This window comes from Actinoallomurus sp. NPDC052274 (genome assembly GCF_040679475.1).
Classification (GTDB): Bacteria; Actinomycetota; Actinomycetes; order Streptosporangiales; family Streptosporangiaceae; genus Actinoallomurus; species Actinoallomurus liliacearum.
Window position 1 is genome coordinate 1 of record NZ_JBFAUT010000068.1, and the last position, 44,475, is coordinate 44,475.

43 protein-coding genes and 1 pseudogene are annotated in these 44,475 nt (G+C 70.9%); 28 read left to right on the forward strand and 16 right to left on the reverse strand.

Annotation, left to right across the window (positions count from 1 at the left end):
- Positions 1-123 precede the first annotated feature (123 nt).
- Positions 124-2,073 carry a beta-L-arabinofuranosidase domain-containing protein gene (locus tag AB0K82_RS37720; protein WP_364406423.1) on the reverse strand — a complete coding sequence of 650 codons (1,950 nt, stop codon included), beginning with the start codon at positions 2,071-2,073 and terminating at the stop codon, positions 124-126.
- 211 nt (positions 2,074-2,284) lie between these two features.
- Between AB0K82_RS37720 and AB0K82_RS37725 the strand changes: the two genes are divergently transcribed.
- Complete coding sequence (locus AB0K82_RS37725; protein WP_364406426.1) at positions 2,285-3,307, forward strand: LacI family DNA-binding transcriptional regulator; 1,023 nt, start codon at positions 2,285-2,287, stop codon at positions 3,305-3,307.
- 40 nt (positions 3,308-3,347) lie between these two features.
- Here AB0K82_RS37725 and AB0K82_RS37730 read toward each other — a convergent pair whose 3' ends face one another.
- Together AB0K82_RS37730 and AB0K82_RS37735 are read right to left on the reverse strand one after the other, a co-directional pair.
- Positions 3,348-5,012: an RICIN domain-containing protein gene (locus AB0K82_RS37730; protein WP_364406428.1), complete on the reverse strand. Its 1,665-nt coding sequence runs from the start codon at positions 5,010-5,012 to the stop codon at positions 3,348-3,350.
- Positions 5,013-5,049: 37 nt separating this feature from the next.
- Positions 5,050-6,099 carry a cellulose binding domain-containing protein gene (locus AB0K82_RS37735; RefSeq protein WP_364406431.1) on the reverse strand — a complete coding sequence of 350 codons (1,050 nt, stop codon included), beginning with the start codon at positions 6,097-6,099 and terminating at the stop codon, positions 5,050-5,052.
- A gap of 861 nt (positions 6,100-6,960) precedes the next feature.
- On the opposite strand from AB0K82_RS37735, the gene AB0K82_RS37740 reads away from it, so the two are divergent.
- Together AB0K82_RS37740 and AB0K82_RS37745 are read left to right on the forward strand one after the other, a co-directional pair.
- A complete protein-coding gene (locus AB0K82_RS37740; RefSeq protein ID WP_364406434.1) occupies positions 6,961-7,281 on the forward strand; it encodes an Lsr2 family protein in 321 nt (106 codons plus the stop codon).
- A gap of 344 nt (positions 7,282-7,625) precedes the next feature.
- Positions 7,626-8,579, forward strand: a pseudogene (locus AB0K82_RS37745) (IS630 family transposase); the annotation flags it as partial.
- 33 nt (positions 8,580-8,612) lie between these two features.
- Here AB0K82_RS37745 and AB0K82_RS37750 read toward each other — a convergent pair.
- Positions 8,613-11,858, reverse strand: a complete 3,246-nt coding sequence (locus tag AB0K82_RS37750; RefSeq protein ID WP_364406437.1) for a BTAD domain-containing putative transcriptional regulator — start codon at positions 11,856-11,858, stop codon at positions 8,613-8,615.
- 72 nt (positions 11,859-11,930) lie between these two features.
- Here AB0K82_RS37750 and AB0K82_RS37755 point away from each other — a divergent pair, with 72 nt between their 5' ends.
- The 3 genes from AB0K82_RS37755 to AB0K82_RS37765 all read left to right on the forward strand — a co-directional run bounded on the left by AB0K82_RS37755 (position 11,931) and on the right by AB0K82_RS37765 (position 14,433).
- Positions 11,931-12,569 carry a hemerythrin domain-containing protein gene (locus tag AB0K82_RS37755; protein ID WP_364406440.1) on the forward strand — a complete coding sequence of 213 codons (639 nt, stop codon included), beginning with the start codon at positions 11,931-11,933 and terminating at the stop codon, positions 12,567-12,569.
- A 35-nt stretch (positions 12,570-12,604) separates the two neighbouring features.
- Positions 12,605-13,051, forward strand: coding sequence for a DUF4267 domain-containing protein (locus AB0K82_RS37760; RefSeq protein WP_364406443.1), 447 nt, complete (start codon positions 12,605-12,607; stop codon positions 13,049-13,051).
- Between the two features lie 71 nt (positions 13,052-13,122).
- Positions 13,123-14,433: an FAD-binding oxidoreductase gene (locus AB0K82_RS37765; protein ID WP_364406446.1), complete on the forward strand. Its 1,311-nt coding sequence runs from the start codon at positions 13,123-13,125 to the stop codon at positions 14,431-14,433.
- A 144-nt stretch (positions 14,434-14,577) separates the two neighbouring features.
- Here AB0K82_RS37765 and AB0K82_RS37770 read toward each other — a convergent pair whose 3' ends face one another.
- The gene (locus AB0K82_RS37770) at positions 14,578-15,486 is read right to left on the reverse strand and encodes a LysR substrate-binding domain-containing protein (RefSeq protein ID WP_364406449.1); all 909 of its coding nucleotides are present in this window, start codon (positions 15,484-15,486) and stop codon (positions 14,578-14,580) included.
- 73 nt (positions 15,487-15,559) lie between these two features.
- Here AB0K82_RS37770 and ilvE point away from each other — a divergent pair, with 73 nt between their 5' ends.
- From ilvE to AB0K82_RS37815, 9 genes are all read left to right on the forward strand, one after another.
- Positions 15,560-16,525 (forward strand): branched-chain-amino-acid transaminase, encoded by a 966-nt coding sequence (gene ilvE, locus AB0K82_RS37775; protein WP_364406452.1) that lies wholly within the window; start codon positions 15,560-15,562, stop codon positions 16,523-16,525.
- A 53-nt stretch (positions 16,526-16,578) separates the two neighbouring features.
- Entirely contained in the window at positions 16,579-16,953 is a 375-nt protein-coding gene (locus tag AB0K82_RS37780; RefSeq protein ID WP_364406454.1) for a cupin domain-containing protein, read from the forward strand.
- A complete protein-coding gene (locus AB0K82_RS37785) occupies positions 16,950-17,870 on the forward strand; it encodes a zinc-binding dehydrogenase (RefSeq protein WP_364406457.1) in 921 nt (306 codons plus the stop codon). The genes AB0K82_RS37780 and AB0K82_RS37785 overlap by 4 nt, the downstream gene beginning before the upstream one ends.
- Positions 17,871-17,973: 103 nt before the next feature.
- The gene (locus tag AB0K82_RS37790; protein WP_364406460.1) at positions 17,974-18,879 is read left to right on the forward strand and encodes an ATP-binding cassette domain-containing protein; all 906 of its coding nucleotides are present in this window, start codon (positions 17,974-17,976) and stop codon (positions 18,877-18,879) included.
- Entirely contained in the window at positions 18,876-19,562 is a 687-nt protein-coding gene (locus AB0K82_RS37795) for a hypothetical protein (protein ID WP_364406463.1), read from the forward strand. Before AB0K82_RS37790 ends, AB0K82_RS37795 begins: the two co-directional genes overlap by 4 nt.
- Positions 19,563-19,765: 203 nt before the next feature.
- Positions 19,766-20,239 (forward strand): MarR family transcriptional regulator, encoded by a 474-nt coding sequence (locus AB0K82_RS37800; RefSeq protein WP_364406465.1) that lies wholly within the window; start codon positions 19,766-19,768, stop codon positions 20,237-20,239.
- Positions 20,240-20,259: 20 nt separating this feature from the next.
- Positions 20,260-22,011: an MFS transporter gene (locus AB0K82_RS37805; RefSeq protein ID WP_364406467.1), complete on the forward strand. Its 1,752-nt coding sequence runs from the start codon at positions 20,260-20,262 to the stop codon at positions 22,009-22,011.
- 372 nt (positions 22,012-22,383) lie between these two features.
- Positions 22,384-22,881, forward strand: coding sequence for a MarR family transcriptional regulator (locus tag AB0K82_RS37810; protein ID WP_364406470.1), 498 nt, complete (start codon positions 22,384-22,386; stop codon positions 22,879-22,881).
- Between the two features lie 139 nt (positions 22,882-23,020).
- Complete coding sequence (locus tag AB0K82_RS37815; RefSeq protein WP_364406473.1) at positions 23,021-23,869, forward strand: SMP-30/gluconolactonase/LRE family protein; 849 nt, start codon at positions 23,021-23,023, stop codon at positions 23,867-23,869.
- Positions 23,870-23,946: 77 nt separating this feature from the next.
- On the opposite strand, the gene AB0K82_RS37820 is transcribed toward AB0K82_RS37815, so the two are convergent.
- Positions 23,947-24,801: an NAD(P)H-binding protein gene (locus AB0K82_RS37820; protein WP_364406476.1), complete on the reverse strand. Its 855-nt coding sequence runs from the start codon at positions 24,799-24,801 to the stop codon at positions 23,947-23,949.
- Positions 24,802-24,989: 188 nt separating this feature from the next.
- Between AB0K82_RS37820 and AB0K82_RS37825 the strand changes: the two genes are divergently transcribed.
- From AB0K82_RS37825 to AB0K82_RS37835, 3 genes are all read left to right on the forward strand, one after another.
- On the forward strand, positions 24,990-25,622 hold the full coding sequence (locus AB0K82_RS37825; RefSeq protein ID WP_364406479.1) for a hypothetical protein: 633 nt from the start codon (positions 24,990-24,992) through the stop codon (positions 25,620-25,622).
- A 103-nt stretch (positions 25,623-25,725) separates the two neighbouring features.
- Positions 25,726-26,685, forward strand: coding sequence for an alpha/beta hydrolase (locus tag AB0K82_RS37830; protein WP_364406482.1), 960 nt, complete (start codon positions 25,726-25,728; stop codon positions 26,683-26,685).
- Positions 26,682-27,527 (forward strand): alpha/beta hydrolase, encoded by an 846-nt coding sequence (locus AB0K82_RS37835; RefSeq protein ID WP_364406485.1) that lies wholly within the window; start codon positions 26,682-26,684, stop codon positions 27,525-27,527. The genes AB0K82_RS37830 and AB0K82_RS37835 overlap by 4 nt, the downstream gene beginning before the upstream one ends.
- A gap of 21 nt (positions 27,528-27,548) precedes the next feature.
- Here AB0K82_RS37835 and AB0K82_RS37840 read toward each other — a convergent pair whose 3' ends face one another.
- Positions 27,549-28,910, reverse strand: coding sequence for an MFS transporter (locus tag AB0K82_RS37840; RefSeq protein ID WP_364406487.1), 1,362 nt, complete (start codon positions 28,908-28,910; stop codon positions 27,549-27,551).
- Between the two features lie 34 nt (positions 28,911-28,944).
- Positions 28,945-29,736, reverse strand: a complete 792-nt coding sequence (locus AB0K82_RS37845; RefSeq protein ID WP_364406490.1) for a glycerophosphodiester phosphodiesterase — start codon at positions 29,734-29,736, stop codon at positions 28,945-28,947.
- Positions 29,737-29,978: 242 nt separating this feature from the next.
- Between AB0K82_RS37845 and AB0K82_RS37850 the strand changes: the two genes are divergently transcribed.
- Both AB0K82_RS37850 and AB0K82_RS37855 read left to right on the forward strand, forming a co-directional pair.
- Positions 29,979-30,191 carry an EF-hand domain-containing protein gene (locus tag AB0K82_RS37850; protein WP_364406493.1) on the forward strand — a complete coding sequence of 71 codons (213 nt, stop codon included), beginning with the start codon at positions 29,979-29,981 and terminating at the stop codon, positions 30,189-30,191.
- Between the two features lie 136 nt (positions 30,192-30,327).
- Positions 30,328-31,017 (forward strand): GntR family transcriptional regulator, encoded by a 690-nt coding sequence (locus tag AB0K82_RS37855; protein ID WP_364406496.1) that lies wholly within the window; start codon positions 30,328-30,330, stop codon positions 31,015-31,017.
- 438 nt (positions 31,018-31,455) lie between these two features.
- Here the strand turns inward: AB0K82_RS37855 and AB0K82_RS37860 are convergent, their stop codons facing one another.
- A complete protein-coding gene (locus AB0K82_RS37860) occupies positions 31,456-33,072 on the reverse strand; it encodes an ATP-binding cassette domain-containing protein (RefSeq protein WP_364406499.1) in 1,617 nt (538 codons plus the stop codon).
- Between the two features lie 161 nt (positions 33,073-33,233).
- Between AB0K82_RS37860 and AB0K82_RS37865 the strand changes: the two genes are divergently transcribed.
- A complete protein-coding gene (locus tag AB0K82_RS37865) occupies positions 33,234-33,845 on the forward strand; it encodes a TetR/AcrR family transcriptional regulator (protein ID WP_364406502.1) in 612 nt (203 codons plus the stop codon).
- 215 nt (positions 33,846-34,060) lie between these two features.
- Here AB0K82_RS37865 and AB0K82_RS37870 read toward each other — a convergent pair whose 3' ends face one another.
- On the reverse strand, positions 34,061-34,735 hold the full coding sequence (locus AB0K82_RS37870) for a TetR/AcrR family transcriptional regulator C-terminal domain-containing protein (protein ID WP_364406505.1): 675 nt from the start codon (positions 34,733-34,735) through the stop codon (positions 34,061-34,063).
- 136 nt (positions 34,736-34,871) lie between these two features.
- On the opposite strand from AB0K82_RS37870, the gene AB0K82_RS37875 reads away from it, so the two are divergent.
- Positions 34,872-35,696 carry a MerR family transcriptional regulator gene (locus AB0K82_RS37875; protein ID WP_364406506.1) on the forward strand — a complete coding sequence of 275 codons (825 nt, stop codon included), beginning with the start codon at positions 34,872-34,874 and terminating at the stop codon, positions 35,694-35,696.
- Positions 35,697-35,952: 256 nt separating this feature from the next.
- Here the strand turns inward: AB0K82_RS37875 and AB0K82_RS37880 are convergent, their stop codons facing one another.
- From AB0K82_RS37880 to AB0K82_RS37895, 4 genes are read right to left on the reverse strand one after another with little or no spacing between them, the layout of a single operon-like run.
- The gene (locus tag AB0K82_RS37880) at positions 35,953-36,336 is read right to left on the reverse strand and encodes an amino acid-binding protein (RefSeq protein ID WP_364406509.1); all 384 of its coding nucleotides are present in this window, start codon (positions 36,334-36,336) and stop codon (positions 35,953-35,955) included.
- On the reverse strand, positions 36,324-36,692 hold the full coding sequence (locus AB0K82_RS37885; protein WP_364406541.1) for an antibiotic biosynthesis monooxygenase: 369 nt from the start codon (positions 36,690-36,692) through the stop codon (positions 36,324-36,326). Before AB0K82_RS37885 ends, AB0K82_RS37880 begins: the two co-directional genes overlap by 13 nt.
- 60 nt (positions 36,693-36,752) lie before the next feature.
- Positions 36,753-37,553, reverse strand: a complete 801-nt coding sequence (locus tag AB0K82_RS37890; RefSeq protein ID WP_364406512.1) for a cytochrome c oxidase assembly protein — start codon at positions 37,551-37,553, stop codon at positions 36,753-36,755.
- On the reverse strand, positions 37,553-38,095 hold the full coding sequence (locus tag AB0K82_RS37895; RefSeq protein WP_364406515.1) for a DUF2243 domain-containing protein: 543 nt from the start codon (positions 38,093-38,095) through the stop codon (positions 37,553-37,555). Before AB0K82_RS37895 ends, AB0K82_RS37890 begins: the two co-directional genes overlap by 1 nt.
- A 202-nt stretch (positions 38,096-38,297) precedes the next feature.
- Between AB0K82_RS37895 and AB0K82_RS37900 the strand changes: the two genes are divergently transcribed.
- Complete coding sequence (locus AB0K82_RS37900) at positions 38,298-39,095, forward strand: alpha/beta hydrolase (protein ID WP_364406518.1); 798 nt, start codon at positions 38,298-38,300, stop codon at positions 39,093-39,095.
- A 15-nt stretch (positions 39,096-39,110) separates the two neighbouring features.
- On the forward strand, positions 39,111-40,052 hold the full coding sequence (locus tag AB0K82_RS37905; protein ID WP_364406521.1) for a MerR family transcriptional regulator: 942 nt from the start codon (positions 39,111-39,113) through the stop codon (positions 40,050-40,052).
- Between the two features lie 73 nt (positions 40,053-40,125).
- Here AB0K82_RS37905 and AB0K82_RS37910 read toward each other — a convergent pair whose 3' ends face one another.
- Together AB0K82_RS37910 and AB0K82_RS37915 are read right to left on the reverse strand one after the other, a co-directional pair.
- Positions 40,126-41,400: a Cmx/CmrA family chloramphenicol efflux MFS transporter gene (locus AB0K82_RS37910; protein ID WP_364406524.1), complete on the reverse strand. Its 1,275-nt coding sequence runs from the start codon at positions 41,398-41,400 to the stop codon at positions 40,126-40,128.
- A 170-nt stretch (positions 41,401-41,570) separates the two neighbouring features.
- Positions 41,571-42,098, reverse strand: coding sequence for a LysR substrate-binding domain-containing protein (locus AB0K82_RS37915; RefSeq protein ID WP_364406526.1), 528 nt, complete (start codon positions 42,096-42,098; stop codon positions 41,571-41,573).
- A gap of 109 nt (positions 42,099-42,207) precedes the next feature.
- Between AB0K82_RS37915 and AB0K82_RS37920 the strand changes: the two genes are divergently transcribed.
- The 4 genes from AB0K82_RS37920 to AB0K82_RS37935 form a co-directional block, all read left to right on the forward strand.
- A complete protein-coding gene (locus AB0K82_RS37920; protein WP_364406529.1) occupies positions 42,208-42,486 on the forward strand; it encodes a hypothetical protein in 279 nt (92 codons plus the stop codon).
- 64 nt (positions 42,487-42,550) lie between these two features.
- Positions 42,551-43,303, forward strand: coding sequence for an SDR family oxidoreductase (locus tag AB0K82_RS37925; RefSeq protein WP_364406532.1), 753 nt, complete (start codon positions 42,551-42,553; stop codon positions 43,301-43,303).
- The gene (locus AB0K82_RS37930; protein ID WP_364406535.1) at positions 43,300-43,884 is read left to right on the forward strand and encodes an amidohydrolase family protein; all 585 of its coding nucleotides are present in this window, start codon (positions 43,300-43,302) and stop codon (positions 43,882-43,884) included. The genes AB0K82_RS37925 and AB0K82_RS37930 overlap by 4 nt, the downstream gene beginning before the upstream one ends.
- A gap of 283 nt (positions 43,885-44,167) precedes the next feature.
- On the forward strand, positions 44,168-44,475 hold a 308-nt coding region (locus AB0K82_RS37935; protein WP_364406538.1), incomplete at its 3' end, for a DUF4158 domain-containing protein.

The following is a 44,475-nucleotide window of genomic DNA, read 5'->3' on the forward strand; positions in this document are numbered from 1 at the left end:
ATCGTCCGGCGCGCCCATCAAGCCGAAGCACGCAGGCACCACGTCAAGCGACGACTGCGCCTCCAGGTCATCCAGATCTAGCTATGTAGTACTAGCCGATGGGCTGGAACGGGGGCTCGCGGACTAGCCGATGGGCAACCAGACGCGCATGCTGCCGGTGGCGCGGTTGGCCCACGCGTAGTAGGGCACGGCGGTCAGCTCCAGTGGGCTGCCGGTCGCGGGGGAGGCGGGAGCGTCCTGCGGCTGGTACGGCCACCAGCCGAGGTCGGGGATGCCGCGCCGGTAGCCGGCGCCGACCACGGTGACGACGCCGCCCAGCAGATCGGGACGGTCCTTCGACACGAGCGGGACGCTCGTGTCGAGCACCACGTCGTCCAGGCCGCCGCCGGGATGGTCGACCTGCTCCAGGCAGTACACGAGGGGGCCGCGCTCGATCGCGACGCAGCCGCGGACCGCGTCCACCCGGGGATCGGCCCGTACGAGCCGCGCGGGCAGGTCCAGGGTGAGGACGATCCTGTCGCCGACGGCCCACTCCCGCCCGACGCGCAGCCAGCCGTCGCCGGAGGCGACGTCGGCCACCGCGGTCCCGTCGGCGAGGACCAGGGAGTACTCGGTGCACCACTGCGGCAGGCGCAGGGAGAGAGTCCAGGGGACGTCCGGGGTCTCTTCGACGGTGACCGCGACGCGTCCCTTCCACGGGTACTCGGTGTCAACGCTGACAACGACCGGAGAATCGTGGGCTGTGCCCTGGAACCGTCCCGTCGCGTACTGGTGGAGCTGGATGCCGCTGCCATCGGTGGAGGCCAGGTAGTGCTCCAGGCCGGCCAGCAGACGCATCACGTTCGGTGGGCAGCAGGCGCAGCGGAACCAGCGGGTGCGCCGCGAGGACTGGTCCCCGCCGCCGTCCACGTGGCCGTCGCGTACGGCGAGTGGGTTGACGTAGAGCCAGCTCTCACCATCCAGGGACACTCCGGCCAGGAAGCCGTTGAACAGGGTCCGTTCGACCAGATCGCTGTAGCGTGCCTGACCGGTGAGCAGCGCCATCCGCCAGCTGAACTGGATCGATGCGATGGCGGCGCAGGTCTCGCAGTAGGCGCGCTCGCTGGGCAACTCGTACGGGTCGCCGAAGTCCTCCTCATCGTGGTGGGCGCCGACGCCACCGGTCAGATGCGTCTTGGTGGCGGCCATCGCGTGCCAGATCCGGGCTCCTGCCTCCGCGAGTGCCCGCTCCCCGGTCTCGGTGGCCAGGTCGGCGACGGCGGCCAGGAGGTAGAGCTGGCGCACCGCGTGGCCTTCGGCGTTCTGGGCCTCGCGGACGGGCACGCGGTCCTGGCAGTAGGTCTCGTAGCCATGAAGACCGTGTCCGTGGCGGTCCACGAAGTATCCGGCGAGGTCGAGGTAGCGGGCCTCGCCCGTCTCCCGGTAGAGCTCGACCAGGGCGGTCTCCACCTCGGGATGCGCGTCGAAGCCGTCAATCGGCCGGCCGCTGTCCTCCGGGCCGAAGACAGTTCCTATGTGGTCGGCGAACTTCACCGCCACGTCCAACAGCTCGGTGCGTCCGGTAGAGCGGTGGTGGGCGACGGCGGCCTGAATCAGGTGACCCGCGCTGTACAGCTCGTGGCCCCACCGCAGGTCGCGCCAGCGGCCCTCGCCCTTGCCCGACTGGAACCAGGTGTTGAGGTAGCCGTCCTCCTCCTGGGCGGCGGCCACCAGAGCGATGATCCGGTCGACCTCGGCGGCGAGTGCGGCGGTGTGCCGTCCCGCCGCGGCATCCTGGCCCAGTTGCCAGGAGGCGGCCTCCAGCCACTTGTAGACATCGGTGTCCTGGAAGGGGTAGTCACCGCGGAACGTGCCCGATTCCGCGCCGGCGGCCAGGCGGAAGTTGCGCAGATTGCCCTCGGATTCCAGCATCTGGGGCCCCTGCGGGATGCTCACCTCCGCGTTCACCGTACGGCGGTCGTGCCAGAAACCCGCCGTCACGATGGACGCGGTCGCGGGACGCAGTACGGCCTGCGCCCCCGGACCGGGCCGGATGGGACCGGCCGCGGGGTGGGGGGAAGACGTGCGGGACATGGAACTCCCCGGATCAGTGCCTCATGGGGCCGACGACGCAGCTCCCATCGGTGAGCAAACTGCGCAAAGGTTTTTCTTGCCGGAAACATAGGGTTAACCACGGGGCGCGTCAAGGCGTTCTCCCGCTTATTTCCTGTTTGCCGTCAGTTGGCCTATGTGGGCAAACGGTGGCACTATGACCCCAAGGGTGAGCGGAAGCAAAGGATTGTGCGTGTCAGAGCGGGGTCGGGCGGCCACGAGGACCAGGGTCACACTCACTGATGTCGCCGCACTGGCGGAGGTCAGTGTGGGAACGGCGTCGAGGGCGCTCAGCGGTTCGGGCCGCATGCGCCCCGAGACCCGGCAACGGGTCCTCGACGCGGCACAGACTCTCGGCTTCCGTCCCAACCCGCAGGCGCAGAGCCTGCATACCGGACGCAGCTGGACCGTGGGCCTCATGACCACCGACGGGATCGGCCGGTTCAGCACCCCGGTGCTGCTCGGCGCCGAGGACGCGCTGGGGGCGGGCAAGATCTCCGTGCTGCTCTGCGATACGCGCGGCGACCTGATTCGCGAACAGCACCACCTGCACAACCTGATGGACCGCCGGGTCGACGGCATCATCGTCACCGGCCGTCGCACCGATCCCCGGCCCCCGCTCACCGGTGTCCACGACGATGTCCCCGTCGTCTACGCGCTGTCGCCCTCGACCGATCCCGGCGACATCTCCGTCATCTCCGACGACCACCAAGGCTGCGGACTGGCCATCGACCACCTGATCTCCACCGGCCGCACCCGGATCGCTCACGTCACCGGCCCCGCCCACCACGCAGCGGCAGCCGACCGGGCCCGCTTCACCCAGCAGTTCCTGGCCGAAGCAGGCCTCGATCTCGTCATGGGCAAACCGCACTTCGGCGACTGGAGCGAGGCGTGGGGCCGACGCTCCGCCCACGCGGTTCTGCGCGCCGCACCGGACACCGACGCCTTCTTCTGCGGCAATGACCAGATCGCCCGCGGCGTCACCGACACCCTGCGTGAACGCGGCGTCGCAGTTCCCGACGACGTCGCCGTCGTCGGCTACGACAACTGGGACACGATGGCGCTCGCCGCGCGCCCCCCATTGACGACGATCGAGGTCGACCTGACCGAGATCGGCCGCATCGCGGCCCTCCGGCTGCTCGACGCCATCGACGACAGACCTTCTCCCGGCGTACACGAAGTCCCCTGCCGATTGATCGTCCGCGAGTCCGCCTAGGGCCGGTGAGTTGGCCGAAGCGGCCGACGGCCGTGCGTCGCTAGCCCACGGTCCATCGCTGGTTGGAGCCCTCGTTGCAGGGCCATAGCTCGACCGGCGTTCCGTTGGCGGTGCCGGCGCCGGTCACGTCGAGGCACAGCCCGGACTGGACGCCGGTGATGGTGCCGTTGGAGTTGACCTGCCATTGCTGGTTGGCTCCGCCGTTGCAGTCCCAGATCTCGACCTTGGTGCCGGCCGTCGTCTGGTTGTCATAGGCGTCGAGGCACTTGGCGCCGTTGTAGACGGTGAGGCGGCCGCCCGAGGAGGCCCAGATCTGGCCCGTGCCGCCGGCGCAGTCGAAGATCTGTAGCTGGGTGCCGTTGGTCCGCGTCGCGTTGGGCACGTCGAGGCACTTGCCCGCGCCGACGGCGTGGATCTCGCTGGCCGGCCCGCCGCCGGTGGTGCCGCCGGCGACCCGGTACATGACGGCGCCGTGCGCGGGGACGGAGGCGCTGATGGTGCCGCTGGTCGTGGACGTGGCACCGGTCCACAGGTCGGTGAGGGTGTAGCCGGAGGATCCGCTCTTGCCGATGGCGGATGCGGTGGTGGAGATGGTGGCGGTCGATCCGGTCTCGTTGAACAGGACGACGGAAACGTCACCGTTTGCGAGGGGCTTGGCCAGCACGTCGTGGCCGCTGGCAGAGGACACCTGGGTGCCCTGCTTGCCGAGCGAGTCCTGGTCGACGGCGATCACTGCCTTGTTGGTCAGGACGGACAGGGTGGAGGAGCCGGGGTTGACGAGGTTGCCTCCCTCGATCAGAGGTGCCGCCATCTCAGCCCACAGGCTGAACTCCGCCTGGTTCTCGGTCGCGGTCATGCCGTTGCCGATCTCGAGCATGTCCGGGTCGTTCCACGCGCCGGGGCCGGCGTGGTCGGCGAGCCCGACGTTGACGTGGAAGTTGTTCAGCATGCTGGTGAAGTTCGGTTGGATGTCGACCGTGGTGCGCCACAGGTTCGCCACCGGGCCTGCCCAGTTCCACGGCTGCACGCTGGAGTCCCAGCCATTGCACATGCTGAAGGCGATGGGGCGGCCGGTCGAGGAGAGCGCGTCGCGCATTCGCGTGTAGAGGGTCTGGGCGACCTGCTGGTGCGACTGGCCGGAGAAGTCGCCGAACGGGATGTTGCACCAGTCCTCCTTGAGGTAGTCGACTCCCCAGGAGGCGAAAAGCCTGGCGTCCTGCTGCTCGTGTCCGTAGCTGCCGGGGTATCCGGCGCAGGTCGCCGTGCCGGTGTCCTCGTAGATGCCGAGCTTCAGACCGAGAGAGTGGACGTAGTTCGCGACCGCGGCGATCCCGTCGGGGAACTTGCCAGAGTTCGCGACCAGGTTCCCGGATCCGTCACGACTGGAGGCCATCCAGCAGTCGTCGATGTTGACGTACTGGTAGCCGGCGGCCTGCATGCCGTTGTTGTGCATCGCCTGCGCCGTCTGCTCGACGAGCTGTTCGCTGACGTTACAGCCGTAGGCGTTCCAGTCGTTCCAGCCCATCGGCGGCGTCAGCGCCAGCCCGTTGCCGAGCGCCGGTGCCGGCGGCGCGGACGCGAGCGCGATCACCGGTGTGACGATCAGCGCGAGCGCGGCGGTCAGGCCGAGCCTGGCCAGGCGGGTCGCCCGGCGGGCCGCCGAGCGCCACCCGGCGCCGGATCTGCGATCAATGGGACGTGTCACGTGTCACCTCATAACGCGTGGGGGGAGTGTGGACCGGTCAGCCGGCGGTACAGGTGAGCGCGGGCACCTCGCCGCCGGATCCGGATCCGATGAACCCGAAGTCGGTGCTCGCGCCGGCGCCGAGGGCGCCGTTGTAGCCCACGTTGTGGGCGGTGATCGTCGATCCGGAGCCGCCGACGGTCGCGTTCCAGGCCTGGGTGACGCTCTGTCCGCCGGAGTAGTGCCAGGTGACGGTCCATCCGGTGATCGCGCTGCTCCCCGCGGTCACCGTGACCGAGGCCTGGAACCCGCCGGACCACTGGCCGACCACGGTGTACTTGGCGGCGCAGCCGCCGGGCGGGGGAGTGGTGCCTCCGCCGTTTCCGCCACCCGGGTCGCCGATGCTGCCGGATACCGACTTGAGCGCGCTGTACCAGGCGGCGGCCATCTTGTCGTACCCGGTGGCGTTCGGGTGGACGCCGTCGGCCAGGTCCGCGGTGGTCAGCGCGGCGTGCATGTCCACCAGATGCAGGTGCTCGCCGGCGTTGACCTTGCTCTGCACGACGCCGGGGATCGCGGCGTTGAACGTACGGGCGTTCGCCTCCAGACCCGAGTCGGCGAGCGGGATGATGGTGGCGACGAAGACCTCGGCGGTGGGCACGGTCGCGGTGATGTGGTCGAGCAGCGCTGACAGCCTGGCGGGCGCGCCCGCCAGGTCGTGGTTCTGAATGACGTCGTTGGTTCCGATGTGCAGCAGGACGGTGTGCGGCGTGTAGGTGCGCAGCCAGGTGCCGATGTTCGCGTCGATCTGGTCGATGCGCCAGCCGGAGTGCCCCTCGTGGTCGTGGTCCCCGAGAGCGGCCGGCCCGTTGGACAGCGACCCGACGAAGTCGACCTTGTATCCGTCGTTCGCGAAGCGCTGCCACAACCCGATCCGGTACCCGCCCGGCACCGTGATCCCATCGGTGATCGAGTCGCCGAGCGGCATGACCCGCACACCGCCGTTCGACTCGGCGTAGGCGGAACCGACACCGACAGCGGATAAAGCAACGGCCACCAGGATCAGCATGGCGACCGCGCCGGCCCACCACAGGAAGACTCTGCGCATCATCCACCTCTCAGTGAAGGAGCGGGGCACCTGCGCGCGGCCCCGGTGCCGCGTCGAGGCGATTGCGTCCGGCCCCGCCCAGCATGTCGAAATATCGAACTAGGTACGGAATGCTGAACACCGGCTCAGGCAGGAGTGTGCGCCGATGCAGTCATATGTCAAGCGAGTCGGCGGTCGCGTGTGACAGGGGATCGTGCTGGCGCACGTCGGGACGATGGACGGCCGACGGGACGTCCGCTGGGCTTTCATCCGCTTTCATCGACCCTTCGCGGCAGCGGCCCTCGCCGTCTGAAGGCATGCTGAAGCAATACGAGGCGCCTGAGTGGTGTGTTGCATGGCGCCGTCGTCGGCGGTCGACGCTGATGCGAAGCGGCCCGGCTGAGGGTACGGCTGTCTGTGCGAATCTGATTCCTGATGGGGGATGTCCGATCTTTGAGAGCGGGAAAGCGGCGCTGCCCGGAATCAGCTGAGCTCCGGATCTGCCTTGGGGGGCGCGTGTGACTGACGGTCACCGTTGATCGGTTCCTTCGCTAACGAAGGTCGCAGGGGGCGTCATCGGCGATCTGGAAAGGCGCGCGAAGGGGTCGTCGCTCTGAAGCGGGGAAATCGCCGGTCGGATTGACCTGTGTTCGCAGGTATCGGTTGTTCGCAGGTATCGGTTACGTCGCTGGTGAGGGTAGCCGCCTGAAAACGGAACCGTCATGCCAGTGCTGCCTGGCGCGTTACTCTGCTCGTGCACCGTGTGCGCGTAGGGTCGCGCTTTAGAGCACGATCGGTGATCTTTAATAGTGATCCGGAAGCAGCCCACGGTGCTACATTGGCTACAATCGTTAACGCGCATCCATCGAGGAAGGAATGAATATGGCCGAGCAGGTCATCAAACGACTTATCGACGATCTGGACGGCAGCGAAGCGGAAGAGACGGTTTCGTTCGCCATCGACGGCGTCGCTTATGAAATCGACCTCAGTGCCGAGAATGCGGGAATACTGCGTGATCGTCTGTCGCCGTTCGTGGAGCGCGGGCGGCGGGCCGGCGGTGTCCGGCGCCCGCGAGGGCGTGCCGTGTCCAGCCGCCGGCGCAGTGCGGACATCCGCGCGTGGGCGAAGGCGCGTGGGATCGAGGTCAGTGAACGGGGTCGTATCCCGGCGACGGTCATCGAACAGTACGAGCAAGCGCACTGACAGCGCGGCTCTTGCGCGGCCGTGTGCTCTCACGGAGGCGCGGGTGGCCCGCTTCCCGGCCGTGAGCGTGTCACGGCGGCGGTCGCGGGATGGGCCTACCTCGCCGATGAACCGGTCGACCACGCCGTATCACGGGCCGCGCTGGGTGCTCCATGGCAGCACGGAGACCGGGCTGATCACTGCCCGATGGCGGCGGGTTCGTCACCTCCATCGGCCGGGCCGGCAACCGGGACGGCTCCGGTCCGCCGCCCACGGCGTACCGAATGCTCGGCGACCGCAGCCCAGGACGCGGGCGAAAGCCTCCATATCGGCACCACGGGCGAGGCTTTCCCGAGCATCCGGCCGCCGCGGACGAGGATACGGTCCGGGATGTGATCCACGCGTTCAACGAGCGCGGGCTGGCCTGCCTGGACCCTAAGTGGGCGGGAGGTCGTCCCCGCCTGATCAGCGACGATGACATCGCCTTCATCGTTGAGACGGCCACCACGCGTCCGGTCAAGCTGGGGCGTCCGTTCACGCACTGGAGCATCCGCAAGCTCGCCGGTTATCTTGCCGCCGACGCCACCCGAGCCATCGATGTCGGACGGGAACGGCTCAGGCAGATCCTGCACTCACGCGGGATCTGCTTCCAGCGCACCCGGACCTGGAAGGAGTCCGGTGACCCGGACAAGGAAGCCAAGCTGGATCGGATCGAGTACGTCACCAGCCGTTTTCCCGAGCGGTGTTTCGCCTTCGACCAGTTCGGGCCACTGTCGATTCGCCCGTGTCACGGGTCGGCGTGGGCGCGGCGGTCCCGGCCGGACCGGCTGCCGGCGACCTACCGCCGCACCCACGGCATCCGCTACTTCCACGGTTGTTACTCCTTGGGCGATGACCAGTTGTGGGGCGTGATCCGCAGACGCAAGGGCGGTGATCACTCGCTGGCCGCGCTCAAGTCGATCCGGGCCGCCCGCCCGGACGGCGCCAAGATCTATGTGATCATGGACAACCTGTCGGCGAACAAGACCCCGGCCATCGTGAAGTGGGCGAAGAAGAACAAGGTCGAGTTGTGCCTGACCCCGACCTACGCCTCGTGGGCGAACCCGATCGAGGCCCAGTTCGGGCCCTTGCGGACCTTCGTGATGGGCGATTCAAACCATCCCGACCACACCGTGCTCGCCCGCAGGCTGCACGCCTACCTGCGGTGGCGTAACGCCAACGCCCGCCACCCCGACATCCTGACCGCCCAACGCCGCGAACGCGCCCGCATCCGCAGCCAACGACAACAACGCTGGGGCCGCCCACGCCCCAAGGCAGCGCGATCAAACCGGCGAACGTTCGTGGTCACCGCACTAGGTGGTCGTTCGCAACCGGGCCTCGGCGGCCCAGCGGGGTGCGTTCCATTGGTCGGCGATGGTGGCGGCCTGGGCGAAGTGGGCGGCGGCCTCGTGGTCGCGGCCGAGGAGGACGGCCAGCTCGCCGAGGGTGTGGGCGACCGGGCGCAGCGCCACCGACAGGCTCGTGGCGCCCGCCGGAGGGCCGTCGCGGTGCGGAAGCAGCGTCGCGTAGATCTCCTCGGCGGCGTCGCGGTCGTTCAAGGCGACGATGGCCATCGCGCGCAACGTTGTGAGGAAGGTGAAGAAGAAGTCGGGGCGGATCGGGCTGGGTGACGCGCGGACCTCGCGGGCTTCGGCGTCCAGGCCGTTGGCGTGGAGGGCGAGCGCGAGCAGGTCGGAGGTCATGGGGCCGAGTGCGACGTGGAGGGCGCGAACGTCGTCCAGGTGCGCGCCGAGCGTGCCGTCGTTCAGCCAGACCGTGGCCATGGCGAGTTGGAGAAAGCCCGTGGCGTGCACCGATCCGGCGCGCCGCATGCCCTCGTCGGCCTTGATGTAGAGGAGTTCGGCGTCGGCGGTTCGGCCTTCGATGAGCGCCAGGGTCGCCAGCGTGATCTCGGCGACGGCGATCGCCTCGCGCATTCGGTAGGTGCGCGCGAGTTCCAAAGCCTCGGTGGTCACCTGGCGCATGGCCACCGGGTCGTTGGCGTCGGCGGCGCCGGTGGCATGGTTGAGCAGCCCGGTGACGCGGTAGACCGGCAGGTCGTGCTCGGTGCCGATCTCCACGAGTTCCCGGCAGAACTCGGCGTCGCCGTGGACTGTGGCCAGGATCTCGAGTGCCGCGGCCCGCAGCCGGGGTCCGGTGGCGAGGTCGAGTGCCTCCTGCGCCGCCTCCAGAACGGTCGGGTCGTCCTCGCCGACCAGCTCGTTCGCGTACGCCGTCAGGAGCCGGGACCGCACCGAAGGGGGCAGTTCGCGCTTCAGCAGGCGGCTCAGGCGGTCGACGATGGGCTGGTCCACCGTGCCGTACGTACGGGCCTGCCAGGGGGTCGGCTCTGTCCACGCGGTGAATGCGGCGATCATCAAGTCGTCGCGGCCCAGGGACTCCGCGTACTCCACGGCTTCACGGCGTGTCTCGCGGGCGGCTCCGACGGCTCCCGCCCGGATTTGCGCGCGCAGGAGCCTGCCGAGCAATTCGACGCGTTCGTCCGGTCCGGTCGAGTTGGTGACGGCATCGGTGAGGAGGTCGGCCGCCACGTCGTAGGCGTAGCGGGCCTCGGCAAGCTCGGCGGCCTGGACGCAGTAGCCGACGGCCTTCGGTGAGCCGGCGCGCGCGTAGTGGTGGGCCAGCGCCGCGATGTCGTCGGTGCCTTCAAGCGCGTCGGCGATCCGGGCGTGCATGCGGGCTGTGCGGAGGCGGCTGAGGTCGGCGATGAGCGTGTCCCTGACGAGGGCGTGGACGAAGCGGATGTGGCCCGGGCCGGGCTCGTCGAGGAGCCCGGCGATGACGCCCGCGTCCAGCGCGTCCATCACGCCGTCCTCGTCGGTGTCGGCGGCCTTCACGAGGACGTCCACTGAGCTTTCCCGGCCTGCGACCGCGGCGAGCCGGAGGATGGACACGCCGCCTTCGGGCAGCCGTGCGAGCCGGCGCCGCAGCACGTCCCGTACGCCTTCGGGGACCTCGGAGAGGGCGACCAGCGCGCCTTCGCCGTTCAGCAGCCGGGCGCTTTCGCGCACGTAGAACGGGTTGCCACCGGTGCGCTCGGCGATCCCCGCGATGGTCTCCTCGTCGGCCTCGCATTCGGTCCGTACGAGCTCCGCGACGGCCTCGTCGTTCAGCCCCGGCAGCGCCAGGCGGAGGGGCGTGGCACGCGCGAGGGAGGCCAGCGTTTCGGTGAGGTGCCCGCTCTCGTCCACGCGGTAGGCGGCGACGACCAGGATCGGGGCCCGCGTGCCGAGGCCGCCGCCGAGCAGCTCCAGCGTGGCGGCGTCCGCCCAGTGCAGGTCGTCCAGCACAACGGCGACCGGGCGTTCCGCGGCGACCGCCGCGAGCCACTTCCACACGGCTTGGCGCATCCGGAACCGTCCGGCGGTGGCGTCGGCGTCCGCCGGTCCGGTGTCGGTGAGCAGCGGCGCGAGGTCGTCCGCGAACTCGCCCGGGGACGTGGTCGCGGCGACGGCTCTCAGCGCCTCGGTCCAGGCCCATGCGGGCGGCGCGCTGTCGACCTCGGGGCAGCGGCCGACGGCGACCAGCCACCCGTCACGTTCAAGGCGCCTGCCGAGGTGTTCCAGCAGCGTCGACTTGCCGAGCCCGGCCTCGCCGGTGACAAGGGCGATGCGGGCTCCGTCGGTGGCGGCCTCGGCGGCGGCCGTGACCAGTGCCGACAGCTGTGCCTCGCGTCCGACGAAGGGCGCCTCGATGATCGGAGCCGGCCGCCGCAGCGGTGCGGTCGGCGGTGGCGGGGGCACGGTCTCGCGCATGACATCTGTGCGCTGGGTGAGGATCGCCTCCTCCAACGCCGTCAGGTCCGGGCCGGGGTCGAGCCCGAGCTCCTCGGCGAAGATGCCGCGGGCGCGGCGGAGCGTCGCCAGCGCGTCGGCTTGGCGGCCACTGTTCCACAGTGCCAGAGCGTGCAGCCGCCAGCCCTCCTCGCGGAGGGGCTCGTCGCGGGTGAGCCGCTCGGCCTCGGGAACCACCGCGGCGGGGTCGCCGATTCGCAGACCCGCGGCGACGCGCAGCTCGGTGGCGACCAGGCGCAGTTCGTTCAGCCGGATCGTCTCGGCGGCGGCCCACGGCTCGTCGGCGACCTCGGCGAACGCCGGTCCCTGCCACAGCCCCAACGCCTCGGCGAGCCGAGCCTGGGCGACGCGCGGGTCGGTCTCCGTACGGGCCTGGTCGAGCAGGTCCTCGAACCGCCACGCGTCCACCGACTCCGGCGGCAGCCGCAGCGCGTAACCGGGCGACGCGCTCACCAGCAGCCGGGCCGGCGTGCGCGGCGGGCGTCCGGGCTCCAGCAGCCGGCGCAGGTTGGACACGTACGCCTGCAAGGACATCAGCGCCCGCGCGGGCGGCTCACCGCGCCACAGATCCTCGATCATCCGGTCGACGGGCACGACCTGCCCGCGCGCCGCCACCAGCAACGCCAGCACGCCCCGCTGCCGAGGCCCGCCGAGGTGAACGGCCGCACCGTTCACCTCGGCCGCGAACGAGCCCAGCACCCGGACGAAGACCATGATCCGCACATCGTACGTGGACTGGTCCAAGTCAGCTCCAAGCACCCTCCAAACACCTGGGAGCAGCCTGAACACGTCGCAACCGACCAAGGGCAGGAACAAATGAGCGTCAACACCCAGGACATGGAGATCGTCCACCGGGTCTTCCGCCGTGAGTCACGGCTGCTGGTGGAACTCGTCGCGGACGTCACCCCGGGTGACACCGCTCGCGCCACGGTGATCGCCGACCACTTCCGCGACTACCGGCTGGGTCTGCACAACCATCACGAGGGCGAGGACGAGCTGCTGTGGCCGCCGCTCCTTTCCCGGGTGGACCTGGAGGCCGACATCGTCCTGCGCATGGAGATCCAGCACGAACGCATCGCGGCCACCCTGACCAGGCTGGACGCCGCGGTCCCCGCCTGGGAGGCCACCGCGGGCGCCGACGAACGCGACACCCTCGTGGCCGCCCTCGCCGAGCACCGCGCGGTCCTGCTGGAACACCTCGACGACGAGGAGGCCACCCTCCTCCCGCTCGCGGCCGAGCACATCACCGAACAGGAGTGGGCCTCCCTGGGCGACCACCTGGTGCACAACACTCCCAAGCTCACCCTGCTCACGCTCTTCGGCGCCGTCCTGGAAGACGCGAACCCGGCCGAGCGCGCCATCGTCCTGCGCGGCCTCCCCACGCCGGTCCGCGTCATCTGGCACGTCATCGGCCGCCCCCGCTACGCCCGCCACATCCGCCGTGTCCGCGGCTGAACCCCGCCCAGTCTGAACATCAGAGGAGAAGAACCATGTCGCTGAAGAACCTCAACACCATCCTGGCCACCGCCGGCGTCCTGTTCGTCCTCTACCTCGGGGCGTCCTTCATCCTGACCCCCGCGACGTCCGCTCCAGGCTTCGGCCTGCCGAACTGGCCCTCTGGCGACGGCGGCGGCTTCCTCGTCGTGAAGGGCAGCCGCGAAATCGCGATGGGCCTGGTCATCGGCGTCCTGCTGGTGACGGGCCACCGCCGCGCCCTGGGCTGGGTCCTGCTGATGGAGGCCGTCGCCCCGTTCGGCGACATGATCAATGTCCTGGCCCACCACGGCTCCATGGCCGCCGCGTTCGGCATCCACGGCCTGACCTCGGCACTGATCGTGGCCACCGGCCTGCTGATCCTCCGCGAGACCGGCAAGGCCCACAAGGCCCACAAGGCCCAGGAGGCCGCCGCCCCGGCGCCCGCCGCGCAGCCCGCCTGACTTCTGCACGCCCCGAAGGGGTGCACGGTGTTCCTTCGCATTCTCTGAGAACTCGAAAAAGGGAGACGACGATGACGATCAACGATCTGCGCGGTGTCCTCAAGGGGCGCGTGCTCCTGGCCGATGATGACGGCTTTGAACAGGCGGCCACCGCGTGGAATCTGACCGTCAGGCAGCCGGTGGCGGCCGTGGTGGAGGCCGCGGATGCCGATGACGTGGCGGCGCTCGTGCGTTACGCGCGGCGGGCGGGGATGACGGTGACCGCGCAGCCGAGCGGGCATGGCGCCTCCGGTGATGTGGAAGGCCTGATCCTGTTGCGTACCGGCCTGCTGAACGAGGTGGAGGTACGCGCGAAGGAGCGCGTGGTCCGGGTGGGCGCGGGCGTCAAGTGGGGGCAGGTGCTGGCCGCGGCCGGTCCGCTGGGTCTGACCGGCCTGTCCGGCAGCGCGCCGGGGGTCAGCGTGACCGGCTACACCCTGGGCGGCGGGGTCGGCTGGTTCAGCCGTAAGTACGGCTTCGCCTCCGACAGCGTGCGGGCCATCGACATCGTGGACGCCGATGGCGAGCCGGGCCGAGTGACCGCCGAGTCCGATCCCGAGCTGTTCTGGGCGCTGCGCGGCGGTGGCGGGGACTTCGCGGTGGTGACCGCCCTCGAACTCGAGCTGTATCCCGTGCCGGTCCTGTACGGCGGGCGCGTGATCTGGCCGGAGCACCGGGCCAGGGAGGTGTACGACGCGTTCCTGGAGATCACCGCCGAGGCGCCGCGTGAACTCAGTGTCTGGATCAACCGGCTCCAGCCCCCCGGCGCGCCGCCGATGGTGACGCTGGATCTGGCCTACCTGGGTGAGGCGGCTCAGGGGGAGGACCTGCTGGTGCGCATCGACAAGATCGATGGCGCGATCTCCGACAGCCGCGGCGTCGTCCCGGTCGCCGACCTGGGTGACATCACCGCCGAGCCCACCGATCCGGCCCCATTCATCGCTCGTGCGGAGCTGCTCACCGGCCTGGACGCGGACGCGGTGGAGCTCCTGCTGGCCAAGCCGGTAGAACCGCTCATCAACGTGCAGATCAGGCACCTGGGCGGGGCGCTCGCCGAGCCGGGCGGCGGGGCCGGTGCGAGCGGCGCGGTGGCTGAGCCGTACCTGTTCGGCCTGCTGGGACTTGGCCTGCCGCACGCGGCCGATGCGACGCGCGCCAGGCAGGCCGAGGTCGTGGCCGACCTGGAGGCCTACATCAGCGGCCGCAAGCCGTACACCCTGCTGTCCCCCGGTGACACGGCGGCGAAGTCCTTCTCCGACAGCGCGCTCGCGCGGCTGCGGGAGATCAAGCGGGCCCGTGACCCGCACAACGTGTTCCGCGCGAACTACCCGGTGCTCGGATAGGCGGGTTCCCGGCAGGTCACGGCCCCTCCACCCACCGGGGCGGCGGGGCCGCACCGAACCCGCGTCAAGGGGTCTGCGGGCACCTCTCCAGACGATCTTCAATGAACGACGATCTGCGCGCGGTTCCCACTCTGCGAGGACCGATCAGAGCCCGAGTTCTTCGGCGACCCGGCGCAGGTGGTCGATCATGGCCGTCGCCGACGGCAGCCGGTACGGGCCCGCGGGCGTGGCCGCCGAGACCGTACGAGTCAGCGCGGGGTCGCTCAGTGGACGTATGGCGAGGTCCGACGGGATCGCCGGCAGAGTGAGAGACGGTGCCAGGGCGACTCCGAGGCCGGCGGCGACGAGTCCCCGTACGGTCATCTGGTCGTCGGTGCGGAACGCGATCCGCGGTTCGAACCCGGCCTTCCGGCAGGCACGCGGCAGGACGTCGATCGTCGAACCGTGGTGCACACCCTGGATCCACCGGTCCTCCGCCAGATCGGTGAGACGGAGGTGTTCTCGGCCCGTCAGCCGATGGTCGGGTGGAAGGGCGATGTGCAGGGGATCCACGAGCAGCGGACTGACCTCGACGCTCGGCGGGATCCGCAAGGGCACCACCGGGAACTCGTACACGAGGGCGAGATCCAGTTCGTGCGCGGCGACCGCCGCCGTCGCCTCGTCGGTATCGATCTCGACCAGCTCGAGCTCCACCTGCGGGTACTGCCGCTGGAACGCGCGCACGGCGCGAGGCATCAGCGTCGCGTTGGCCGTCGTGAAGGACCCGAGCCGCAACCGGCCTCCGACACCGTGCGCGATCGCGGCCAGCGATGTCTCGGCCGCCCGCAGCTCGGCGAGGATCACGTCCGTGTGACGGATCAGGGCCCACCCGGCCTCGGTGAGCCGTACGCCGCGAGCATGCCTTTCGAGGAGCCGGGTGCCCGCCTCCCGCTCCAGCACGGTGATCTGCTGGGAGACCGCGGAGACGGTGAACGACATGGCCGCCGCGGCACCGGTCAGCGAGCCGTGCCGGGCCACCTCGCGAAGCACCCGGAGTCGCGCGAGATCGAGCATACGGCAATGCTAAAGCCTGTCTTAAGGAACCTTCGATTGTGCTGAACCCTTGGTCGACCTAGATTCCGGACGTATGAGTCAACAGGTGGTGAAACCGGAGGACATGGCGTTCGGCACGCCGTACCCCTGGGTCTTCATCGACGGCGCGTTAGTGCCGGCGGAGAAGGCCCGGCTCAGCGTGCTCGCGAACGTGGTCTCCTACGGCACCGGAATTTTCGACGGGATCCGCGCCTACTGGAACGCGGCGCACCGGGAGCTGTACCTGCTGGAGGCCACGGCGCACTACGAGCGGATGCGGCGATCCGCCCGCATCCTGGGCCTGGACCTGGCCGTCGCCGACCCGGTGTCGGCCACGGTGGAACTGCTGCGCCGCAACGGCGTGCGAGGCGACGCGTACGTGCGGCCGCTGCTGTTCCTCGCCGGTGAGCAGCTCGCGGTCCGGATGCACGACTCCGGGACGCGATTCTGCGTCGCGGCGACCCCCGTGCCCGGGGACTACATCGATCCGTGCGGGGTCCGCTGCATGGTCAGCAGCTGGCGGCGCGCTTCGGACGTCGCCCTGCCGAACCGCGCCAAGGTGATCGGCGGCTATGTCGGCCCGGCTCTCGCGAAGTCCGAGGCGATCAGGAACGGCTTCGACGAGGCGATCCTGCTGACCGGTGACGGGTACGTCGCCGAGGCGACGACCTCGAACATCCTCATCCGCACCGGAACCGAGTGGGCCACCCCGCCGGTCACCGACGACATCCTCGAGGGCATCACCCGCCGTCAGGCCATGGACCTGCTCGGCGAGCGGTTCGGGATCGTGGTCACCGAACGCCGGATCCAACGCTCGGAGCTGTACGCCTGCGACGAGGCGCTGCTCTGCGGCACCGCGGCCGCGGTCGTCCCGGTCGTCGAGGTGGACGGCCGTCCGGTCGGCACCGGCGGTCCCGGTGAGACGACGGTGACGCTGCGGCGCGACCTTCAGGCGATCGCCCGCCGCGAGGACCACCGCCACCACGAATGGACGACACCCGTCTACGAGGAGCCGACATGAGCGAGCGAATCGATAACACGGCGTCTGGTCACTCCGCCGACGAAGGAGGGCGCATGAGCGCGCTGAAAGACCTTGGCTCGATCCCGCCGTTGCCCATCTGGCCGGGCGTGATCGCCCGGGTGGTCCAGGGCGCCCGCATCACCCTGTCCGTGGTCGAGTTGCCCCCCGGAGGCGTCGTGCCCGAGCACCGGCACGAGAACGAGCAGATCGGAGTGTGCGTCACCGGATCGCTGACGTTCCGGGTCGGCGAGGAGAAACGCGACATCGGCCCCGGAGGGACCTGGCGCATCCTCGCCGACGTCCCGCATGAGGTCGAGACCGGACCCGACGGCGCGGTCGTCATCGAGGTCTTCTCCCCGGTCCGGGACGACTGGAACGCCATCGAGCCCGCGCCGGAGGCGTCGCCACGATGGCCGGCCGACGCATGAGAGCGCTCGTCGCGACCGGCGACGCCGACCTCGTCGGCTTCGCCCAGGTCCCCATGCCCGCCGCGGGCCAGGACGAGGTGCTGGTCGACGTGCGGGCCGTCTCGGTCAATCGCGGCGAACTGCATCGGATCCTGGACGCCGTTCCCGGATGGCGGCCGGGCTGGGACTTCGCCGGCGTGATCGCGGGAGAGGCGGCCTCGGGTGCCGGACCGCCCACCGGCACGCGCGTGTTCGGCATCGCGCACGGGCAGAGCTGGGCCGAACACCTCGCTGTTCCGCTGCGGCAGCTCGCGGTCATCCCGAACGGCGTCTCCTGGGAACAGGCGGCGGCCCTGCCGACCGCGGCGCTGACGGCGCTGCGGATGCTCCGGCTCGCCGGCGACCTTTACGGTCGCACCGTACTGGTGACGGGCGCGGCCGGTGGAGTGGGGCGGTTCGCCGTTCAGCTGGCACGGGCGGCCGGTGCGAAGGTCACCGGCATCGTCGGGCGGCCCGACCGCGCGTACGGGCTCGACGCGCTGGGCGCCGACGACGTCCACGTCGGAATGGGCGGCGTCACGCCCGGATTCGACCTGATCCTCGAGTCGGCCGGAGGTGACTCGCTCGCCCAGGCGTTCACGCTCGTCGCCCCCGGCGGAATGATCGTGTGCTTCGGTAACTCCGCACGGGCGACAACGCGGTTCTCGGTCAGCGACTTCTACCCCAAACAGGCGATTCTCCGCGGATATTACGTGCTCGATGCCCTCGACGACGATCCTCCCTCGGACGATCTCAGCGACCTGGTCGCCCAATACGCACTCGGTACGCTGCGGGCCGGGATCGCCACCGTCGTGGACTGGCGAGAGGCGGGGGCGGCGCTGAAAGGCCTGTGCGCACGCCGGCTGCCGGGCAAGACCGTGCTACGGGTATCGGCATGACGTTCGACCCGGTGACCGAAGCCCTCGCCGGCGCGTGGCCGGCGAGGGCGACGGCCGGGTGATCGCCTTGACGGCGTTATGGCTAACCGTTATCTATTATCCGGTGCGGGCGATCACGATCCAGGGACTCACCAAGCGGTACGGCGACCGGCTCGTCGTCGACGGACTGGAATTCACCGTCGAGCAGGGCTCGTTGGTCGGCTTCCTGGGTCCGAACGGAGCGGGCAAGACGACCACGCTTCGCATGCTGCTCGGCCTGGTCAGGCCGACGTCCGGCCGGGCCCTGGCGTACGGCCGCCCGTACCGCGACCTGCCCGAACCGGCGCGCGTGATCGGCGCGGTGGTCGAGACGATGACCGCTCATCCCCGCCGCACCGCGCGCCATCACCTGCGGATGCTGGGCCTGCGCATTGGCGTCGGCGCCCGTCGGGTCGACACGGTCCTCGAACTCGTCGGCCTCGCCGACGCGGCCGACCGGCGCGCCGGCGGCTTCTCGCTCGGCATGCGGCAGCGGCTCGCGCTGGCCGCGGCGCTGCTCGGTGATCCGGGGGTGCTCGTGCTGGACGAGCCGGCCAACGGACTCGACCCGGAGGGCATCCACTGGCTGCGAGGGTTCCTGCGGGCGCAGGCCGCGGAGGGGCGCACGGTGCTGGTGTCCAGCCACCAACTGGCGGAGGTGGAGCACACCGTCGATCAGGTGGTCATCGTCGCCCGGGGACGCCTGGTCGCGGCCGGTCCGCTCGACGCGTTGCGGGCGCGGGCGTCCGGGCGGCTCCACGTACGCTCGCCCCAGGCCGAACGGCTCGCCGCGCTGATGACCGCCGCCGGGGCGGCCGTGCGGATGACCGAGCGCGACCGTCTGGAGGGCCCGCCGGGGTGGTCGGAGTACGTCGGCCTGCTGTCCGCCGAGCACCGGATCCCGCTGTTCGAGCTACGTGAGGACGCCCCCGGCCTGGAAGAGGTCTTCTTCCGGCTCACCGGTGCGGGCGGCATCGAGGAGGCACCGTGATCCGGATGGTGCGGGCCGAGCTGTACTCGCTGCGGACGACGCCGGGCCCCTGGCTGACGTTGCTCGCGGTCGGCCTCGCTCAGCTCTTCGCCGTGTTCGTCATCGGGATGCAGGGTGATCCCGCGGCGACCTGGGACGGCCTCGGCCCGTCCGCCGGAGCGCTGACCGGCTATCCGATGCTGTTGCTGGGCGTGATGGCGGCCACCCATGAGCACCGGTTCCGGACGATCGTCCCGGTCCTTCTGACGACGCCCGGACGGTACCGGGTCCTGACGGCCAAGGCGGCGTCCCTGGCCGTGGTGGCCGCGCTCGCCGCGGCCGTGTCGCAGACCTTCTGGCTGGGCGCCGCGGTCGCGCGGCACGGCGGACCCGCCATGCGCACCGGGCACCCGGCCGACCTCGCGCGCTTGTACGCGATCACGGTCGGCGGGGTGGTGCTTCTGGCGCTGTTCGGGGTCGCGCTCGGCGCCATCCTGCGGAACGCCGCGACGGCGTTCGTGATCCTGCCGGTCGGCGCCATCATCGAGGCGATCGTCCCGCTGACGCGGTACCACGGTCCGTTCACCGGCGGGCTCGCGGCCTTCGGCCCGAACGGCGGACCCGGGACGCCGTTCCTGCTCGGCTGGACGGTCGTCGCCCTCGCGCTCGCCGCCATCGCCGTGGCGCGGGACATCACGGACTGACCGGGCACCGGGTGGGCCGGGCGCGATGCGTCCGGCCCACGTCGGAGAAGGTCGGCTCGGCGTGCCGTAGCCGTCGTTGCCGAGGCCGGTCGCGGTCTGGGCCTGGCGCCGGGGGTCGTCTGGTCCCGGCCCGTTGGCCAGTACAGGACAGGCATCTCGGTACACATAGTTAAAAACAACTTATTAAGTTAGCGTTAGCAACTATGTCGGAGATCGACGCGTCGGCTGCGGACGCGGACGCGGACGAGGTGGACGCGAGCGAGATCGCGGCGGCGCTGCGCCTGAGCGTGGGGCGGATCGCCCGGAAGATGCGGCAGGCCAAGGGATCCGTGGGCGGCCTGGCGCTCTCCGAGATATCGCCGCTGGCCAGGCTCGACCGGGAAGGTCCGAGTTCACCGAGCGCGCTCGCCGCCGCCGAGGGCGTACGGCCCCAGGCCATGGCGGCCACCCTGGCCGCCTTGGAGGAACGCGGCCTCGTCGACCGGAGCCCGGACGAGAGCGACGGCCGCCGGGCGGTGATGACGATCACCGAGGCGGGCCGTGGACTGGTCGCCGATCGGCGCTCGGAATCCATACGACACCTGGCCGCCGTCATCGACGCGGAGTTCACGCCGGCCGAGCGGCGGGCGCTCCTTCCGGTGCTTCCTCTGCTCGACCGACTGGCGGAACGGCTGTGACGGACGGAGACGAGAGACGGATGGGTTCTGTGGACGACCGCGAGCGCGCCCACGAGGAGAACGGGCGCTATAAGTGGGTGGCGCTGTCCAACACGACGATGGGCGTGCTCATCGCGACCATCGACTCCTCGATCGTGATCATCTCCCTGCCCGCGATCTTCCGCGGCATCGGACTGGACCCGCTCGCACCCGGCAACATCGGCTACCTGCTGTGGATGATCCTCGGCTATCTGCTGGTCTCGGCCGTGCTGGTGGTCGCGCTGGGCCGACTGGGCGACATGTTCGGCCGCGTCCGGATGTACAACGCCGGTTTCGCGATCTTCGCCGCGGCCTCGATCGCCCTCTCCCTCGATCCGTTCAGGGGCGGCGGCGGCGCCCTGTGGCTCATCGGCTTCCGGATCGTGCAGGCCGTCGGCGGCTCGATGCTCACCGCGAACTCCGCCGCCATCCTCACGGACGCCTTCCCTGCCCGACAGCGCGGCATGGCGCTCGGCATCAACCAGATCACCGCGCTCGCGGGCCAGTTCATCGGGCTCCTCGCCGGAGGCCTGCTGGCGGCCATCGACTGGCGGGCGGTGTTCTGGGTGAGCGTGCCGATCGGCGTGGCCGGCACGGCATGGTCGTACCGCAGCCTGCGTGAGATCGGCTCTCGCCGGCCCGGCCGCATCGACTGGGTCGGGAACCTGACCTTCACCTCCGGCGCGGGTGCCCTCCTCGTCGGCATCACCTACGGCATCCAGCCGTACGGCGGCCACTCGACCGGGTGGACGAACCCGTACGTGCTCGGCGCGCTGGGCGGGGGCCTGGCGCTGCTCGTCATCTTCTGCGTCACGGAGACCCGGATCAGGGAACCGATGTTCGAGCTCGGGCTGTTCCGCATCCGTGCGTTCGCCGCGGGCAACCTGGCGGCGCTGCTCATCGCGATCGCCCGCGGCGGCCTGCAGTTCACGCTGATCATGTGGCTGCAGGGCATGTGGTTGCCCCTGCGCGGTTACGACTTCGAACGCACTCCGCTGTGGGCCGGCATCTTCATGCTCCCGCTGACGATCGGGTTCCTCCTGGGCGGGCCGATCTCCGGCTGGCTGTCCGACCGTTTCGGCGCGCGGCTGTTCGCCACGACCGGGCTGCTCGTGGTGGCCGCGGCCTTCGTCGGCCTTCTCCTTCTGCCGGTCGACTTCCCGTATCCCGCGTTCGCGGCCATGTTGTTGCTCAGCGGCCTCGGACAGGGAATGTTCGCGGCGCCCAACACCTCCGCGATCATGGGCAGTGTCCCGCCGGACCAGCGCGGAGTCGCCTCCGGCATGCGTTCGACGTTCCAGAACTCCGGCACCGCCCTGTCGATCGGCCTGTCCTTCTCGCTCATGATCACCGGTCTCGCCGGCTCGCTCCCCGGCGCGCTCGACAGCGGCCTGCGGGCGCACGGCGTGCCGGCGGGCACGGCGGCCCAGGCGGCGAACCTGCCGCCGGTCAGCAGCCTGTTCGCCACCTTCCTCGGCAACAACCCGATCGGCCATCTGCTCGCGCCGAGCGGAGTCCTGCGCACCCTGCCCGCCGGCGACGTCCACACCCTCACCGGCACCCGGTTCTTCCCGACCCTGGTGACCGGTCCGTTCCACCACGGCCTCGTCACCGTCTTCACCGTGGCCACGGCCCTGGCCCTGGTCGGCGCGCTGGCCTCCGCACTGCGCGGCCGGCACCGGCGCACCGCCCCGAGCGCGGGACCCGACGCGCGGAAGGGGGAGCAGACCAGGTCCGGAGCGCGCTCCTCCTGAGCGACGTCCAGGCACGGTCTGAGGGTCACACCACGCGCTGATCCCGTCGTGGCATCCCCCTGGTACGAGGCGTGCGCGGCCGCGCCGCCGAGCACCTACCGGCCCGCCCCCAGGAGAGATGGGAGTCCCGGTGAGGGACCCGCAGCAGCTGCCGTACGGTCCGGCGTTAGATCCGAACGCGGGCGATGACGGGCAGACGGATCCGAGCCGGCCGAATCCGCCTGGCGGGACAGCACCGACAGCACCAACCAGGAGGGGGAGAAGGTCTACTGCGCCGCGGTCGCCCTGGTCGCCCTCGCCGGGTGCGCTAGCATCGTTAAGATCTCATCAAATACGTCGGACATATCATATCGGGCTAGGAGGATGTCGACCATGGCGTCCACCACTGGCGAGGACGCCGGCTCGGCGCGAGATCGACGGCGAACGACCAGCGCGATCAAAGAGTCTCTGCGCGAGTTGAGCATTCAGCTGTCACTGCTCAACCATCAGATCTGCGACCACGTCGATATCAAGGACGTCGACCTCTTCTGTCTCGACCTGCTCAACCGGCACGGGCCGATGAGCCCCAGCGTCCTCGCCCGCCGTGCCGGCCTGCACCCCGCCACGATGACCGGCATCCTGGACCGGCTTCAACGAGGTGGCTGGGCCGTCCGCCGGCGCGACCCGGACGCGGTCGACCGCCGCGCCGTGACCGTGTACCCCCTGCGCGACCGCGTCCCGGAGCTGTTCGAGCTCTATTCCGGGATGAGCACCTCGATGGACCGGATCTGCGCGGAGTACACCGACGGCGAACTCCAGACGCTTGCCGACTTCCTGCGTCGTGCCACCGACGCCGGCCAACAGGCGACCGAGCAACTGGCCGCCGACTGAGTCACCGGAAGATCGCACACCGGCGGTCTTCGAACACTACGAGTACGGCGAGCGGCAACGGGGCGCGAGCGCGTCGCACGTCGAGCCGGGAAATGGGAGGGCCATGTCATCCGCGGATGTCGTCGGAGAAGTCAGCACCGTGAAGTCGTTCGACTTCGGTGCTCGGGAAACGCCGGAGAACATCGTCGTGCTGAAGGACGGCACCATCTGCACGACCCTGTTGGCGGCCGGAACCGTCTGGCGTTCGACGGCCGGTGCGGAGCGGGTCGTCCAACAGTCCGACGACGTCATGGCGGTCGGGCTCGCGTCGGACGCGGACGATCGGCTCTATGTCGCCGTGCGCAGCGGTGAGGAGGCCGTGGCGGGAATCTGGAGAAGCGACGCCGCCGGGCGCTGGGCTCGGTTCGCCGCCGCCAGAGCCGGCGCGGGGCTCAACGGCATCACGTTCGACGATGAGGGCACTCTGTTCGCCGCGGATTCCGTGAACGGAGAGATCCTTTACCTGCCTCGCGGCCACGATGATCTGCGGCTTTGGCTGGCCGATGACCGCCTGAAGCCGACGTCGTTCGACGACCCCGTCTCGGGAACAGGGGTGAACGGCATCAAGTTCGTTGATGGAAGTCTCTATGCCACGAATACGGCGCAGGCCACCGTACTCCGCATCGAAGTGCAGGCCGGTCGGCCGTCCAAGATCACCGAGGTGCATTCAGGTGTGCCCGCGGACGACTTCGCCTTCGACGCTCTTGGGAACATCTATCTCGCGGTGCATCCGGAGAACACCGTCCAGCGGATCGCCCCCGATGGGGCGGTGACCGTTCTCGCGACGGCCGACGATGGCCTCGACGGGCCGACGGCCATCGCCATCGTCGAAGGGGGCATTCTCGTGACGAACCTCGGCATGCTGGGGACCAGGCACGCACCCAGTCTTCTCCGGCTCTCCATGGAAGTGGGCGCGCCCGTACTGCCCAGGCCGAAGCTCTCTTCCTGAGGACCGCCGCCGAGACCCTGCTCCGGGGTGCGCGGCACGGGGTCGTGGTGTTCTCCTCGGCCCCGGCCGGGGCGTCATCAGCCCTGGAAGGCGGCGGCATGGTCGGCGGCCCATTCGGCGTACGTGCGGGCGGGGCGGCCGAGGATCCTCGCCACCTCGTCGGTGACGGTCTCGGCCGGTCCGGCGCCCCGGGCGTACCTCGCCATCAGGGCCTCGGCGAAGGGGCGCGGGAGGCCCCGCTCGACCAGGCCTCGCGCGAACGCCTCCGGAGGGATCTCCGCATAGCGCAGCGGCCGTCCGATCACCTCGCCGATTACGGTGACGAGCGCGGCGTGGGAGAGGGACCGTGGGCCGGTGAGACGAAGCCGGCGGCCCGCCAGGCCGGCGCCGAGCAGCGCGCAGGCGCCGACCTCCGCGACGTCCCGCTCGTCGATCAAAGGCTCGGCGAAGGCCGCGTACGGGCCTCGCACCACGTCACCGGCCCGGACCTGGGGCGCCCACGTACGGAGGGTGTTGACGGCGAAGGAGGCGGCCCGCAGGCTCACCCACTCCAGGCCGCTCGCGACGGCGGCGTCCTCGGCCTCCTTGTTCCGGTCGCCCTGGAAGCGGGAGGGCTGCCGCGCGGGATCGTCGTCCACGTTGATGGCCGAGAGCACCACGACCCGCTCGACGCCCCGCTCCCGGGCGAACGCCAGCAGATCGGCGGCGGCCTCCCCGGCGGCCCGGGGGTGCAGGAACACGGAGGTGGCCCCCTCGAGGTGCGGGACGACCGTGCCGGGCCGTGAGGGGTCGCCCGCGACGGCCTCGACGCCCGCCGGCAGGCCGGCGGTCCGCGGGGCGCGAGTGACGGCGCGGACCTTGGCGCCCTCCCGAACGAGCAGGTCGATCAGTGGGCGTCCGATGGTGCCGGTCGCTCCGGTCACAAGAATCATGATCAGTTCTTTCCGTGTGAGATGCCGTGGTCCGGGCCGTCGCACGCGATCCGCCGGGTTTCGGATATCGCTCGACGACCTCCCGCTCGCCGAAGTTACATCAGTTTCATATCATATGAAAGTCATACTCGCTGGACGTGTCGCGTCTCCGATGTGCGGTGATCGCCCGGACGGTGGAAGCTGTGGCCATGGGATTCGCGGCTGATGAGGCACCGAAGGCGGGGTATCGGCGGTCGGCGGGGTCGCCGCGTGGCGAGGCCAGGCGCCGGGAACTGCTCGAGCGTGTCACCGAGGACGTCGCCGCGAACGGGCTCGTGGACTTCTCGCTGCGACGCGCGGCGCGGGCGGCCGGTACGACGCACAAGGTGCTGCTCTACCACTTCGACGGCGTCGAGGACCTGCTCCGCCAGGTCGTCTTCAAGCTTCGCGCGAGGCGGATCGACAACGCGATGGCCGCCGCGCGCGAGGCGGCGGGTCACGAGACCCTGGCGGCGCGGATCCGCGCCGTGTGGCCCACCCTCCTGAACGAGGAATCGCGGCTGAGCCGGGTGCTCGACCAGGCCATCGGCCTGGCCATGTACGACCCCGAGCGCCATTCCGACCTCGCCCGGGAGGCGTCCCGGCAGTACCTGCCCGTCCTGGAGTCCCTCTGCCCGGAGCGGTGGTCCGATCGGCGGCGGCGTGAGGTCGCCGAGATGGTCCTCGCCACGTTGCGCGGCTTCCTGCTGGAGCGGCTGACCACCGGTGACGCCCCCGGTGTCGCCGCGGGATTCGAGGCGCTGATCCGCATGCTGGAGCTCGAAGAGGCCGCCGGCGAATAGCCGCCGCCCGCCCGGGCCTCGGAGGCGGACCCGCCGTGGACAGTATGTGAACCGCGTGGTTCACTTGGCCCCGTTGATCCAGTCCATCCGACGGGGGGTCGGGATGCGGGTTTCCGCGAAGCGGGAGAAGGTTCGTTTCATCAGCGGCGGCACCGAGTGCGTCGCATGGCACTATCCGGGCCGCAACGGCGCCTGCGTGATCATGGCGGCCGGCGGTGCCGTGACCAAAGAGCCGGGCACCGATCCGTTCGCCGGGCCCTTCCACGAGGCGGGGTTCAGTGTGCTGGCCTTCGACTACCGCCGGCTCGGGGAGAGCGGAGGGCGGCCGCGCCAGGTCCTGCGGATGGGGGAGCAACTCGCCGACTGGCGGGCCGCGATCCGCTTCGCCGCCACACTGCCCGAGGTCGTTCCGGACAGAATCGCCATCTGGGGGTTCTCGCTGTCGGGCGGTCACATCTTCCGGGCCGCGGCCGGCGAGCCGCGGGTGGCGGCGGCGATCGCGCAGATGCCGCTCGCCGACGGCCTGGACGCCACGCCCAAGGCGGGACGCCACCAGAGGCCGCCGGCGATGCTGCGGTTCACCGGCCGGAGCCTCCTCGATGCCGTGGGCGGTCTCTTCGGCCGGCCCCCGCTGCTGGTGCCGCTCGCCGGCGAGCCGGGGACCATCGCGATGCTCACCACTCCGGACGGTCAGGACGGAGACCGGGCGCTCAATCCGGGCAACCGCCATCCGGACTGGCCGCAGGTGATCGCCGCCCGCTCGGCGCTTCGCATCACGCTGTACCGGCCCGGCCGGCACGCCTCCCGGGTGCGCTGCCCGCTGCTGGTCGTGGTGTGCGAGCAGGACCAGACCGCTCCACCCGGCCCCGCGATCCGCGCGGCGCGGCGAGCGCCCAGGGGCGAGCTGGTCCGTCTGCCCGGCGGGCACTATGCCCCGTTCCTGGACGCGCACGAGCAGGCCGTCGACGCCGAGCTCTCCTTCCTTCGCCGGCACCTGCTCGACCGCGCGGAGCCGGAACGCCGCACCTCGGAGTCCGCGCCGCCCCGAACGGGGCGGGCATGAGGACCGTCGAGCTGTCCGCCGGAACGATCGAGTACGAGGACACCGGCGGCGACGGTCCGACCGTCGTGCTGCTGCACGGGCTGCTGATGGACGCCTCGCTGTGGGACGGGCCGGTCGCGGAGCTGTCCCCGGACCACCGCTGTGTGGCGCCGACGCTGCCGCTCGGGGCGCACCGTCACGCGATGCGCCCCGACGCCGACCTCTCACCGCACGGGCTGGCCCGGCTGGTCGGGGAGTTCCTCGACCGTCTCGACCTGCGCGACGTCACCCTGGTCGGCAACGACACCGGCGGCGCGCTCGTCCAGCTCCTCCTGGCCGAGGGCGCCGGACGCGTCGGACGGGTCGTCCTGGCCTCATGCGACGCGTTCGACAACTTCCCGCCGGGTCTGACGGGCCGGACGCTGCTGCTCGCCGGGCGGCTCCCGCCTCGCCTGTTCGGGCTGTTCATGCAGCAGATGCGGCTTCGCCCGGTCCGGCGGCTCCCGCTCGCGTTCGGGTGGCTCACCAAACGAGGAGACGCCGCGACCGCCCGCTGGATGAGACCCCTCCTGACTCGGCCGGACATCCGCCGCGACACCGTACGGATCCTGCGCGCGGCGGCGGCGGACACCGGATTCCTGCTCACCGCGGCCGAACGCCTGCCGGACTTCGACCGTCCCGCCCTGGTGGTCTGGGCGAGCGCGGACCGGGTGATGCCGCCCGAGCACGGCCGCCGCCTCGCCGGCCTGCTCCGCGGACGGCTGGCCGAGGTGGAGGACACCTACACCCTCATCCCCCTCGACCAGCCGACGAGACTGGCCCGGCTCATCCGGGAGTTCACGCACGCGCCGCGTACCGGATGAGCGGTCCGCGGACGGCGAGCCTCAGAGTCGCCGGGGGAGGGGGTTCCCCGACTCCCGTACGCCGCGGGGCACGTCCACGGTGACCAGCAGCGCGAAGCCGACCACGAAGAAGATCACCAGCGAGACCAGGGCGGTGCGGTAGCTGTCGGTCCACTGCAAGGCCGCGGCGAACACCAGCGGCCCCAGCCAGCTGGTCCCCTTGTCGCTGATCACGTAGAAGCCGAAGTACTCCGCCGCGCGGTCGCGCGGCAGCAGGTGGGAGAACAGCGACCGCGACAGCGCCTGCGTGCCGCCCAGGACGACACCGATGGCGGCGGCCAGCGCGAGGAACTCCGCCGCCGACCCGCGCCGCAGCCCGTACGCGGCCAGCACGACGGCCGTCCACAGGACCAGGGAGGTCAGCACGACCCGCTTGGCGCCGTACCGCCGGGCGAGCCGGCCCAGCAGCAGCGACCCGCCGCAGGCGACGAACTGCACCAGCAGCACCGCCGCGATCACGTCCGTCTGGCCGAGCTTCAGCTCCTCGGTCGCGAACGTCGCCGACATCGTGATCACCGTCTGCACGCCGTCGTTGTAGACCAGGAACGCCAGGAGGAACAGCAGCGCGACCGGCCGGCCGCGCATGTCCCGCAGCGTGCCGGCCAGCCGGCCGAACGCGGAGCGCACGGCCGCGGGCAGCGGTTCGGCGGCGGGCGTGCGGCGCCGGTCGCGCAGCGCGCGCAGGGGGATGAGGGTGAACGCCGCCCACCAGACCCCGGCCGAGGCCAGGCTGATGCGCACCGCCTCGCCCTTGGTCACCCCGAAGGCGTCGTGCGCCAGGAACAGCACGAGGTCGAGCACGAGCAGCAGCCCGCCGCCGAGATAGCCCAGGCCCCAGCCGCGCGAGGACACCGCGTCGCGTTCGTCCGGAGCGGCGATGTCGGGCAGGAACGCGTTGTAGACGACGGTGGAGGCGCCCAGCGCCAGGTTGCCGACCACGAACAGCGCTACGCCGAGCAGGTACCGCCCGCCGCCGACGAAGTACAGGCCCATGGTGGCGAACGCCCCGACGTAGGCGAACGCTCCGAGCAGCGCCCGCTTGCGTCCGGTGTGGTCGGCCAGCGCGCCCGCCAGAGGCAGGACGAGCACCTGCAGGACCACCGACAGCGTGACGGCGAGGGGGTAGACCGCCTTGGCCCGGAGGTCGGCGCCCAGCGGGTGTACGAACCCGTCGGCGTCGGCCGCGGCCTTGGCGATGTCGCTGAGGTAGGGCCCCAGGAACACCGCCACGACGGTGGTGTCGAAGGCGGAGTTGGCCCAGTCGTAGAAGTACCAGCCGCGCTGTTCGCGCCGGCGGTCGCCGGGGGTCGTCTCGACGGGGGTGCCGACGGGCGCCAGGCCCACGCGTCCTCCTCGGCCGCCCGGGGGATGTCCGGCGTCAGGCCGACGCGGCGGCCCACTGCGCGCGGGCGGTCATGACGTCGCGCAGCGCCTCGATCTCATCGGTGATGATGCCATCGACGCCGAGGTCGAGGAGGCGTTCCATCTCCACCGGGTCGTTGACCGTCCAGACGTGCACCTGCAGGCCGAGCCGGTGCGCGGTCCGCAGGAACGCCTCGGTGACCAGCGGGGTCCGGCCGACGCGCCGGGGGACCTGGGCGCACGGCACGCCGAGTTCGGCCAGGCGCACCAGGCAGCCGAGCGGGCCGCCGACGGATCGGGCGCGCAGCGTGGCGACGCCCAGCGGGCTCAGCGCGGTGCACACGTCCCGGCCGGACAGCAGGCGCATGCGGGCGCGTACGTGCCGGAGGCGGCGGTGGGAGAAGGAGGTGACGCACACCCGGTCCCAGGCGCGGGCCCGGTGCAGGACCTCGGTGAGCGGGCCGATGGCGTTCTCGGCCTTGACGTCGATGTTGAGGCGCGCGCCGGGCCAGGCGTCGAGGATCTCCTCCAGCCGGGGGATGGGCTCCCGGCCGGCGATGCGCGCCTTGGCGACCTCGGCGTGGCCGAGCCGGGCGATCGGGCCGGTGCGGTCGGTGACCCGGTCGAGGGTCGCGTCGTGGAAGGCGACCAGGACGCCGTCGGCGGTGGCGCGCACGTCGGTCTCCAAATAGCGGTAGCCCAGCTCGATGGCGCGTTCGAAGGCGGCCATGGAGTTCTCACGGCCGTCGAGGGATCCGCCGCGGTGTGCGAAGGGGATCGGGCCGGGATGGTCGAGATATGCGTACACGGATGCACCTGTCGTACTAGGGGCGGCTGGAGCTGCTCCTGCTCTCCACAGTAGTGACCTTACTACGTAAAGGCGGTCGCCTGATCAACCAGCGATCTATCCCGTGCGACGGAGCCCGAACCCACCGACACGACGCCCGTCAACCGCCAATCCACCCCAAGCCGGGCGTTCCTTCCACTAGGTTGTCTCGCGTCGTGGCTCGGGAGAGCCGTCGTAACCCTCACGTGGGAAGGCCGGGGATCATGCCGGACACCAGCACCTATGCGGCGACGTTCGAGATCGTCGATGTCAACAAGGACGGGCGTGTCTCGGCGTCCGAGCTCAAGCAGCTCATGAAGGCCCTCGGGGAGGACATCACCGACGAGGCGGCGGCCGAGGTCGTCCGCCGGATGGACTCCGACGGCGACGGCGAGATCTCGCTGGAGGAGTTCGCCGCCTACATGTCCAACGGCTGACCGGTCTCCGGGCCCGCGGGCCCGGCCGCGACGTCCGCGGAAGCCCGCGGGAGGCCGGCGCGTCGAAGGCACGGGGGCGTCGGCTCGTGCGCGGGGGCGGCCGCCGAGCCCGGCGGATTTGATACGATAGGATATCGTGAACAAGCAGGAGCGGGCGTACCAGATCATCGGCGAACGGATCCTCAACGGCACGTACGGTCCGGGCTACCGCCTGGTCATCGACGCGCTCGCCGAGGAGCTGGGCGTCAGTCCCCTCCCCGTCCGGGAGGCCATCCGGCGCCTCGAAGCCGAAGGCCTGGTCATCTACCAGCCGAACGCCGGCGCCCGCGTGGCCCCGGCCGACCCGGACCAGTACGAGAACGCGCTGACCGTCCTGGCGGTGCTGGAGGGGTACGCCACCGCCCTGGCCGCCCCGCACATCCGGTCGGCCGACCTCAAGCGCCTCGGTGAGATCGATGACCGGATGGTGGCCTGCATGGACACCCTCGACTCGCTGAACTTCGGCCGGTTGAACCATGAGTTCCACCAGGTCATCTACAACCGCTGCCCGAACGCCGCGCTGGTCGAGGCGCTGCGCGACACCACGCGCAAACTCGACGTGATCCGGCGGACCGTCTTCACCCAGATCCCGTACCGAGGCTGGAAGTCGATCGAGGAGCACCGGGCGCTCGCCCGCCTGATCGAGAGCGGGGCTCCGGCCGCCGAGATCGAGGCCGCCGCCCGGCAGCACAAGCTGAAGACGGTCGAGGCCTTCCGCGCCTGGGACAACGACTCCGGCACCAGCGCGTCCGCCGGAGCCTCGGGCGAGACCCCGGCGGAGCGCTGAGCGCCGCTCAGCCCACGCCGAACCGCCCGGCCCGCCTGGCTCGGCGGCCAGGCCGACGTCGCCCTCCAGTGGCGCCTCGGCTCGCCGGTTCTGCCAGGGCTGCATCGGCCGCTGGATGGCCACCATGGCGAAGCGTCTGGGCAGGCAGGCGTCCGGCGATGACGCCCGAGCAGGTCCGGCACGCCCGCGCCCTACTGGCTCAACCGGACGCGACGATCGCCTCGATCGCCCGGCTGCCTGGCGTGAGGCGGGCGACATCTACAAGTACGTCCCCGAGCTCAAGACCGACCACCGCCCCCAACTCGAGCCCGGTGTCGAAGTCGGACGCGCCGGGTTGCCCGCCGGCCGACCGCGCCGATCTCTACCTTGCCTTTCACCGGAGCTTCGGAGGTTGAAGACCAGGTAGGTGCCGCTCGCCTGCGGTCACCTTGCCCTGTGCTACGGCTTTGGTTGCCTGCGGTCGCGTGAGACTCGACCTTCGTGCCAGATCGGGATGGGGTTCTCCTGGACGTGGCCGTCGGCACGGAAGACCAGATAGCGATCGAAGTCGGCGGCGAACCAGCGGTCGTGGGTAACGGCCAGTACCGTGCCGGCGTATTCCTCCAGGGCGTCTTGCAGTGCTTGGGCGCTGGCCAGATCGAGGTTGTCGGTTGGCTCGTCCAGGAGCAGCAGCGTGCAGCCGGACAGTTCCAAGAGCAGGATCTGCAGCCGGGCCTGTTGCCCGCCGGACAGGGTCTCGAACCGCTGGCGTCCGGCGGGTGCGAGTTCATAGCGCGCCAGCGCACGCATCGCGTCGTTCAGGGCGCACGCGTGCTCGGTCATGATGATCTCTGCGGGGGTTCGCCCGTGCAGGTCAGGGCGGGCGTGGGTCTGGACGAAGTGTCCGGGAGCAACGCGAGCGCCGAGCCGGGCCAGGCCGTGATGCGGCACATCGGGGGATGGTAGGCCAGCGAGAAGGCGCAGGAACTGCGACTTGCCGGAGCCGTTGGAGCCGAGCACCGCGATGCGTTCGCCGTACCAGACTTCCAGGTCGAACGGTTTCATCAGGCCGGTCAGCTCGAGGCCTTCGCAGATGATCGCTCGTTTGCCGGTCCGGCCACCGCGCAGCCGCATCCGGATCCGTTGCTCCCGCGGGGGGCTTTGCGGGGGGCCGGCTTCTTCGAACCGGGCCAGCCGGGTTCGTGCCGCCTGGTACGCCGACGCCACCGCGTCGTTGTTCGCCGACCGTTGCCGGAGCGTGTGCACGAGGTGTCGCAGGCGGGCGTGTTCTTCGTCCCAGCGGCGCCGGCGTTCGTCGAGCCGGGCGGTCCGGTCACGTCGTGCGTCGGCGTAGGTTGCGAACCCTCCGCCGTGAACCCAGACGGTGCGGGCTTCCACGGTGATGATGCGGTCGGCCACCTGAGCTAGCAGCCACCGGTCGTGGGAGACCAGCAGCACGGTTTTGGTGGTGGTCCGCAGTCGTTCTTCCAGCCATTCCTTGCCCGGCACGTCCAGGTAGTTGTCAGGTTCGTCCAGGAGCAGGACCTGGTCCGGGCCGCGCAGCAGCGCTTCCAGCATCAGCCGTTTCTGTTCCCCGCCCGAGAGGGTGTCGGCCCTGCGGTCGCGCACCTGGTCGTAGGGAAGACCGAGTGCGGCGGTGGTGCAGGCGGCCCAGACGACCTCGATGTCGTATCCGCCGGCGTCGGTGTAGTCGTTGATCGCCTCGGCGTAGGCGAGTTGGCTGGTCTCGTCCTGTCCCAGGGCTGCCTCGGCCACCTTCACGGCCGCAGCGGCCGTGCGTATCCGGTCGGGGGCCACCGACAGCAGGAGCTGGGTGATCGTGTTGTCGCCTGCCATGAACTGCCGCATCACCCCCAGTCCACCCGAGTGGGTGACGGTGCCGGCGAACGACGGTAGCTCTCCCGCGATCAGCCGTAGCAGGGTCGTCTTGCCCGCTCCGTTCGGTCCGACCAGCGCCGCCTTGGCACCCTCGCCGACGCGAAAGGAGACCTCATCGAGCAGAGGCCGCCCGTCCGGCAGGACATGGGTCAACCCGCTCACCTCGATATGTCCCATGCGGACCTCCCCTCGTGCATCGATCCGGTACCGGATCGTTGGTCCAGTGTTCGTACAACGTACTAGACTTACGGGTCATGGCAAGGAGTGAGGCAGGACCCATCTGGTTCCGGGACGCGCGGACACGGCGCGAGGGGCCCCCACTGAGCCGGGAGCGCATCGTGACCGAGGCGGTGGCCCTGCTGGATGAAGAAGGCATCGACCGGCTCACGATGCGCCGCCTCGCTGAGCGGCTCGGCACCGGCTCCACCACGCTGTACTGGCATGTGAAGACCAAGGACGACGTGCTCGACCTGGCGCTGGACACGGTGTTCGGGCAGGCTCGGATACCGGGGGCTCTGTCTGGGGATTGGCGTGCGGACGTCACCGCGCTGGTCGGTGAATGGCGGGCGGCGATGCTGCGTCACCCGTGGAGCGCCACCCTGCTGGGCCGGCCGCTCATGGGTCCGAACGTGCTGGAGCGCACCGAGTTCCTGCACGCGGCACTCGTACGGGCCGGACTCGCGGGCCCGGAACTGATCGCGGCCGCCTACGGTCTGGCCAACTATGTCATCGGGTCAACGATGATGCAGACCGCCTGGCAGGGACGCGACGAGGCGGCCGCCCGGCGAGCCGCCGACGACCACCTGCAGCAGCGACGCGACCGATATCCGACCTTGGCAGAGCACGGCCACGTCAGCGGAAACGACTGGGACGCCACCTTCGCCCACGGCCTGACCTACCTGCTCGACGGCATCGCCACCCGGCTGTCCGCCGCACACCCGGAGCAGTGAACACGCAGCTCATGCCGTCGTCGATGAGAAGCGTCGATCTTACTATGTAAAGGCCGAGGCCTGGTGGTGATGATCAACCGCTGACCTGTGCCGACTGTGAGTCTTCATTCGACGTCGGCGGCACGCGCAGGCTGGAAGCCGTTCAGCATCGCGGCGAGGCCGAGTTCGAAGTGGTCGTCGGGTTCGGTGACGTCGGCGGCCTCGGCCAGCACGTTTTAACCGGGATCGCCGGGGTGGGGCTTTCGGCTGCGGGCGGCGGCCCCGAGCCGCAGTACGGCGACGCTCTGGGCGTGCCCGAGGGTGTACTCGCGCAGGCAGCGGATGATCTGGAGGCTGCGGCCGGCCGGAAAGCCCGCATCCCGCAACTTGTTGATCATATTGACGCCTGTGTCGATCGAGGTCCGGGACCGGATCGGCCGTGTCGCGAAGATGGTGACGGCGTTCGGGTGACGAAGAAGCGCGTCACGGAGGCGGCGGCAGTACTCCCACGACACCTCCCGCCAGGTGCCCTCCCAGGGCAGCGAGGCGACGTCGAGTTCGTCGAAGATCGCTTCGGCGATGGCGTCGAAGAGCGCCTCCTGGTCCTTGATGTGGCGGTAGACGGCCATCGGATCGACGCTGAGCGCGGCGCCGAGCCTGCGCATGGAGAACTTCGCCAGGCCGTCGGCGTCGATGAGGGCCAAGGCCGCGGCGACGATGGATCCCCGGGTGAGCGGCGCCCTGGCCGATCGCCGCGGCGGCGTGTCGCCCGTACGGTCATGGTGTCGTGCCAGGCGTGGCGGAAGAACTCGCTCGTCTCCAGCAGCCGTTGGATCGCGGGGGAGCGGGCGGCCAGGTCGCCGAGCCGGGCCTCGGCGCGGAACTCCGCTTCGGTTGTGAGACGTCCGCAAGCCGGATGAACGCTCTACTTTGCGGCTGGTGACACGGACCCGAGCGGAGGGCCTTTCAACGTACGTTCATGCCCGTCCAACGGTCCAAGCCGCCCTTGACCCTGCCACAGTGTGAGGGCCGACACTCGAGAGCATCATGTTCACCATCGGAGACTTCGCCAGGCACGGCCGTGTTTCGATCCGCATGCTCAGGCACTACGACGCCATAGGTCTGCTGCGCCCCGCGCACGTGGACCAGTCCAGCGGCTACCGCTTCTACAAGGCGGCACAGCTGTCCCGCCTCAACCGGGTCGTCGCACTGAAGGGCCTCGGCTTCACGCTGCAGGAGGTGCGGACGATCCTCGACGAGGACGTCGGCACCGAGGAGTTGCGCGGGATGCTGCGGCTGCGACGTGCCGAACTGGAAACAGCCCTTGCGGAGGCGGCATCGAGCCTGGTCCAGGTCGAGGCGAGGCTCCGATCGATCGAGAACGAGGGTTCCATGCCGCAGGAAGACGTCGTCATCAGGCAACTGCCCGCCATCCGTCTGGCCGAGCTGAGCGGAACGACTGCAAGCTTCAGCCCCGACGACACCGGCCCGCTCATCGGCCGGCTGTTCGACGAGCTGTGCCGACGACTCGACTCTGCCGGAATTGCTCCGACCGGCCCCCGCACCGTCTACTTCGAGACCTCCCGGGAAGGCGACCACGGGATCGTCGTGCACGCCGGCCTCCCCGTTCCCCCAGCAGTCATCGGGGGCCCGGACTTCCAGGTCGTCTCGCTGCCCCCCGTCGAGCGTGCCGCCACGATCGTGCATCGCGGCATGATCCATGGCTTTTTGAGCACCAGCCAGCAACTGGTCCGCTGGGTCGACGCGCACGGCTACCGATTCGACGGGCACGCGCGGGAGGTCACGCTCAACTCCTCGGAGAATCCGGACGAGTGGGTGGCCGAGCTGCAGGCGCCGGTCGTCACGACCTGACCTCGGTTCCCACCACGTCGCCACCGGCAGGCCGGCGCCCCAAGCCGCTGGTGCCTGGGCTGGTACGTCCCAGGCCGATCAGGGCGATCTACGCGGCGGTACGCGAGATCGCGCTGGCCCAGTCCGCTCTGCGTACGCCGCTCGAGGCGGCGGCGAAGCGGTGGACGAGGATTGTCACCTGACCTTACTATGTAAAGGCGGCGGGTCTGTTATCGCGTCATTCACTTACCCCCGTACAGGTCAGCCCTTGACCTGCTCAGCGATCCCAAGCCACCGTCGCCGCCGCGCCGGCGTGCGGATCGTCCACGATGAGGATCAGCCGGTGGTCGTGGTCGGAGTAGAGCACCTCGATGTTCACGCCGGCGTCGGCGAGGGCCCGGGTGATCGCCCCCAACTGGCCCGGGAGGTCCTGGTCCAAGCGGCGGGCCAGGACCTCCCGGCAGGCCGTGACACGCAGACCGGCCGCGCGCAGCGCCGCGCTCGCCGCCTCGCCGTCGTGGAACAGGAAGTGCGCGACGGCCCGTCCGCCGACGACGAACATGCCGCCGCCCTCCACGCTGACGCCCGCGGCGCCGAGCGCCTCGCCCATGGCCGCCAGCGCGCCCGGCTCGTCGTCGAGGTCGATGGTCAGGTCGTGCATCGAGAATGCTCCTCATCGTGGGCGCGGCGGCTGTCTGCGGGGGCCTCGGCGCGGTCGCGCGGCCCGTAGTCGCGGATCACCTCGGCCATCCGCAGCCGGTAGTCGGTGAAGAACCGGTGCCGGCCCAGCGCCTGCGCGCGCCGGTGCGCCGGGGTGTTACGCCACGCGGCGACCGCCTCCTCGTCCCGGAAGTAGCCGATCGCGACGAACCGCCCCGGATCGGTGTCGCTGGTGAACCGCTCGATCCCGTGGAATCCGTCCAGCTCCGGGAGCAGGTCACGCAGCCGTGCCGACTCCGCGAGGTACTCCTGGTAGGCGGCCTCGTCACCGGGATCGAACCGGTACTCGAAGATCATGACTATCACCAGGCGAATGTATCCCGGTGATGGTTGCGCCGCCGTCGAAGTGTCGGCGTCCTACCACGACTCGCCGGGCCGTACGACCCGCAGCCGGGAGCGTTCGGGACGCCAGGACGCCACCAGCGCGGCGGCCAGGAGGAGTTCGGCGACGTCCCCGCCGTAGTACATGATCATCGCGGCGTCCCGCAGCTGGGGGATCGGGGCGTGGACGTGAACGAGGAACCCGCCGTACAGCAGTTGCGCGACGGTGGCGTGCGCCGCCACGGCCACCCCGAGCAGCACGAGCCGCGCGCGTACGCCCGGACGGGCCGGCGCGGGATCGGGCCCGGCCACCACCCAGGCGAACAGGTAACCCGACGCCAGGAAGTGGGCGTGCAGCAGCCAGTGCGCGGCGGGCCGGGCGGCGATCGCGTCGTACAGCGGCGTGAAGTACAGCACGCCCAGGCTGCCGGTGCCGAGGATGAGGGCGGTGACCGGGTGGGCGAGCACGCGCGCCGGACGGGCGCGCAGCAGGCGGGTCACCCGCCGCGCGTGGCCGCCGGGCAGCGCCCGCAGCAGCGCCGTCAGGGGAGCGCCGAGCACGAGGGCGAGCGGCGCGTACATCCCGATGATCATGTGCTGCAGCATGTGGTGGCGGAAGTCGCCGTGGGCGGTGGTGACGGGGGGCAGCAGCGCGACGGCGAGCAGGGCGCATCCGCCGAGGAAGCTCGCCGTCCGCAGGCGGTGCCGGCCTCCGCCGGGGCCCCGGTCGCGGGCCCGCGCGACGAGCCACAGGTACGCGACCGCCGCCAGGACGGGGACCAGGGCGATGAGGATGCCGGGCGTCGTGTGCCCGGCGTGGTGGAGGTGGCCGCCCATCAGGCGTGGACCGTCCCGGCCGGGGCGGGGCCGACGGGCCGGGCGCCGCGTCGCAGCAGCGTGCCGGCGGCGACCAGCAGTGCGCCCAGCGCCAGGAAGCCGATGTCCCACCACAGCCGGTTCGGGCCGCTGCGGACGTGGTGGATGGCGAGGATGTGGTGGTCGAGGATCCCCTCGACGAGGTTGAACAGACCCCAGCCGACGAGGACCCAGCTCCACAGGACGCGGGAGGTCCACACGCGGCGGCGGTCGCGGGTCACGCGGGAGTACAGCACGGCCAGTCCGGTGAGCACCGACAGCCAGCACACGACGTGGAAGATCCCGTCCCACACGGTGTTCATCCGCAGCCCGGACACGGTGTTCGGGTCGTAGTACTTCACGCCGATGCGGTCGCCGTTCGTGCTGGAGAGCATGTGGTGCCACTGCAGGAGCTGGTGGAGCAGGATGCCGTCGACGAAGCCGCCCAGGCCCACTCCCAGCAGGATCCCGGGCAGCCGGATGCTCCGGGCCGGCGGGTGGACCTCGCGCCCGGTCGTGCCCATCGTCGCCTCCGTCCCCCCGCCCGCGTGATCCACGCGGGTGGGGTCCTTCCCCCGCCGCGGACCCGCCACACGGGCCCCCGCCGGCGGGCCCGGACGCCCGCTCCCTCTCCGCAGCCGGGCCGGTCCGCCCGAGTTGAGTCTCAAGGGACTTGAGGCTCCATAGTCTCCGCGTTGGCCGGACCCCGGAATCGAAGGAGTCTCGATGAGTGAAGGAACGGGCCATGTCGTGTCCCGCGGAGGCGTGGACATCACCGTCCGCGACCACGAGGGAACGGGCGCGACGGTCGTCCTGCTGCACGGCGGTGGCCGCGCCATGGACGACTGGCGTCGGGTGACCCCGCTGCTCACGGCGGCCGGGCTGCGGGTGGTCACCGTGGACCTGCGCGGGCACGGCGCCTCCGGGGCGGCCCTGTGGTCCTGGCCGGACGCGATCGACGATCTGGCCGCGGTCATCGACCACCTCGGGCTGGACGACCCGGCGGTGGTCGGGCACTCCCTCGGCGGGATCGTCGCGGCGCTGTGGGCCACACGGTGCCCGCGCTGCCCCCTGGCCGTCAACCTGGACGGGCACACCAACCCCACCGGGCCGTTCGACCTGGACACCGGCGCCGCGCGGGCGGCGGAGCAGACGATGCGCGGCTTCCTCGACGCGGAGGTACGGCGGGCCGGCGATCCCGCGCTGGCCCGGCTGGTCGCCGAGCTGGGCGCCCTGGACCTGTTCGCGACCTACCGCGCGACGCGCTGCCCGCTCGTGGTGGTCCAGTCGGCGGGTCTGGACCTGGAGGAGATGTTGCCGCCGGAGGTCGCCACGGTCTTCGCGGCCTACCGGCGCGGGTTCGCGCGTGAGCTGGCGGCGGTCGCGGCGGTGACGCCGCTGCTGACGGTGGTGGACGTCGCGACCGGCCACGACGTGCACCTGGAGGCGCCCGGCCGGGTCGCCGACCTGATTCTGGAGCGGCTGAGCCCGGTGGGGGCCGGGTCCCGTCCGGCGGATCGATGAGCCAGGCTGGACGGCATGCACGAGGGTCTGCACACGATCGGCGAGATGGCCCGGCTCAGCGGGCTTCCGGTGGCCACGATCCGGTACTACTCCGATCAGGGACTGGTGCCCCCGGTCGCCAGGTCGCCCGGCGGCTACCGCCTGTACGACGATGAGGCACTGGCCCGGCTCGAGCTCGTCCGCACGCTCCGTGATCTCGGCGTCGGCCTCGCCACGGTCGCCCGGGTGCTCAGCGGGGCGCAGAGCCTGGCGCAGGTCGCCGACCGGCAGGCGGCCGCGCTGGAGGCGCGGATCCAGGAGCTGCGGGTGCGGCAGGCCGTGCTCCGGCACGCCGCCTCCCACGGCACGGATCCGGCAACGGTCACCCGGGCGCACCGGCTCGCCGCGCTCGCGGCGGGGCAGCGCCGCCGGACGGTGGCCGACCTCATCGGCGAGGCGACCCGTGGCCTGGACATGGACCCGGGCTTCGCCGCGCGGCTGCGCTCGATGGTGCCCGACCCGCCGGACGACCCGGCACCCGCACAACTCGAGGCGTGGGTCGAGCTGGCGTACCTGGTCAGCGATCCGGACTTCCGGGCGGCGGTCCGCGCCGCGTTCGAACGGCACGCCACCGATCGGGCCTCCGGCGCGGATCGCGGCGATCCGGCGAGCTGGCGGCGGGCCGAGCGGGCCGTCCTCGACCTGGCCGGTGCGGCGCTCGCCGAGGGCGTCCCGCCGGGCTGCGCGCGGGCGCGGGCGGTCGTGGCGGAACTGGTCGCGGTCTTCGCCGACGCGCACGGCCGCGACGACGACGCGGAGTTCCGGCGCTGGCTGGCCGAACGGGTCCGGGTCGGCGCGGACGCGCGTGTCTCGCGGTACTTGGCGCTGCTGGCCGTGGTCGACGGCCGGCCCACCGGGCCCGACCCCGTCCCGGTGGCCCGGTGGTTCCTCAGCGCGCTGGAGTCGTCGGCCGCGTAGCCGGTGGGCCCGGCGCGGGTCGGCCCCGGCCGGTGACGACGCACCGTGGAGCTTCGCCCTCAGGGGGGCTCGGTCATCCGCGCGGTCGCCCCGTGGCCGGCAAGGCCGGTGCGTCATCGCGCGGCGTGGCCCGCATGCGCCGTACGGCGTGGGTGAGGCTCGCCGTGACCAGCGCCGCGGCCACCAGCAGGGCGCTGACCCACAGCGGTGAGCGGTAGCCGAGCCCGGCGGCGATGGTGGCGCCGCCGAGGGCGGGGCCGGCGGCCGCGCCGACGTTGAGCGCCGCGGTCGCGAACGAGCCGCCGAGTGAGGGCGCCCGGGTCGCCGCGTACAGGATTCGCGCGATCAGGGTCGAACCGACGGCGAACGAGAGCGTTCCCTGGACGAAGATGAGCAGCACCGCGGCGACCGGGTCGCCGGCGGTGGCTGTGAAGAGCGTCCACCCGGCGAGCAGGGCGATCCCGCCGGGAATCAGGACCCGCGTCGGCCGGGTGTCGGACAGGCGGCCGCCGATGGTGACTCCGGCGAACGACCCGAGACCGAACAGCGCCAGCAGCGCGGGCACCCAGCCCTCGGCGAAGCCGCTGACGTCGGTGCTCAGCGGGGTCAGATACGTGAAGGTGCAGAAGGTGGCGGCGTTGACCAGCGCCGCCAGCAGCAGCACGACCAGCAGCCGCGGGTCGCGCAGCGCCCGCAGTTGGTCCCGGGCGCCGGGACGGGTCTCGTCCGGGTCGCCGGTCGCCTGCGCGGTGTCCGGCACCGAGCGAAGGACGGCGAGGACGGCCGGCAGGGAGACGAGGGCCACCGCCCAGAACGCCGACCGCCAGCCGAGGGTCTGACCGAGCGCGGCGCCGGCGGGTACTCCCGCGACGCACGCGAGTGTGATCCCGCCCAGCAGGACGGAGGTCGCCCGCCCCTTGGCGTCCGGCTTGACCATGCCGGTCGCCGTCGTGAGTCCCACGGCGAGGAAACCGGCGTTGGCCAGCGCCGCGAGCGCCCGGGTCGCCAGGAGCACCGGGAAGCTGGTGGTGATCGCGCCGACGGCGTGCACGATCACGAACGCGGTCAGGAAGACCAGAAGCGCCCGCCGGCGCGGCCAGCGCAGGCTGAGCACCGCCATCAGCGGGGCTCCGACGATCATTCCCGCGGCGAACGCGGACGTCAGCGTGCCGGCGGCCGAGATGGAGACGCCGAGGTCGTGGGCGATGTCGGGGATCAGCCCGGACAGCATGAACTCGGACGTCCCCTGGGCGAAGACCGCCAGTCCGAGGATGTAGATGGCGAAGGGCATGGGCAGGAACTCCACGGTCGCGTCGAAGAAGGCATCGCGGGCAGGACACGGACGCACCACCGCGGCGTCCCGGGCCGGCCGCGGGAAGGCGGGCGGCCATCGAGGACGCGCGGGTGTCATCGCGTGCGGGAGACCGGGCTCGGCACCACGAGGGCGGTGGAGCTCACGGAATCCCGGGGGAGAACCGGTCCATATGACGGTGACCCGGCGGCGGGGGAGGCGCGGCCTCAGCGACGGCGCCGCCGCGGGGTAACACGAGAAGCCACCGAAGGACCGGTGGCTAGCGTCTGGATGCCTCGGGACCGGACATGAGCCCACACGATAGTGAGGGGGCGCCGGACTCGTCCACCGCATTCGCGTGCCCGCCCGTCCGGGGCATCCGGACGGGCGGGGCTGGTCGAGAAGCCGGCGCGGTCACCGGACCGTCTCCGGCATGAGCCGCTCGTCGTCCGTTCCGGAGGGTGCTTCGGGCGTGTCGATGGCCGATCGGGTCCGGTGCCGTCGCCTCCGGGGACGCCTTTCCAGCGCGGCAGCGTCTCACCCTCCAGATCGGAGAGCCGTACCGAGGCGCGTCCGGCGAGCCGGTGCCCGGCCGGGAGGATGACCACGCGGTCCTCGGTGTGCAGTGTCTCGTGGGCCAGGCCGTCGAGGTCATCGAATGGGACGTAGAGCAGGCCGACGTCGGCCCGGCCGAAGTGCAGTTCGTCGGCGACGGCGAGGAAGTACTCGAGCTCGCGGGTCTCCAGTTCAACCATGCCTCCAGGTTATCGCCGAAGGTCGGACCGGTCTTGGACACCGGCGGCGTGCGCCGCCGAGAATCAGAGCATGATTCAGCACACGATGATCGTTTCCTTCGATCAGCCCTTGCCAGACACCGAGCTCGATCAGTACCTCGCGGATATCGAACGGGTCATGCTCGACGCCGGGTTCGCCCAGTCGGTCGTGACGCGGCGTCACCTCCCCATCCCGGGCGAGGAGTCGATTCCGGCGCTGATCGCGACCGCGATCGTGCAGGTCACCGTGGCCGACCTCGACGCGCTGGCGAAGGGGTTCACCGCGCCCGGCGTGCATGAGGTCATCGACCACTGGCAGTCGCGACACCCGTACAAGGTCGCCTGGGCGAACCACGAGCCGCTGGCATGAGCGAGCGGAGCGAGCGAATCAACGACACAGCGCCTCTGGTCACTCCCCCGACGAAGGAGGGCGCATGAGCGCGATGTCCGGGAAGGTGGGACTGGTGACCGGCGCCGGCAGTGGGATCGGCCGTGCGGCGGCGCTGGAGTTCGCCCGCAGTGGTGCCGCGGTCGCCGTGCTCGACATCGAGGAGGGCGCGGCGGCCGAGACCGCCGAGTTGATCAGGAAGGACGGTGGGGAGGCGCTGGCCGTGACCGTCGACATCGCCGACGAGCGCTCCGTGCGGGCGGCCGTCGAGCGCACGGTCGCGGCGTACGGCGGCCTGGACTTCGCCGTGAACAACGCCGGTCTGGCCTCGCACCACCGTCGGCTGGACCAGATGAGCCTGGCGGAGTTCGAGCGCGTCGTCCACGTCAATCTGGCCGGGACCTTCCTGTGCATGAAGTACGAGCTGCCTCTCCTGCGGCGGCGTGGTGGCGGCGCGATCGTCAACGTCGCCTCCAACGGCGGTCTGTACGCGATTCCGACCGCCCCCGCCTACGTGGCGGCCAAGCACGGTGTCGTCGGGCTCACCAAGGTCGCCGCGGTCGACCACGCGCCGGACGGCATCCGGGTCAACGCCGTCTGCCCCGGCCCGACCCTCACTCCCGGGTTCGAGGAGGTCGCGGCCGGCACCGACATGATCGCGCGGCAGGCGGCGATGACACCGCTGGGCCGGCTGGCCACGCCGGAGGAGGCCGCGGCGGCGGCCGTCTGGCTCTGCTCGGACGCCGCGTCCTTCGTCACCGGGATCGCGCTGTCGGTCGACGGCGGGCGGCGGGCGTGAGGGTCATCGCGGTCGAGGAGCACATGGCCACCGAGGCGTTCCTGCGCGTCGCGCACGGCCTGGACGTCGTGCCGGGCGACGAGACCGAGATGGACCTGATGCGTACGGTGGAGAGCCCTCCCGGGTTCCGCGCCCGGCTCGTCGATCTCGATGCCCGGCTGCGGGAGATGGACGCGCTCGGACAGGACATGGCGGTGCTCAGCCTCAACCCGCCCGGCGTCCAGCCCTATCCGGCGGCCGACGCGGTGCCGCTGGCCCGGGAGTTCAACGACGCGCTCGCCGCGATCGTGCGGCGGCACCCGGGCCGGTTCGGCGGCCTGGCCGCCGTGGCGCCGCAGGATCCGGCCGCCGCGGCGGCCGAGGTCGAGCGGGCCATGGGTCCGCTCGGGCTCCACGGCATCATGATCAACTCGCACACCGGCGGGCGGTACCTCGACGAACCGGAGTTCGCGCCGCTGCTGGAGGCTGCGGAGGCGAACCGGGCGCCGATCTACCTGCACCCGCGGGCGCCGAGCATGTTCGCCGCCTACCGCGACTACGGGCTGCCCGGGGCGATCTGGGGTTACCAGGCCTGTCGGTAAGGGAGCTACCACCAGCCGCCATCTGAGGCGTCTTCCCAGGTAGGCGGCGGTCTCGGCGCACATCACCTGTGGCGGATCGGTTCTGCGGGGGTGTCGACTTCCCTGGACGGCGTTAGCAGTTCGCGGGTTTCTGGGACGCGGGCGGGCGTGTACGTCCAGTATTGGTGCGGATTCGGGGGGTGAAGGTGCCTGGCTCCGCGTGGGCTCGGCACCGTTCGTCGGTGGTCCCGCGTGCGGTCGCGCTGATCGACCCGCGCCCTGCCCCTCCGGAGGAGCCGCGAACGTGGCACGCTCGATGGACGAAGACGAGCTGATCGAGCACTGGACGCTGATCGGCGAGGAACTGGATCTGCTGGCCGGCCGGACAGGGCCGTCGAAACTCGCGCTGGCGTTGTGGCTGAAGTTCTTCACCCAGCATGGCCGGTTCCCCGAGGGCCGCGCCGAGTTGCATGACGACGCGATCGCATACGTTGCGACCCAGGTAAAGGTGCCCGCTTCCGATCTGGGGTTGTTCGACTGGGAGGGCCGTACCGCCGAGCGGCACCGTAAGCATGTCCGTACGTTCTGCGACTTTCGCGAGTGCACGGTTCC

Excerpts from the sequence above, each read along its gene's own strand:
- AB0K82_RS37740 (WP_364406434.1), top strand. The coding sequence starts at position 6,961 with ATGGCCGAGCAGGTCATCAAACGACTTATCGACGATCTGGACGGCAGC.
- AB0K82_RS37785 (WP_364406457.1), top strand. The coding sequence starts at position 16,950 with ATGAGAGCGCTCGTCGCGACCGGCGACGCCGACCTCGTCGGCTTCGCC.
- AB0K82_RS37835 (WP_364406485.1), top strand. The coding sequence starts at position 26,682 with ATGAGGACCGTCGAGCTGTCCGCCGGAACGATCGAGTACGAGGACACC.
- AB0K82_RS37850 (WP_364406493.1), top strand. The coding sequence starts at position 29,979 with ATGCCGGACACCAGCACCTATGCGGCGACGTTCGAGATCGTCGATGTC.
- AB0K82_RS37860 (WP_364406499.1), bottom strand. The coding sequence starts at position 33,072 with ATGGGACATATCGAGGTGAGCGGGTTGACCCATGTCCTGCCGGACGGG.
- AB0K82_RS37735 (WP_364406431.1), bottom strand. The coding sequence starts at position 6,099 with ATGCGCAGAGTCTTCCTGTGGTGGGCCGGCGCGGTCGCCATGCTGATC.
- AB0K82_RS37760 (WP_364406443.1), top strand. The coding sequence starts at position 12,605 with ATGTCGCTGAAGAACCTCAACACCATCCTGGCCACCGCCGGCGTCCTG.
- AB0K82_RS37800 (WP_364406465.1), top strand. The coding sequence starts at position 19,766 with ATGTCGGAGATCGACGCGTCGGCTGCGGACGCGGACGCGGACGAGGTG.
- AB0K82_RS37925 (WP_364406532.1), top strand. The coding sequence starts at position 42,551 with ATGAGCGCGATGTCCGGGAAGGTGGGACTGGTGACCGGCGCCGGCAGT.
- AB0K82_RS37875 (WP_364406506.1), top strand. The coding sequence starts at position 34,872 with ATGTTCACCATCGGAGACTTCGCCAGGCACGGCCGTGTTTCGATCCGC.
- AB0K82_RS37825 (WP_364406479.1), top strand. The coding sequence starts at position 24,990 with ATGGGATTCGCGGCTGATGAGGCACCGAAGGCGGGGTATCGGCGGTCG.
- AB0K82_RS37780 (WP_364406454.1), top strand. The coding sequence starts at position 16,579 with ATGAGCGCGCTGAAAGACCTTGGCTCGATCCCGCCGTTGCCCATCTGG.
- AB0K82_RS37830 (WP_364406482.1), top strand. The coding sequence starts at position 25,726 with ATGCGGGTTTCCGCGAAGCGGGAGAAGGTTCGTTTCATCAGCGGCGGC.
- AB0K82_RS37810 (WP_364406470.1), top strand. The coding sequence starts at position 22,384 with ATGGCGTCCACCACTGGCGAGGACGCCGGCTCGGCGCGAGATCGACGG.
- AB0K82_RS37765 (WP_364406446.1), top strand. The coding sequence starts at position 13,123 with ATGACGATCAACGATCTGCGCGGTGTCCTCAAGGGGCGCGTGCTCCTG.
- AB0K82_RS37770 (WP_364406449.1), bottom strand. The coding sequence starts at position 15,486 with ATGCTCGATCTCGCGCGACTCCGGGTGCTTCGCGAGGTGGCCCGGCAC.
- ilvE (WP_364406452.1), top strand. The coding sequence starts at position 15,560 with ATGAGTCAACAGGTGGTGAAACCGGAGGACATGGCGTTCGGCACGCCG.
- AB0K82_RS37880 (WP_364406509.1), bottom strand. The coding sequence starts at position 36,336 with ATGCACGACCTGACCATCGACCTCGACGACGAGCCGGGCGCGCTGGCG.
- AB0K82_RS37895 (WP_364406515.1), bottom strand. The coding sequence starts at position 38,095 with ATGGGCACGACCGGGCGCGAGGTCCACCCGCCGGCCCGGAGCATCCGG.
- AB0K82_RS37915 (WP_364406526.1), bottom strand. The coding sequence starts at position 42,098 with ATGGTTGAACTGGAGACCCGCGAGCTCGAGTACTTCCTCGCCGTCGCC.
- AB0K82_RS37805 (WP_364406467.1), top strand. The coding sequence starts at position 20,260 with ATGGGTTCTGTGGACGACCGCGAGCGCGCCCACGAGGAGAACGGGCGC.
- AB0K82_RS37890 (WP_364406512.1), bottom strand. The coding sequence starts at position 37,553 with ATGGGCGGCCACCTCCACCACGCCGGGCACACGACGCCCGGCATCCTC.
- AB0K82_RS37820 (WP_364406476.1), bottom strand. The coding sequence starts at position 24,801 with ATGATTCTTGTGACCGGAGCGACCGGCACCATCGGACGCCCACTGATC.
- AB0K82_RS37755 (WP_364406440.1), top strand. The coding sequence starts at position 11,931 with ATGAGCGTCAACACCCAGGACATGGAGATCGTCCACCGGGTCTTCCGC.
- AB0K82_RS37885 (WP_364406541.1), bottom strand. The coding sequence starts at position 36,692 with ATGATCTTCGAGTACCGGTTCGATCCCGGTGACGAGGCCGCCTACCAG.
- AB0K82_RS37900 (WP_364406518.1), top strand. The coding sequence starts at position 38,298 with ATGAGTGAAGGAACGGGCCATGTCGTGTCCCGCGGAGGCGTGGACATC.
- AB0K82_RS37905 (WP_364406521.1), top strand. The coding sequence starts at position 39,111 with ATGCACGAGGGTCTGCACACGATCGGCGAGATGGCCCGGCTCAGCGGG.
- AB0K82_RS37720 (WP_364406423.1), bottom strand. The coding sequence starts at position 2,073 with ATGTCCCGCACGTCTTCCCCCCACCCCGCGGCCGGTCCCATCCGGCCC.